This is a genomic window from Halospina denitrificans (assembly GCF_004364635.1).
GTDB classification, from domain to species: Bacteria; Pseudomonadota; Gammaproteobacteria; order Pseudomonadales; family Oleiphilaceae; genus Halospina; species Halospina denitrificans.
The window spans coordinates 1-57671 of the sequence record NZ_SOAX01000005.1 but is presented as its reverse complement, the minus strand read 5'-3'; the positions used below and the strand labels follow the sequence as shown (position 1 = coordinate 57671).

Sequence of the window (57671 nt, the reverse complement as noted above, 5' to 3'; positions counted from 1 at the left end):
AAGGGTACGCGTGGGGAACGCCACCTCCGCCCCATGATCCGCGATAATGCCGCTGATCCGCAGAAGAATGTCCTCTTTCACGCGATGGTACTCAACCCACTGCAGCGTTTTGGTAAAGGTATAGATCATGATGTCGAGTGACGAAGCATTGAAGGTAATGAAGTTGACAATCAGTGTCCGATCCTGATCAATATCCTCGTGGGATTCCAGCATGGCACGGATCGCTTGAACGATGCTTTCCACAACGGCAACATCCCCGTAACGCACACCCACGACCTCATAGATGCGCCGGTTCTGCATCCGTGACGGGTTCTCAACGCCGATGGTTGTGAAGATCGCATTGGGGACATAAAGCGGGCGCGACTCGAAGGTGCGGATACGCGTGATACGCCAGCCGATGTGCTCCACCACCCCCTCGATGCTGGCATCCGGGGACTTGATCCACTCCCCCACCTTGAACGGCTTGTCCATGTAGACAACCGCGCCCCCGAAGAAGTTCGCCAACATGTCCTTGGCCGCGAACCCCACTGCGATACCGCCAACACCCCCAAACGCCAGAACACCGGAAATGCTGTACCCGAGGTTCTGGATGAGCACGAGCGCGGCAGTGATGATAATGACCGCCCTGGCCAGCTTGCCCATTGCCGATACCGTGGTGTAGTCCATGGGCTCGCGGACCCGGTCCGAGGTCAGAAGCTCCTCGGCCTGCCCCACGAAACGCAGGAGGCACCAGACCAGAAGCACGATAAACCCGAATCTCAGGATCGGATCGTTCAACCCAAGGTGGTCGACCTCATAGAACCGCTGTCCCACCTCAGTCGCCCAGTAGATCCCGTGCAGCCACACATACCAGTACACCGGACGCCTCGCCGCATGCAGAAAGACATCGTCCCAGAGGTTGTCATTGGCGGAGAGCCTGCGTTCGATGGCCACCAGAATGCGGGCGAGCACGAGGGCAACCAGGGCAGTCAGCCCGAGGATAACCAGGACCCAGAAGATCCCCCGGAACTCGGCGGCAATGCCCAGCGAATTGAGGAACCGGTCCAGGTACGCCAGGGTCATGCAGAGTTCTCGTCAAGCATTTGGAGGATGGCGGCGCGACTGTCACGGTAGCGCGCGGTGCTGCGGAAAGCGCCCCTGGGGCCCGGAAGCGGCTTACCACGAAGTGAGGCAAGACCAGCCGGGGCCTTTCCGGACTGGGCGCTGACATGCTCAATCAGTGTGTCCGCCATCTCGGGATTGTTACAGACCAACAGAAGGTCGCACCCGGCACGAAGTGCCGCATCCACGCGTTCACGGGGTTCGCCGGCGACGGACGCCCCCTCCATGGTCAGGTCGTCGCTGACCACCACGCCCCGAAAGCCCAGCTCCCGGGCCAGAATATCCCGCAACCAGAAGGGCGAGAAACCGGCAGGGGCGCTGTCGACACTGGAATAGACCACATGAGCGGGCATGATCGCATCAACCCGGTCAGCAAGCTCGCGGAACGGCACGGCATCAGTAGCCAGGATCGTCTCCAGCGCACGCTGGTCCTCGGGCACTTCAACGTGGGAATCCGCCTCAACAGCGCCATGACCGGGGAAGTGTTTGCCCACGGCGGCCATGCCCGCCTCGTGCATGCCATCAATCCAGGCACCCGCCAGAGCCGTTACAGCACCTGGGTCACTGTGAAAGCTGCGATCACCGATCACGCTGGAGGCGCCGTAATCCAGATCAAGTACCGGCGCGAAACTGAAATCCACGTCCATATCCCGGAGTTCGGCGGCCATGAGCCAGCCCGCACCACGGGCCATGGCCAGTGCCTTTTCGACATCCCGGTCATACAGGCGCCCAATGGCGCGCATGGGTGGGAGGCGGGTCAGCCCCGACTGGAAACGCTGTACGCGCCCGCCCTCCTGATCCACAGCAATCAGCAACCCGGGCCGAACGCCGCGGATGGACTGGACCAGCGTCCGCAGCTGCGCCGGAGACTGGAAATTACGGCTGAAGAGAATGACACCGCCAACAACCTCATGGCTAAGCCGCTCGCGCTCAGCCTCGGTGAGGCGGGTACCCTCAACATCAATCATCAATGGACCGGTCACTGTTCCTCCCTCTCCGGTAACCAGCAGCGGCTCCGGACGGATCAGAGCCTCTCGAGAATGTTGACGGGCGTGCCCGGCGTCACCCATTCCCAGAGCTGGAGAATGTCATCATTACCCATCCGGATACAGCCGTGGGACGCCGGCACGCCCAGGGGCTCCGTGTCCGGTGTACCGTGGATGTAGATGAAACGTCTCATACTATCAACGTTACCCAGGCGGTTATACCCGGGAACCTCGCCACAGAGCCATAAAATTCTTGTAAGAATCCAGTCGCGATCCGGATAGCGTTCGGAGAGTTGGGGGGACCAGGTTTCACCCGTGGGCCGGCGCCCCCGGAAAACAGCGCCTCTCGGCTGCCCGCCGCCAATGCAGGCACGCACCCGATGGCGCCCCCGGGGTGTGCCGCCGGAGCCGTCACGCTCGCTGGGTCCAGCCAGCGCCGTGGACACGCGATAGCACAGCCATTCGCGCCCATCGCGGAAAACGGTCATGACCTGGTCTGACAGGTTGATCTGCAACGCAAGGGAGCTGTTCGGAGCCATCAGGCACTCTCGTTGCGGGTGTCGGACCCCCCTACTACGGGCGGCGCCCTCATGCCGGCCGCGAGGAATGGCACCAGCTGGTCCACGATCTCTTCAACGTTGGTCTCGACACCCAGTTTGTTCCAGAGAATTTCGGTCAGCGCGTCACTGCTCGACAGGGTGAACGCTGTCGAGCCCAGCATGAACTGGATGCGCCAGTAGCGATCCACAGCGGACAACTCCGGGGTGGCATCCTTCAGAAGCCGCATGAACCGGCCGAAGGTATGGCTGTACTCCTGCTCCAGAAAGCGCCGCAGGTGCCCCTGGGACTGGGTGTAAGCCAGCCCCTGGAGGCGCATGTAGATGGCGATACTGCGGTCGTGCTGACGCGGCATTTCAACCACGGTCTCGGTCAATGCCTGAAGCACTCCGTCCAGGGACGGGGGCTCGGGTGCGGCTTCACGCTCCAGCCGGTCAAAGCCGGCTTCCAGATGCTGGCAGAAAGGCGTCAGAAAACGCGCAAAAACCGCCTGGATGAGCGACTTCTTGGAACCGAAGTGGTAATTCACCGCCGCCAGGTTCACGCCGGCCTCCCCCGTGATCATGCGTAACGACGTTTCCGAGAACCCTCTTTCAGAAAAAAGTTCCTCGGCCGCGTCCAGAATCCGGTCCACTGTTTCCGACTGCGCCATGAGTCCCCGCTCAAACAACCAACCAAACAATTGTTTGAAACATACGTTTGAGGCACTGAGGTGTCAAGAAATTCGCGGCTCAGGCGGGTTGCCATCCGGTAAGGATATATATCAGGATCGGTTCCCGAGCGCGCTGAGTCAAGCGGTTCCAACTTCCTGGCTACCGATGTTACATGCAAGGACTCCCCTTTCGGAAAACGTCCTGCAGCAGGAGGTATTTGTGACTCAGAACAATCTTTAACGCACAACCCTGACGGATCACTGTAGCGTCTTATTGCAGGCTGGCGTATTCTGATTCACCCTTAGTAGAATCCGACACAAACGATTACAGAGGTCTGACCGGAATGATGAAACCAAAAATTCTGGTACGCGATTACATGCGATCCCTTTCCCTTTACTTTTCTCCTTCCAGCTCGGTTGAAAATGTTGCCGCGACGCTGGTCAAGCACCGGGAACTGGGTGCACCGGTACTGGACGAGCACAAACGCCTGATTGGCTTCGTAACCGAGCAGGACTGCATGAAGGAAATGCTCAACGACAGCTATTACGCCCAGGAGCATCAGCTCGTGAGCGATATCATGTCCCGCAGAACCGTCTCCGTCGGCCCCGAGGAGGACATCACCCATCTTGCCGAGGAAATGGCGGGGCCCAAGCCCAAGATCTATCCGGTATGCGAGGATGGCCGTGTCATAGGGATAATCACGCGCGGGGATGTGCTCAGGGCGCTGACGCAAATCCGCAACCAGGGCCATGGCCACACCTGAGGAATCGACTTGTTCACCGGTATTATCCAGGCGAAAGCCAGTGTCGAACGGATTGAGCACGCAACGGGCCTGAACCGGATCGCGTTACGCTTCCCGGGAGGCTTGCTTGACGGCATCCAGAGAGGCGCATCGGTCTCCGTCAACGGGGCCTGCCTCACTGTTACGGACCAGGACAACAGCCTGGCCTGGTTCGATGTCATGATGGAAACACTGCGCGTCACCACCCTTGGCAACCTGACGGAAGGTGCGGAGGTCAATGTCGAACGCGCCGCCCGCATCGGCGACGAGATCGGCGGGCACCTGCTCTCCGGTCATGTTCACTGCGTGGCCACACTGACCTCACTGGAGACGCCGGACAACAATCGCCACCTGTGCTTTTCAGTGCCGCCGGAATGGCGGGAGTATCTGGTTTCCAAGGGCTACATCGCGGTAGACGGCGCGAGCCTGACGGTCGCTGAACTGACCGACTCCGGCTTCTGTGTCTACCTGATTCCGGAGACCCTACGGGCGACGCGCTTTGGCTCCCTGGCCCCGGGCGATGTGGTCAATATTGAAATTGACCACCAGACCCAGACCATTGTCGACACGCTCAAGCGCATGAACCTGGCGCCGCCGGCGGATCAGCGCTGATAACCCGGCCGCAGGAAGGGCATCTTCGCAACCGTCATCGGGCGGCGCTTGCCGCGCACATCCGCCTCAAGTTCCGTCCCCGGTTCAGCCAGCTCACGATCCACGTAAGCCATTGCCACGGGCGCCTCGACGCTGGGCGCAAAGTTGCCACTGGTTACGGTGCCGACGGGCGTTTCACCACCAACCCTGTAAAGCAGAGCGCCTTCACGTACCGGTGCCTTGCCCTGCCCCGTCAATCCAACCCGCTTTCGCGCTGCTGATTTCTGTGCAATCTGCTCAAGAATCCGCTCGGCACCCGGGAAACCGCCAGGCCGCTCGCCGTCCGCGCGCCGAGCTTTACCAATCGCCCAGATCAGGTTGGCTTCCACCGGTGTTGTTTCCGTGTCGATGTCATGGCCATACAGGCAAAGCCCTGCTTCAAGACGAAGCGAATCACGGGCACCAAGGCCAACCGCCTCAACGTCCTCCGCCTGGAGCAGGCGCCGGACCAGATCCTCGGCAATGGAGGCCGGGACCGAGATCTCATAGCCGTCTTCGCCGGTATAACCACTGCGGGAAATGATGGCGGGCTCGCCCATCAGGCTGAGTTGCCAGTTGTCCATGAAGGTCATCTCGGCGACTTTCGGCTGCAGCTCTGCCAGCACCGATTCCGCTTTGGGACCCTGCAACGCGATCAGGGCACGATCGGTCATTTCCGTCAGTGTCACGGAATCACCAAGTCCGGCCCGAAGGTGGGCAATATCGGCATCACGGCAGGCCGCGTTGACTACCAGATAAAAACCATCCTCGTGGCGGCTGATCATAAGGTCGTCCAGAATACCGCCGGATTCGCTGGTCAGCAGTGCATAGCGCTGCCGCCCAACAGGCAGCCCGACGATATCCGCGGGCACCAGCTTCTCCAGGGCTTCATCCACGTTGTTCCCGGTCAGCCAGACCTGCCCCATGTGGGACACGTCGAAAAGACCCGCCGCCTTGCGCGTATGCAGGTGTTCCTGCTTGATCCCGGCCGGGTACTGAACCGGCATACTGTAACCCGCGAACGGAACCATCCGCGCACCCAGTTCCTGGTGCAATGGTGTCAGTGGTGTCGTCAGCATTGCGTCATCGCCTGCCATGCCCTGTACTCCTGTCTTTATTACCGAAGGTGCCCGTCTGAATGCATTTCCGGGCACTGTTTCCTGCTATCTTGCCGTATTTCCGATCGGAAACAAAATTTCCGTTATGCCGTTACCCAGAGTACTTCCGCATCACTCTCGCTGACAGAGACCAGAACATGCCCCATGGTGCAGTCGTAGTAGGCCGTATCCCCGGCGTTCAGCCGCACCGGCTCATAGAATTCCGTATAGAAGAGAATGCTCCCGGAAAGCACATAGAGAAACTCCTCGCCGTCATGCCGGATCCATTCCGGAAAATCCTCGAAATGACGAGCCCTTACCCGGGTCGTGAAGGGGACCATTTTCTTGTTACTCAGATCCGTCGCCAGCAGTTCATGCTCGTAGGTTGCCGTGGGGTGAGGGCGACCTTCGCCGCGACGGGTTATATCACGCCGGCCACTGGGCTGCGCCCCGGAAGAGGGCTCTGAAAAAAGCTGGGGCAGATCGATTCCCAGCCCATGAACCAGCTTGTGCACGACGGAAAAGGTGGGCGAAATCTGCTCGTTCTCGATCTTGGACAGGGTAGAACGCGCGAGTCCGGTCAGCTTGCTGGCCTCCTCCAGGGTCAGGCTCTGGCCGAGGCGCAGCGCCTTGACGCGCTCTCCGAGCTTGAGAGGCTGCAGTGTTGCTTCGGTTTCTCCCTGATGAACCTGCAGTGATTCGTGAATCGTATCACCGGCATAATGGCGGTCTTGCGGCATCGTCGTGTGTTTCCTATCGGAAATTTACGTTGTTTCTGAGAAAATCCATTGTTAATCTAACACAGAGTCAACCACAACCATACGAGGACGGACCAATGACAGCGACGCCAGAGGAACTGTTATACACCCCCAGCCATGAATGGATCCGCGACAACGGTGATGGCACCGTCACCATGGGTATCACCGACCATGCGCAGGACCAGCTGGGCGACGTCGTGTTTGTTGAGCTTCCCGAGGAAGAGCAGACCATTGCCAAGGGCGAGGAACTGGCGGTCGTCGAGTCCGTCAAGTCAGCATCCGACATCTACGCGCCGGTCAGCGGGGTCGTTGAGAGCACTAACGAAGCGCTGGAAGACGCACCGGAAACCGTTAACGAGCACTGCTACGGCGATGGCTGGATGGTGAAGATCAAGCTCGAGAATCCGGACGAGCTTTCCGAGCTGCTGTCCGCCGATCGGTACCAGCAGATGGTCGCCGACGAAGCCTGAATTCTAGGAGGTATCCCATGAATGCGAAGTCCCCCCTGGCGGGCACCACGCTTTCACAGCTGAACAAACGACCGTTCAGTGATCGCCATATTGGCCCCGGTGCCAGTGACCAGTCCGAAATGCTGCGTACACTGGATCTTTCCTCCGTGCATGAGCTGGTTGACCAGATCATTCCCGAAAACATTCGCATGCCGAATGACCTCAACATGGACCAGGGGCGTACCGAAGACCGGGCCCTGGCGGAGCTGCAGGAAATCGCGCGGGAGAATACCGTCAATCGCAGCTTTATCGGCCAGGGGTACTATCCGACTCGCATTCCAGCGGTTATCAAGCGCAACGTGCTGCAGAATCCGGCCTGGTATACCGCCTATACGCCCTATCAACCAGAGATTTCCCAGGGTCGCCTGGAGTCGCTGGTGAATTTCCAGCAGGTCGTCATGGATCTGAGCGGTCTGGATCTGGCGAACGCATCCCTGCTCGATGAAGCAACCGCCGCCGCCGAGGCCATGGCCCTGTGCAAACGCGGTAACCGTCGCAACAAGAGCAACGTTTTCTTTGCCGCCGAGGACCTCCACCCGCAGACTCTGGACGTCCTGAAGACCCGCGCCGCCTACATGGATATTGACCTGGTGATTGCGCCCGCGGACGAGATCGGCAACCACCAGCCCTTCGGGGCCGCGTTCCAGTACCCGGGAACCGACGGCAACATTCCGGATCTCGAGGCGCTGATCAAGACCGCATCGGACCAGGGCGCCATGGTCTCGGTCGCATCCGACCTCCTCGCCCTGATGCTCCTGCGTTCTCCGGGCGAACTCGGTGCGGACATCGTTTTCGGATCCGCCCAGCGCTTTGGCGTTCCGATGGCGTACGGCGGTCCCCACGCGGCCTTCTTTGCCACCCGGGACAACCTCAAACGCATGGTTCCGGGTCGAATCATCGGCGTGTCCAAGGACAACCGCGACCAACCGGCATTCCGGATGGCGATGCAGACGCGGGAGCAGCACATCCGCCGGGAGAAGGCCACCTCCAACATCTGCACCGCCCAGGCTCTGCTGGCCAACCTGGCAGCCTTCTTCGCGGTCTATCACGGTCCCGAAGGGCTGCGTAAGCAGGCGGAACGGGTGCACAGACTCACTGCGATCCTCGCCGAAGGCCTCAGGGCCGGTGGCCTCAAGCCACAGGAGCGGTATTTTGACACCCTGAGCTTCGAAGCCGACGACAGTGTCCATGACCGTGCCCATAAGGCAGGCTGCAACCTGCGGCGCCTGGCGGATGGCCGCGTCGGCATCAGCCTGGATGAAACCACCGGCGGCGAAGACGTTGCCCTGCTGTTCGATATCGTTCTCGGCAGCGGCCATGGCCAGTCCGTAACGGAACTCGATGCCCTGATCACCAGCGGCGCCAGCACGGGAATTACCCAGGACATGCGCCGCCAGGACGCCGTCCTGACCCATCCGGTATTCAATCGCTACCACAGCGAGACCGAGCTGCTGCGCTATATCCGCAGGCTCGAAAACCGGGATTTCTCCCTGGTGCACGGTATGATCCCACTGGGCTCCTGCACCATGAAACTCAACGCCGCCGCGCAGATGGAACCCATCACCTGGCCGGAATTCGCGGAGATCCACCCCTACGCACCGGCGGACCAGACCCGCGGCTACCAGAAAATGCTGCAGCAGCTTGATGAGCAACTGCAGGAAATCACCGGTTACGATGCCTTCTCCCTGCAGCCCAACTCAGGCGCCCAGGGCGAATACGCGGGACTCCTCGCAATCCGTCGCTACCAGCAGGCCCAGGGCGAAGGCCACCGCAATGTGTGCCTGATCCCCGCCTCTGCGCACGGAACCAACCCGGCCTCCGCAGCCATGATGGGCATGAAGGTGGTCATCGTTGACTGCGACAGCGAAGGCAACGTGGACCTGGATGACCTCCGCGCCAAGGCGGAAAAGGCCGGGGACAACCTGTCCTCCTGCATGATCACCTATCCCTCGACCCACGGGGTCTACGAGGAAGGCGCTGCAGACCTCTGCCAGATCATTCACGATCACGGCGGACAGGTCTACATGGACGGCGCCAACCTCAACGCCCAGGTGGGCCTGGTGCAGCCGACGCTGGTCGGTTCGGATGTGTCCCACCTGAACCTGCACAAGACCTTCGCCATCCCCCACGGTGGTGGCGGTCCGGGCATGGGGCCCATCGGGGTACGCAGCCACCTGGCGCCCTACCTGCCAGGGCACGGGGACACCGGTGATGCCGAGGGCGCGGTTGCCGCCACGCCCTACGGCTCGGCCGGCATCCTGCCGATCACCTGGATGTACAATCGCCTGCTCGGCCGGGACGGCCTCAAGCACAGCACCGAGGTCGCCATCCTCAGCGCGAACTACATTGCCAACGCCCTTCAGGAGGACTACAGCGTCCTTTACCGGGGCCGGCATGGTCGCGTCGCCCACGAGTGCATCCTGGACCTGCGACCGCTCAAGGACTGGTCAGGTATTACCGAGGAGGATGTTGCCAAGCGCCTGATGGATTATGGTTTCCATGCGCCCACCATGTCCTTCCCGGTCCCGGGCACGCTCATGATCGAGCCGACGGAATCCGAATCCCTCGAGGAGCTGGACCGTTTCATCCACGCCATGAAGGGAATCCGTCGGGAAATCGACCAGGTTGCAGCCGGCGAATGGCCCGCCGACAACAATCCGCTGGTGAATGCCCCGCACACCCAGACGGACCTGGTGGATGATGAGTGGAATCGCCCGTACAGCCGGGAACTGGCCGTATTCCCCTCCGAGGCGGTACGTGCCAGCAAGTTCTGGCCCGCCGTGAATCGGGTGGACAACGTCTACGGCGACCGCAACCTGATCTGCAGCTGCCCCAGCCCCGAAGCCTACCGGGACTAGAGCCGTTACTCGGATTAGGGTGATTATTCTAATTTTTCACCCTAATCTGGGCTCAGATCCTGGCGTTACAGAGCGATAGCGCTAAGGCAGAGAAACCAGCACAGAGGCAGGTGAATCCTATGAGTGAACTGACACGCAAGCTTCAGGAACAGTCCACACAGCAGTGGCAGAAGGCCAACGAGGAGCTTCAGCGTATCCTGAAGGAGCTCGGTGCTGACAACTCACAGGAACAGTCCATCACCGGCATGATCCGCGATATCCGGGAGAAGAATCCCTCCTTCCGCGACCTCATGCTGAGCGTGGACGCGGCAACCTACGATGCGCGGAAAAAGTTCTCATGGAATGCGCACATGACCTCGGCCTATGTCCTTAACAGGGTCGAAGCATCCTACACCAACGATCTCAAGCCGATGATCGAGGACTACCGCCAGCAGGCGTACGACCGCCTCCAGGCACTGATCGCACAACTTCGCAGCGCCCGCGCACGCTTTGTCGCGGCAGCGAAGGACACTGAAAACGAGGACAGCCAGAACGGCTGACACCTCCAGGGCCTCGTCTCCTTAAGCCCTACCCCTCCTCCCCCGTCACCGTACGGGGGTTTTTTATGCCCGAGGGCACGCCACACCGGTCCCCTTCAGCCCGCAGTACCCACCGGGATTCTTGTGCAGGTACTGCTGATGCCAGTCCTCCGCGTAATAGAACACCACCCCCTGGCGCAGCTCCGTAGCCACCGGCCCCAGCCCAACCTTCGACAACTCAGCCTCATAAGCCTCCCGCGATGCCTCCGCCAGAGCCAAAGCCGCCTCATCCGGCACATAAATCGCCGACCGATACTGCGTCCCCACATCATTCCCCTGACGCATCTGCTGCGTCGGATCATGCGACTCCCAGAACACCCTCAGAAGCTCCTCCAATGAACACTGCTCCGGATCATAGATAACCCGAACCGCCTCCGTGTGCCCAGTCCTAGCCGTACAAACCTCCTCGTAAGTCGGATTCGGCGTATACCCCCCGGCATACCCCACAGCCGTCGTGTAGACCCCATCCATATCCCAGAACTGCTGCTCAGCACCCCAGAAACACCCCATACCCACTATCAGATCCTGGCAGTGCTCCGGGAACGGAGGCTTGATTGGCCTCCCATGGACCGCATGGCGATTAGTAACCTCCAACGGCTCGTCCCGCCCCGGAAGCGCCTCATCTGGCCCGACCATCCGAGTCTTTTCAGTATTGAACAAACCAAACATAACGACTCTCCAAAGTTGGATAACCCCGGAATCACGAGAAGGAGGACGGGTAAGGCTTTCCAGGAAGCTCTGGAGCCATGGATGGCGGAAGCGCAGCGTACAGGGACGTATTCAAAGCGGTTCCTGGAAAGCCTTACCCGTCCTCCTTCCGCACCAAACTGTCAGTCTAAATCAGTTCCCAATATACGCCCTATCCTAGCGATAGGCCCAAGCCACTGCCCAGAAAACAAAAAACCCCCACCGGAAAACCGATGAGGGCTTCAAATCCAACCTATAAAGGTCAGCAAATACCAGAACCCGTCCTTAGAACTGGTTCATGGTATTGTCTTTACCGCCCGCCTTCAGAGCAGCTTCGCCGGCAAAGTATTCCTTGTGGTCATCACCGATGTTGGAACCGGCCATGTCCTGGTGCTTAACGCACGCCAGCTGCTTGCGGATCTCCTGACGCTGAACATCGCGAACGTACGCCAGCATGCCTTCCTCACCGAAGTAACCCTTGGCGAGCTCATCAGTGGACAGAGCAGCCGTGTGATACGTCGGCAGCGTGATCAGGTGATGGAAGATGCCCGCTTCACGCGCACCATCTTTCTGGAAGTTCTGGGTCCAGCGATCCGCTTCCGCAGCAAGCTCGGTATCGTCGTACTTGCTGTTCATCAGGTCCGAACGATCGTACTGGGACACATCCTTGCCTTCTTCCTTCCACGCATCGAACACCTGCTGACGGAAGTTCAGGGTCCAGTTGAAGGACGGGCTGTTGTTGTAGACCAGCTTCGCATCCGGCACTTCCTGCTTGATGCGGTTGACCATGCCCGCGATCTGGCCGACGTGCGGCTTCTCGGTCTCGATCCACAGCAGGTCCGCGCCGTTCTTCAGGCTGGTGATGCAGTCCAGAACCACGCGGTCTTCGCCGGTGCCTTCCTGGAACTGGTACAGGCCGTTCGGCAGACGCTTCGGACGGTGCAGCTCACCCTTCTTCTTGATGACCATGTCACCTTCCTGAACATCCTCGGCGGACTTGACCGGCTCGGTATCGAGGTAGGAGGTGTAGATGGACGCCAGATCGCCGGGCTCCTGGGAAACCGGAATCTTGTGGGTCAGGCCAGCGCCCAGGGAGTCAGTACGGGCAACGATGACACCATCATCAACACCCAGTTCCAGGAACGCGTACCGAACCGCGTTGATCTTCGCGATGAAGTCTTCGTGCGGGCAGGTAACCTTACCAGCCTGGTGACCGCACTGCTTGGCGTCAGAAACCTGGTTCTCGATCTGGATGGCACAGGCGCCTGCCTCGATCATCTTCTTGGACAGCAGGTAAGTCGCTTCCTCGTTACCGAAGCCGGCATCAATGTCGGCGATGATCGGAACAACGTGGGTCTCGAAGTTGTCGATCTTGTTGATGATTTCCTCTTCCTTGGCCTTGTCGCCCGCTTCGCGAGCCTCGTCCAGGTCATGGAACAGGTGGTTGAGTTCGCGCGCGTCCGCCTGCTTGAGGAAGGTGTAGAGCTCCTCGATCAGAGACGGTACGGCTGTCTTCTCGTGCATGGACTGGTCGGGCAGCGGACCGAACTCGGAACGCATGGCCGCGACCATCCAGCCGGAGAGGTAGAGGTAGCTGCGCTTGGTAGTGCCGTGATGACGCTTGACGCCCATCATCTTCTGCTGGCCGATGAAACCGTGCCAGCAACCCAGTGACTGGGTGTACTTGGACGGGTCCTTGTCGTACGCCGCCATGTCTTCACGCATGATCTTGGCGGTGTACTTGGCAATGTCCAGACCGGTGTGGAAGCGGTTCTGGGCGCGCATGCGCGCGACGTATTCCGGCGTGATGTGATTCCAGGTCTTGCCCTGGCTGTCACGCAGCGCGGAGATCTCTTCAATGTCCTTTCTGTACTGAGACATGATTCACCTATGCGTTGGGGGTGTTACGTGTGATGTCGAGGCGTATTCTAAAGGGATCGCATCCATAATTAAAATCAATGCTATAAATTTCCATCATTTCTTTCGTGAATGTTTGTCCTTTTGCGCCCTGTAGACCCGGAAGTCTCCATCGTCCGCAAGCACCGAAACGCGCCCGAATGCCCTTTCAAGCAAACGTGCGTACGGCAGGAAGGCATTGGCGACAAGCCGGATTTCCCCCTTTGGAATGAGGTGCCTGGTGGCATACTCGATCAACGCCTCGGTCACCCTTGAATCCTTTGCCACCCCCTGATGGAAAGGCGGGTTGGTAATCAGGGTTCCATAGTCCGCCCCCACCCGGGACAGGCTGTCCGAGGCGACAACACTCACCCGCTCATTGTCACGCAAGGCCCGGCGGGCACAGGTCAGCGCCTGCCACTGAACATCACTGAGCGTCAGTTCCAGCTCCGGCCAATTCCGGCTGAGCCAGGCTCCGATGACACCATTACCACAGGCAAAATCCAGTACCGGCCCCTGCGGGCACTCTGTAACCGTTTCCAGCAGCAGTCGTGTCCCTGCGTCCAATCGACCTTCGCTGAACAGCCCCGGCAGGCTGAACAGCGACAGGGTCTGGCCACCAACCATAAGCGGCACCGGGCTCAGCCAATCCTCAACCCGGAACTCCGGCGCTACAAGATCCGCATCAACACGGGTTCTCCAGAGCTGACAGTGCCGGGCGCTATCCGCCTTATAGGCGTCCGGGAATCGCGCCAGGAATCGTTTGGCACCGCCGGCGATACCCTCTTTCCGGGCGCCCACCAGCCAGATCTCGCCCCCGGGCCTGACCCGGCTCAACGCCCACTCGCAGCGCATGTCGAGTTCGCTCCGGGCCTTGGGTATAAAAATGACCACATGATCGAAGTCCGCCGGAAGCGCCGGATCATCATAGCCGAAATACCATTGCTGATCGTGCCCGCCGTGGTGCTCCCACTGGCCGAAATGGGTCGTCAGACTGTAAATGGCGTTTTCGTTGGCGGCCGGCACCTGATCCGGTGCCCCCAACATACAAATCGACCCGGAAAGCCCTTCACGGTTCCGTTCAAACACGTCCAGTACGGGGATTCCGCTCATGCCTTCTCCCGGCGCTTATTGGTCATTATTCACAGGTGCTCCCGAATAGGTGAATCGCAGGCTCTGATAGTACTGGCGCACGATGGAAGGTGAATCCGGCACGCGATAGCGTTCAACCGCACGCACCGCTCTCAGGGCACTTTCATCCAACGCCTCATGCCCACTGGGCAGATGCACCCTGGAGGTACGCAGGTAACCGCGGCTGTCCACGGAAAACCGAATCTCGCCCTTATGACGGGCATCCGTATTATCCGGCTGATCCCAGGCCGCCAGAATCTGGCGTTTCATGCGCGCCAGGTACTCATTCGCCATCCGGATACGGCGCTCTTCAATCTCACTCACGGGTGACTCGCCACGGATGGCGTCCATCTCCTCGTCTTCCAGGGCCTGGATGCCACCATTACCACCGAGGGCATCTTCGGGGATCGACGGTGCCCCGGAATCATCCTGCGGCGAAACCTCCTCGCCCAGTGACATGCTGGCACTGTCCGCATCCGGTCGATCAGGAACGCCGGCGTCCGGGGTTTCCACGCGGTCCATTCGAGACGCGGATTCAGGCGCCTCATCGGCGGCCTCAGCGTCCTCCTTTGCCCTGTTCTCCGAGGCGGTACCACCGGAAGGAGCCGCGTCATCGTCATCCCCGGATTCCCCCGCTGGATCTTCGCTCGGCTGCTCCGATTTCCCCGATTCCGCCAGGGGTGCCTCCTGTTCCGGCGCCTCGGTATCCGTGCCGTCCAGGTCGACGGTTTCATCGGTATCCCGTGGCAGGTGCATTTCCTCCTCGGGTTCCGGTTCAGGTTCCGGTTCGGGCTCTTCCTGCTCTGGTTTCTCTTCCTGCTCAGGCGGCTCGTCCTCAGGAGTCTCCTTTTGCTCTTCGGGTTCGGGCACGGGCTGTTCAGGCGCAGTCCGCTGTTTAACGGTTACATCAAACTGCATCCCGGGGAGCACCTCCGGCTCACGGAAAAGCTCTCTCAGGGTCGGCCAGAATAAAATCAACAACAGCAGGTGGAAAAGTGCACTCAGAAGCAGGATTTTCAGCCAGACCCCGGTTGGCATGGAAGCGCGGTTCCCCATGGCCTGATCCAGGCTCAACGCGCGGGAAGCAGGTTTCCGGAGCGCCGGCGGCGGCCCAGACGCTGACGCAGCATATTAACCGGGAAAAGGCTCACGTCCACGGCAAAGTCGCGAGCCATGGTCAGCGGGGACATGTCACGGTAGAGGTTGGCGTAGGTGCCCCCCATGGCCATGAGGGAACGGGACAGATGCAGGTAATCGCTCTGCAGCACCAGTCTCAGCTGATAGGCGTTCGACGCCAGGTGAGCCGCCGTCTGGAGGCGCAGCTGGAGTCCCTCATAGCCTTCCCGGTACAGGCGCCGCAGCGGCTCCTCGGTAAGCGGCGTCACCCCCTTCTTGGCAAGGGTATCGTCCAGGGCCTCAATGATTTCATCACGCCTTAGCCGGTTCCCCTCGGGGTCGGTACTCATGGTGATAAGGCAATCCGCAAGCCGCCCTGTATCGCCCATCAGCACTGCCATCAGATAATCCCGGATCATGACCCATTTGCCGCGCATGTCCACGACATTCCCCCAGTCGATCAGGTAAAGGGAGCCGTCCGGGCTGGCCATGATATTGCCCGGATGCAGGTCACCATGGAATTCCTGATGCACAATCAGATGCTCAAGCACCGTAAACAGGAAGTTCTCGGCAATACGGCGCTGCAGACGACGCCGGCCCCGGCCGGTCTGTCCCGCCAGGACGCGGTTGATGGACATGGCGTCATCCAGGAATTCCATCTCCAGAATGCGGCCGGTAACCTCGTAAACCTCGGGCACGTACCAGTTTTTCGAGCCCCTTGCCCGCTCCGCGAAGCGGTTCTGGACCACCGCCTCCTCCTCAAAGTCCAGCTCCCGCTCAAAGCCCCTGGAAAATTCCTTGATCTGCTCGGACATGGCCTCGAGGAACGGCAACAGCTTGGAGTGCGGCGCCCAGTACTGGCTGGATACCAGCATCAGCTCAATGGCCAGCGAGCCCATCTGGAATTCGCGCTCCAGGTTGTGCCGCGCAACCTTGACGATGATCGGCACCAGAACCTCAACGCCGTCCTGCTCGACGGGCTTCTTGGCAACATAGACGGAACCGATGGAGCCGGACTTCAGCGGCTTATCCACCTTGAAGTCAAAATACAGTTCCTCGGGCGGGCAGCCCTTGGATTCGATGAAGGCCTGGCGAACCTCATCGCCGGTCATGGGCTCAACGTCTTCCTGGAAGACTGCCAGCTCCTTCGCAATCTCGTCCGGCAGGAAGTCCGCATTGGCCGCCGCCACCTGCGCCATCTTGATGAACAGCGGGCCGAACTCGCGCACCATCTTCGCCACGATCTGCGCCTGGCCATGGAAATCCTGGGGATCGGTCTGCAGGAAGGGCTTGATGTAGCGGATGGCCCGGATCTGGCGGCGCAGTATCACCAGATCACTGCGCAGCACCTGCACCTTGCCGAGCATATCTCCCATGGCGACCTGGTTCTGGCGGCGGAGCTCCTTGACCCGGTTGGCAAGATCCACCAGCAGCGGTTCATAGGTCCTCAGAACGACCCGCGTGATATCAAGGTTGAGCTCCACCAGGCCCTTGAGTTCCGGCGCACTGATCAGCTCGTGAAAGAAACTCCAGAACTCGTCGACAATGGCATCCGGAATCTCCACCGGACTGCGCAGCATCACCTGCTTCACCATGAAGCGGATCAGGTTTTCCGTGGATTCCTCATTGGGAATCAGCCGGTAGCGCCTCAGATAGACCGTAAGCGAGCGGCTGTGCTCGGAGAGCGGGTGTTCATAGAGCGCTTCAAAGAGGCGATCCAGTTCCCGCGAGAGTTCCTCGCGTGTAACATCCTCGTCGCGCATAATCAGGCGCGCCACGGGCGTGAAAGCACGCGGCAGCCGCACCGTGCTCATAGCAAAATCGCCCGCGCCACGCAGAGCGGAGCCGGTCCGCTCCCGCAGCACGGGCAGATTAATCTCAATCACTTTTCTGGAGTCTTCGACCATGGCTACGATGATAACCGGTGAAGCCCCGGAGAGCGAACCGATTACCGTCCTCTACCAGGACGCCCACCTGGTCGCCGTTCACAAACCCTCCGGCATGCTCGTACACCGCACCAGCATCGACCGCCATGAAACCCGCATCGCCCTGCCCCTGGTCCGCGACCAGATCGGCCAGCACCTCTACCCCGTACACCGCCTGGACAAACCCACCTCCGGCATCCTGCTCTTTGCACTGGACAGCGATACCGCCCGACTGACCGCCGATGCCTTCCAGAACCACCAGGTACGCAAGGACTACATGGCCCTGGTACGCGGCTGGCCCCCGCTCGGCGGCATCATCGACAAACCCCTGGCCCCACGGGACCCGGACAGCCGCAAACGGAAAAAGCGCCCCAAGACGCCCCAGTCCGCCAAAACCCTCTATCACCGGGTTGCGCAGACAACGGTGCCGGTCTCCGTCGACGGCCGGTACCTGCACACCCGCTACAGTCTGGTCCGCCTGCGCCCCATCACCGGGCGCCGGCACCAACTTCGCCGCCACCTCAAGACCCGCAACCACCCGATCATTGGGGATGTGAATTACGGAAAAGGGATTCACAACCGGTATTTCCGCGAGCACTATGGGCTTGAACGGCTCCTGCTCTGCGCGATCCGGCTGAGCATGACCCACCCCATCACCGGCGACCCCCTTGTCATCGAGACAGAAGTGGACGACGATTTCAGGGGAATCGCGGAGCAGATCGGGCTTCAGGGTAGTGACCAATAAGCCAGCGCAGTGGTGGGTCTTTCAGGGAATCGCTGTGAATACATCCCTGTACGCTGCCCTCCGCCATCCATGGCTCCGGAGCTTCCCTGAAAGACCCACCACTGCCCTGACTTATCGGCCACCAAGCCTCAGAGTTATCCGAGGCATCAACAACAATAAATGGGACCTACATCATGAAAGTACTCGTAACCGGCGCGAACGGCCACATAGGCTGCCACGTAGTCAAACAGCTGCAGGACGAAGGCCACGAGGTTCGGGCTTTCGTTCGCCCCAATTCCGATCGACGTGGGCTGGAAGGGCTGTCGCCGGAGTTGGCGGAGGGTGATATCCGGGATGCGGAGGCCGTCAGCAAGGCCGCAGCCGGTGTCGACGCCATCATCCATATGGCCGCCGTCTACAAGACCATGGGCGCCGACGCCGACGAGATTTTCGAACCCGCCGTCCAGGGCGCCAGGGCCGTCTTCAGTGCCGCCCGGGAACACGGCATCAAGCGCGTCGTCTACACCAGCTCGGTCGCCTCCGTGGGCTTCTCCTACGACCCGCAGACCAAACTGACCAGCCACGACTGGAACAACGACCCCCACAACCCCTATTACCTTGCTAAGACCCGCAGCGAACAGACCGCCCAGTCACTGGCAAAGGAATACGGTGTGGAGCTGGTCGTGATCTGTCCGGCCATCGTCATGGGACCGCTGGATTACCGCATCACGCCCTCCAACCAGCTGGTCAAGGACTGGCTCAACGGCGCGGGCCAGACCTACCGGGGCGGACTGAACCTGGTCGATGTGCGGGACGTCGCCCAGGCCCATGTCGCCGCACTGACCCGGGGCCAGCCCGGCGGACGGTACCTGATCGGCGGCGAAAACATCGAGGTTCGCGAAATCGGCCGCCTGCTGAAGGAGATGACGGGAACCAGGCCCATCCACCTGGGCACCGGCCGCGGCCTGACCCTGTGGTTCGCCAAGTGGGTGGAACGCTTCTGCCGGCTTTTCGGCATCAAGCCCCCCTTCACCTACGACCTGGTCTACGAGGTGGTGGAGCGCTACGCCTACATCGACATGGACGAAGCCAACCAGGCCCTTGGCCTGTCACCACGGCCAGCGAGTGAGACGCTCCAGGATACCATTGCATGGTTGCTGCAACAGGAGCAGCTCAAGCCGTCGCTGACCAAGCGTCTGGGCCCGGATTTTCAGCCGGGAAGCAGTTCCGAGAAGGCGCGCTCATAAAGGGGCAGAACCTGGCTTGCGCGATACGCATCAGGCCTGAACGTGGCGCAGGCAGGGCGAGGGTTGTTGAGCAACTCCCGGATAAGGGCGGTCGCCTTCGCTGCCTCCCTGTCGACGTCCACCTCGCTGCTTTCATAGCGAAGCGCCGCGGGCACGTATTCCGGGTAGGCCAGGCGGTCGGGCACCACCGGCACCGCGCCGGCGGCCATACCCTCCAGTATGGCCAGGCCCTGAAAGTCGTGCAGGGCCGTGGAAAGCACCAGATCCGCCTCGCCCAGCAATGACCGGTAGTCGTCCTCCGAGGCGAGGAACCCGAAATGCACCAGTTCCCCATTGAACTCGGCGCGGATGGCCTCGAAGGCCTCGGGCGCGGAGCGGAACTGCTGCCCCACCACGCTGATGCGGAATGCCTGGCCGTTACGCTTCAGTGCCCGCAGTATGGCCAGCAGCCTATCCGGCCCCTTGTCATACTCCCATCGATGGTTCCAGAGCAGGTGCGGCACCGGGGACCAGTCCCTGTCCCGACCAAAGAAGACCCCGTCATCAATCGGTACCGGTACCACTTCGCTTTTCGCCTCCAGGCGCCGTGTCAGATCCCTGGGTTTATGGTCCGGGAGCTGGCGCATCAGCTTTTCCACGCCCTCAATCAGGCTGCGGCGGTTCCAGTCGCTGTTGAACAGGACCCGATCCGCGGAGAGCGCGGTGTAAAGGTTGACGATGCCGGGCTCGTTACTGCCCTGCCCCTTGCGCCGGTCGGGGTAGGCAAACTGGTTTTCATGGAAATAGGCAATGGCCGGGGCCCGCGCCAGAGCGGGATGGATACCGCGCAGCGTGGCCAGGTCGACCATGCTGGTGGCGATGACCAGGTCCCAGGACTGCTCAAGCAGGGGCTCGTTGAGCCAGCTCAGCGGGTTGCCCCGGATGCGCCAGCGGAAATGGCGCGGCGGCAGGGTCAGGCTGTGCCACTCATAGCCCGGCAGGCTGCGCTCCAGAAGCTCCCGCCACTGCCGGTGGCTGGCCGCCTCGTAGGCGGACAGGCAGAGCACCCTGGGCTTTGGATTACCACCGGCCACGGGAGTCCAGCCTCACGTCCGGCTCCTTACCGGCCACCAGATCACGAAGGATGGCCGCCGAGCCACAGGCATGGGTCCAGCCCAGTGTGCCATGGCCGGTATTGAGCCAGAGATTGGGCCATGCGGTCGCGCCGATGCAAGGCACGCTTGATGGCGTTGCCGGCCGCAGACCAGCCCAGAACTGCGCCCTCGCCCAGTCCCCTCCGCCCGGGAAGCAGGCTGCGGCGCGATCGAGGATCTGGCGGCAGCGGGCGTGATCAAGATCCTGCCGGTAACCGCCAATCTCCGCCATCCCGGCGATCCGCAGGCTCTCGCCCAGGCGGGAATAGACCAGCTTGTACTCATCGTCGATCAGGCTGACACTGTAGGCCCTTTCCGGGTCCTTTACGGGCACCGTCAGGGAATAGCCCCGAGCGGGATAGACGGGCAACCTGATTCCCAGGGGACGAAGCAACGGCGCCGAAAAGCTGCCCATGGCCACCACATAGGCATCCCCTTCAATGCGGCCGAAAGCGCCGTCCCGGTTCACCCGCACCCCGGCTATGCGACCATTCTCGCTCTCAACGCCCATGATCCGGGTGTTATAGCAGAAGCGGACGCCGGCCTGCTCGCCCATGGCGGCCAGGCGCTGGGTGAACAGGCGAGCATCGCCGGACTCATCCCCGGGCGTATAGGTCGCTCCCTGGATCCTGTGCCCGATGCCCTCCAGGGCGGGCTCGATGCGGGTCGCTTCATGGGCATCAATGATGCGCCGCTCACAGCCCAGTTCCGTCATGCGCCGCGCCGGCTCCCTCGCCCTGTCGAACACATGGCCGTTTGTGTAGAAGTGGAGTATGCCCTCTTCCCTGTGATGGTATTCAATCCCCGTTCTTTCCCGGAGTGATTGCAGGCAGGCGCGACTGTAGAGCCCCAGCGCCACCACCTGGCGCAGGTTACGCTGGTACCGGGAGGCACCGCATTCGCGCAGGAACTGGAGCCCCCATCGCCACTGGTACCAATCCATGCGGGGTTGAAAGCGCAGGGGCGATTCCGGGGCAAAGAGCCAGCGCAGGAGCTGGCGCGGGGCGCCGGGGCCGGCCCAGGGTTCGGCGTGGGAGACGGAAATCTGCCCGCCGTTGGCGAAGCTGGTCTCCTGGGCGGCACCGCCTCGCCGCTCAAGGACCGTCACATCATGCCCCGCCTCGCGCAGGTACCAGGCGGTGGCGGTACCGATTACGCCGGCACCGAGAACCACTATATGCATGGGTTGGCTATTCCAGATTCATGGTGCGCGGCAGTGTAACCCCCAGTCCGGACTTCCACCAGAGCAGGACAACGCCGATCCCATGGATATTCAGAAGGATGATCAGGTTCCAGTCGAACGCGTACTTGATGCTGTCCCAGTGCACCTCAGGAAGAACGGACTGCAGGATCAGGGACACCATGGCCACGCCCAGTGTGAAACCGCTGAGCATGAGCAGCCGCCGCCCGCCCCGGATCAGCAATGGGTAGGACGAACGCCAGAGTACTGCGCCCAGCAGGATCTGGACGATGCCGGTCAACCCCACATTCCCCACGGTGCCAACGCGTCTTGCCAACTCAAACGCATCGCCGGCATGGCCCAGACTCATAACGTAAGGCAGAAGGCAGCCCCCGGCCGCCAGTCCGATCCACCCGACCCCTTTACCACGCGGGTAACCGAGCGCCTTCAGCCATTGATGGTTGATCGCCCAGAAAAGCACCTGGAGCGTGATCGCCGGCAGCATGAGCCCTTTAAAGATGAAGTAGCCCGCGCCATCGCGGCCCGTGGCGCTGATGGAAGTGCAGGCGTCCCAGTAGGGGACGCACCAGTCGACGTACCCCTGGGAGGCGGACACCAGGTAGGTGATGTGAAAGGTCAAGAGCGGCAGCAGTACAGTGACCAGGCCCAGCCCCGCCAGGGGAATGACCCGGTCCTGGACATTTCTCCTTTGCGCTGTCTGTATCATCAGCCACTCATCCCGTCAGTCTGTTCTCTCCAGGTCCCGGCAGAGCTGCAGCCATTGCTCAACCCCTGCGCTGCGGTATTTCTGCCGGTGCATGATGAAATAGAAGGACCGTTCCAGGTCCCTGTGCGGCACGGGAAGGGGAATCAGCGATCCCCGGTCGAAGGCGTCCTGGAGGGCCACCTCTGACAGACATCCCACGCCCATGCCCGCGGTCACGGCGCGCTTGATCGCTTCCGTGTGCTGGAGTTCAAGCAGCACGTTAAGGTCCGGGAGCAACCCGTGCATGGCCCGGTCAAAAGTCTGGCGGGTTCCCGATCCGCCTTCTCGCAGGATCCAGGTGGCATCCAGAAGATCCTCATCGGTCAGTTCCTTCCTGCCCGCCAAGGGGTGATCCGGGGCGCAGAACACCACCAGGCGGTCCCCTCGCCAGGGGATCACATCCAGTTCCGGGGAATGTATCTCCCCTTCAATCAACCCCACATCCAGTTCAAAATCAGCAACCTTACGCCCGATGGTCCGGGTATTGGCCACTTCCAGGGATACGTTCGCGCCCTCGTTTTCGTTCATGAATCGTGCCATAATCGGTACCGCTATGTAGTTGCCGATGGTCAGAGTGGCGCCAACCTTGACGTGACCGACTTCCGCGTGACGGGCCAGAGCATGCTCAAGTTCATGGGCTTCATCCAGCAGGGCAGCCACTTTAGGCCGGATCAGGCGTCCCAATTCGTTCAACTGGAGCCGCTTGCCCATGCGATCGAAAAGCTGAACGCTGAACTGGCTCTCCAGATCACGCAATGCGCCGCTGGCTGCAGACTGGGACATGGCCAGTTCGTCCGCGGCCCGGGTGATGTTCTCGTTACGGGCCGTGGCCAGGAATACCTCCAGCTGACGCAGCGTATACTTCATAATCGCTTTATCCGATAAAAATTATTCTAATCATTTATTGAACCAATACGGTAACCACTGGGTCGGTTTCAGGCAAACCCCCGGTCAACGAGGTTAGATGTTATGGCGAAGTACAATGTTGAACGCGTCCTGAGCGTCCACCACTGGACGGACGAGCTGTTCAGTTTCACGACAACCAGGGACCCGTCGTTCCGTTTCAAGAACGGCCAGTTCACCATGATTGGCCTGCACCAGGAAGACGGCAAGCCGCTGATGCGCGCCTACAGCATGGCCAGTGCCAACCACGAGGAAACCCTCGAGTTCTTCAGCATCAAGGTTCAGGACGGCCCCCTGACATCCCGGCTCCAGCACCTGGAAGTCGGTGACGAGGTCCTGGTGGGCCAGAAGCCGACGGGCACCCTGATTGCCGACAACCTTCTGCCGGGACGCAACCTGTACCTGATTGGTACCGGAACGGGCCTCGCACCCTTTCTGAGCATCATCAAGGACCCGGAAGTCTACGAAAAATTCCAGAACGTGATCCTGGTGCACGGCGTGCGCTACGTGGATGAACTCGCCTACCGCGAGGGCATCACCCGCGAGCTGCCACAGCACGAATACCTGGGTGACATGATCCGCGACCAACTCACCTACTACCCGACGGTGACCCGCGAGGACTTTGAAAACCAGGGCCGGGTGACTGAGCTGATCGAGAGCGGTGAACTCACCCGGAATCTCGGCATGCCGGATCTCAGTCTGGAAGAGGACCGTTTCATGGTCTGTGGCAGCCCGGGCCTGCTCAAGGACATGGTCAGCATTCTGGAAAACCGGGACTTCAAAGAAGCGAAGCAGGGGCATCAGGGTCATTACGTGATCGAGAGAGCTTTCGTCGAGCAGTAATATCAACGCTGTCGGCCAACCGTTACACTGGATGGACCGTATAGGGAAAGAGCGGTTCCATTTGCACGGACAGGCGGGAGGCCGATATGCGCCCTGACGAATTCCTGAGAAAGTACGGCATAGACGAAAGTGGCGGCGAGAAGGGTGAACGGGACCATTCCCTGCGGGAGAATGCCTGGGAGCGCGCCGTCCGGCTGCATCAGCCGAATGCTGGGACCCCCCACGACTGGGAGGATTGGGAGCATGCCAGCGAGCGCTTCGGGGTTGATGTTGAGACCACCGAGGATCCGAAGGACCCAACCCGCTCCCACCCGGAACTGATCTCGGAAGAGGATGACCAGCCACGGGTCAGTGACTGGATCATGACCCGATTGCGGCGGATGCGGCGCCGCATCACCGGCCACTGACCCCTGACAGACGCGGTATCACGCCACTGGTTGCCAGGAAAAGGCACTGCCCATATACTGTATATATAAACAGTTATTGGGTGTGCCATGACGATCCATACCACCAACCGGATTGAGAACGACCCCCGCATCTGGCGAGCCAGCCAGCACAAGACAGCGGATGCCCAGGCCGTGGCAACGGGTTTTCCGGAACTGGATCACCTGCTTGCCGCCAGCGGGTGGCCACAGGGCACCCTGATCGAGTGTCATTGCCCGGCATCCGGTATTGGCGAAATCCGGCTTTTCCGTAGGGTCATGGAGGTGTGCTCCGGGCAGGGGCAGAGTGTTTTCTGGGTGGATCCGCCGCATACGCCCTATGCACCGGGCCTGGGTCAACTCGACATGGGCCTGGAGCATGTCTTCCTGATCCGGACCAATGACGAGGAAGACCGGGTATGGACCCTTGAGCAGCTCCTGAAATGTCCAGCCGCCGGACTGGTGATGGGCTGGAGTCCGTCCTGCAACCCGGCTCACCTGCGGCGCCTCCAGCTTGCCGCGGAAGGCGGCGACACTATGGGCGTTGTGGTTATCACGTCCGGGTCCGTTCACTCAGCCTCACCGGCGCCAGTACGCCTTGCCCTTACACCGACGCTGCCCCAGGGCCTGCGTATTGATATCCAGCGCCAGCGCGGCGGCCAGGCCGGCCGGTTGAGCCTGGCGTTGCCGCCACTACTCCCAGACCATGGGCCCGGCAGCGAAGGCCATTGACCATGCTCTGGCTGTATATCCATTTTCCGCTGATGCTGGCCGATCACTACCGCACCCGCACCGCAGGCGCACCTGTGGCCCTGACCCGGGGCACACCGCCCGTGGTGACCCAGGCCTGCAGTGACGCCCACCGTGCCGGCGTCCAGCCCGGCCAGTCCCTGGCCACGGCCCAGGGGCTGTGTCCGGAACTGAATCTCTTCCCGTTCAGGGAGCGCGCCCAGACCCGGGTTCTGGAACAGCTGGCCACCGCCATGTACCGGTTCCTGTCGCCCCTGACCCTCTGGGAACCGGACGGACTGCTCACCCAGGCCGATCAGCTGGGGCAGCTGTATGAGAGCCTGGAGGCACTGACAGGCTGTATTACCCGGGAACTCCGGGGCATGGGATTCCACTGCCGTCCCGCCACCGGCACGACTCCTCGCATGGCCCGGCTCCTGGCCCGTCATTCCGGTTTCTGCAGCGAAGACGGCCCAGCTCTTATGAAAGCAACCCGGGCATTGCCGGTAACCGCCACTGACTGGCCCGCTTCCGTCAAACAGCGGCTGAACCAGATGGGGCTGCACACCCTCGGCGACCTGCTTAATTGCTGCTCGAATGAGCTTGCCAGCCGACTGGGGCCGGAGCTTCAGGAGGATCTGCAGCGCATCCTGGGAAAGCGGGCGGAGCCCCTGGATGAATTCCACCCGCCTGATCGCTTCCATCAGTACGCGGAACTACCCCAGGAAACACGCAGCGTGGACCGATTGCGCTTCCCCCTGGAGCACCTGTTCAGGGCCCTGGAGCACTTCCTGCGGGAACACCAGTACGCCTGTGGCCGGATCAGGGTGACACTGCATCATCCCGACCGACCGGCCACTCCCCTGGAGCTCCGGACCGCCCGCCAGGAATACCAGGCGGAAGCTTTCCTGGAGCTGGCACTGCTGCATCTCAATGCCATGAAGCTGGAGGACGATGTTCAGGCACTGAGCATTGATGTCTCCCACCTGGTCAGCCGGGACCGCGAGGCCACGGACCTTTTCGGAAACAACCGGACCCGGAACGAAGCATTGGCGGCACTCCTGCACCGGCTCCGGGCCCGCCTGGGGGCGGACTCCATCCACCAGCCCGGCTCCCGTGCGGATCCGCGCCCGGAAAAGGCGCTGCGCTGGCGTCAACCGGGAGCCTCCCCGGACTCAACCGAAACCGGCCCCATCCGGCCCGTATGGCTGCAGCAGCCGCCCATACCACTCAGGGAACCACCCCACCGCTGGCTGAATGGCCCTGAGCGCATCCAGGGCGGATGGTGGGATGGCGATTATGTGCGTCGTGATTACTACATTGCCGTCCTTGCCAGCGGCCGTTGTGCCTGGCTGTACCGCAATCACCAGCGCCAGTGGTTCATTCACGGGTGGTTCGGCTGACGATGGAATACGCGGAGCTGCACTGCATCAGCAACCTCACCTTCCTGCGGGGCGCCTCACACCCCAGTGAACTGGTGGAGGAAGCCCAGCGACTGGGCTACCGCGCCCTGGCGCTGACGGACGAATGCTCTCTTGCCGGCATGGCCCGGGCCCATATCCGCGCCCGGGAACTGGAACTGACGCTGATTACCGGCAGCGAATTCCACCTTCAGGACCTTCCCGGCACCCTGGTCCTTCTGGCGCCCTCACGAGCCGCCCACGCAGCCCTCAGCCACCTGATCACCCGCGGGCGACGGCGCTGCGCCAAGGGTCGTTACCAGCTCTGGAAGGACGACCTGGCGCTCTGTCACCAGCACTGCATTGCCCTCTGGCGCCCTGGCTTCAGCAATGAAGACAGCCTGCATGGCGAAGCCCTGAAGGCCGGTTTCGGCACCCTGCGCCTGATGGCGGAACGCCCCCTCGAGCAGGCAGACCACCATCGCAACCAGTGGCTGACACAACTGGCCCGGGAACTGGACTGCCCGGTGGTTGCCACCGGCAACGTCCACATGCACCAACGTAGCCGCAAACCCCTCCAGGACCTGGTCACCGCCATTCGCACGGGCACTCCCCTGACCCGGAGCACCCGGGGACTCCAGGCCAATGCCGAGCGTTACCTGCGCCCGCGCCCACAACTGGAACGACTCTTCCCCGCTCACTGGCTTGAGGAAACCCTCCGGGTGGCGCGCCAGTGCCATTTCTCACTGGACGAACTGCGCTATGAATACCCCGGGGAACTGGTCCCCGTGGACCACACCCCCACAACATGGCTGCGGAAGCTGGTCGAGGACGGCCAGGCCTGGCGGTTTCCCGATGGCACACCAGAGGCCATCCGGGCCCAGCTCGAACATGAACTGGCCCTGATCGAGTCCCTGGGCTATGAGCCCTTTTTCCTGACCATCAACGACATTGTCCGGTTTGCACGGCAAAGCGGCATCCTCTGCCAGGGCCGTGGCTCGGCCGCCAACTCCGTGGTCTGCTATTGCCTTGGCATTACCGAGGTGGACCCGCGCCGCATCAACCTGCTGCTGGAACGCTTCATCTCGAAGGAACGGGGCGAGCCCCCGGATATCGACGTGGATTTTGAACACGAACGGCGCGAGGAAGTCATCCAGTACATCTATCGCAAGTACGGACGGGACAGGGCGGCCCTGGCGGCCACAGTGATCTGCTACCGCCCCCGCAGCGCCCTGCGTGATGCCGGCAAGGCCCTGGGGTTGGACCCGCTGCACGTGGAACAGCTTGTCCAGGGCATCGACTGGCGTGACAGGGAGGATGACTGGCAACAGCAACTGGAACGCAAGGGGCTGCTCAGCAACCGGGGGCCGGCCCGCCACCTGATTTCCCTGGCCCGGGAACTGCTCGGCTTCCCCCGCCACCTGTCCCAGCACGTGGGCGGCTTCGTGATCGCCTCCCGGGACGTTGCCGATCTGGTGCCGGTGGAAAACGCCGCCATGGCCGACAGGACCGTCATCCAGTGGGACAAGGACGACCTGGAGGCCCTGGGGCTGCTGAAAGTGGATGTGCTGTCACTGGGCATGCTCACAGCCACCCGCAAGGCCCTCGAGTTGATGGGCGAACGCCATGGTGGACACTGGACCCTGGCCGACATCCCCACCGAAGACCCGGCTGTTTACCGGATGCTCCAGCAGGGCCGGAGCATGGGCGTATTCCAGGTGGAGTCCCGGGCCCAGATGAGTATGCTGCCGCGCCTCAGGCCCGAGTGCTATTACGACCTGGTGGTCCAGGTGGCCATCGTCCGTCCCGGCCCGATACAGGGCAACATGGTCCATCCCTATCTGCAGAGACGGCAGAATCCGGACGCCGTGGCCTATGCCGATGACCGCATCAGGGCAGTGCTGGAATCCACCCTGGGCGTGCCCATCTTCCAGGAACAGGTCATCCGGCTTGCCATGGTGGCGGCTGGCTTCAGTGCCGGCGAGGCCGACCAGCTGCGCCGGGCCATGGCCGCATGGAAGCGTCATGGTGACCTGTCAGGATTCCGCGAAAAGCTTGTCAATGGCATGAACAGTAACGGCTACAGCACTGAATTTGCGGAACAACTCTACCGACAGATGTGCGGCTTTGGCGGTTACGGATTCCCGGAATCCCATGCCGCCAGCTTTGCCCTGCTGGTCTATGTCAGTGCCTGGCTGAAGTGCCACGAGCCGGCCGCCTTCCTGTGCGCGCTGCTCAACAGCCAGCCCATGGGCTTCTACTCAGCCTCACAGCTGGTCCAGAACGCCCGCCGTGAAGGCGTGGAAGTGCACCCCGTTGACGTCAACCACAGCGGGGTGAAACACCGGCTTGAATACGATACCCGTGATGAGACGCCCGCCGTCCGTCTCGGGCTGAGCCTGGTACGAGCGCTCACTGGTGAGGCTGCCGAGCGGGTGGTCGCCCGGCGCCCATCAACCGGCTACCAGACAACCGAGGAACTGCGGTACCGCACCGACCTGAACCGGGCAGACCTGGAAGCCCTGGCCGGCGGTGGCGCTCTACGCTCGCTCGCCGAGAACCGCCACCAGGCCCGCTGGGACCTTCTGGAACCCACCATGGAGCTGGCACTCCCCGACGTCAGCCCTTCCAGGCCCCCCGAAACCGCCTCGGTCATGCCCGCTCCCCGGGAAGCCGATACGCTGCTCGAAGACTATGCCAGCCTCGGCCTGTCCCTGGAGCGCCACCCGCTGGCATTGATCCGAGGCCGTGGCCAGCTGCGCCACTGTGTCACCGCCGACAGCGTCCACCAGGCCGAACCCAACCGTCCGGTCGCCGTGGCCGGACTGGTCACCGGCCGCCAACGCCCCGGCTCCGCCGCCGGCGTCACCTTTGTCACCCTCGAAGATGAGACCGGCAACCTCAACGTCGTCGTCTGGCAGGCCACCGCCCGACGCCAGCGCCGCCCCCTGCTCAATGCCAGGCTGCTGCATGTCAAAGGCACCGTGGAACAGCAGGACGGCGTCACCCACATCATTGCCGGACGTCTGAGCGACCTCAGCCATCTCATTGACAACCTCAATGTCAAAAGCAGAGACTTCCACTAGAATTGGCCGCTCACCCGAACGGGAGACCCCCATGGCTGCCGACCAGGACGGCTACGATCCAGGCAAGGACCTGACCCTCATTCTTGAGCACTACCAGCCTGCCTCAATTCTCTACACTGAAGGCTTGGCTGAAGACGCCGTCCTCAACTGGCAGGGTTGCCCGAACGCGGACGCCCGACTACGCCTGCCCCCGGAACAGCCCACAGGCGCCTTCCCCCTGCCCCGACTCTACGACCTGGCCCTGGTCACCGACACCCTGGAAAACCTGAGCCACGATCAGGGCGAACTGATCCTCGGCCAACTCCGCAACATGGGCGCCACCCGAATCGCGGTCCTGGCCGGCGATACAAGCCCCTGGGGCTTCAAGGACTTCATTGGCATGGGCTTCACCCGTCTTTACCATTACTCGGAACCGGTATCCGCAACCCTGTTCGCGTACGATCTGGATACCTACAACTATGTGCGGGAGTGGAACAATCCGGACAACTGGGCCAATCCCGAAATGTGGGATAAAGCTCGGTGGTAAGAAGAACCCGGTAGTCAGATAAGGGTGCAGGCGCTGGGGTGGGGAGCGCTTTCCGGGAAGCTCTTTCGCCAGGGATGGCGAAAGCGCAGCGTCCAGGGATGGATTCATAGCGATTCCCGGAAAGCGCTCCCCACCCCAGCGCCTGCATCCCTCTCGTACTCTCAGCATTAAGGAGGAACCATGGCAGAAATCTGCGTCCGCGCCATCGTCAAAGGCCGGGTCCAGGGCGTGAGCTTCCGTGACAACACACGGCGCCAGGCCCAGCACCTGCAAATCACCGGCCACGCCCGAAACCTCCCCGACGGCACCGTGGAAGTCCTCGCATGCGGCGAGGAAAGCGCCGTCAACACACTCGTGGACTGGCTCCACAAAGGGCCACCCGCCGCCAGCGTCAGTCAGGTCACCGTCCACCAGGAAGACCAACAGCCTCCCGCCAGTTTCAGGATCGCGTAGCCCATCACAGAAATCCCACCGGGTCAGCCCACTGTGACTTTACAAGTCAAAAAAACCTGTATACATTGACAGTGTACTGTACAGACAAACAGTGGCTGACCTATGAAACTGACGAAACGCCAGGAACAGATACTCGAACTCATCAGGGAGCACGTGCACAGCACCGGCTACCCGCCGACACGCGCCGAAATCGCCAGCGAACTGGGCTTCCGGTCCGCCAATGCCGCCGAGGAACACCTGAGGGCCCTCGCCCGCAAGGGCGCGATCGAGATGGTCAAGGGCGCCAGCCGTGGCATTCGCCTTCCGGAAGTGGAGGAAAGCCCAGGAATTCCGATCGTTGGCCAAGTTGCCGCCGGTAACCCGATCCTTGCCGAGGAGAATATCGAGGACCACTGCACGCTGGCTCCGGAGTTCTTCTCACCGTCCGCCGATTACTTCCTGAGGGTGCGAGGCACCAGTATGGAGGATGTGGGCATTCTTGATGGCGACCTGCTCGCCGTCCACCGGACCCGGGATATCCACAACGGACAGATCGTGGTGGCACGGCTCGAGGACGAAGTCACGGTCAAGCGCTTCCGTAAACAGGGGCATGACGTGTGGCTGATTGCCGAGAATCCCGAATTCGAACCCATTCACATCGATCTTCGTGAAGCCGATCTCGATATTGAAGGCCTGGGCGTCGGTGTCATACGTCGCGGCGATCTGCACTGATCCAGTGGTCTCAAACGCTTATTAAAGGAGCAGGATCATGGAACAACTAAGCCTTACTCCCTACGCCGAATCCGGGAAAAGCGAGCAGACATTGCCCGCACCATCGACAGACCAGCCGGCAACGGCGTCTGAGACGTCGGAGCAGGCCAATGTGACGGAGATTATTCTGCCAGCGGAACAGGTGGAAAACTTCCAGTTGCTGCTGCCGATGCTGACGCAGCTCAACCGCGAGGAACGCTGGCTGGCCTGGATTGATCCACCGGCTGGCCTGGTGCAGAAATGGCAGCAGCATCATGGCATTATCCAGCACCAGCTCCTGATCCTGAGATCATCGCCCCAGCACAGTGCCGAGGTCCTGGCCGAAAAAGCGCTCTCGGCGGGGACCTGCCATGCCGTGGTGCTCTGGACCACCGGGCTGAGCCGCCAGAACACCCGGCGCCTGGAAGAGGCGTCCGTCAGGGGGCACAGTCATGGCGTAATACTGCGTCAGCGCCAGTCCCGTTCCTAGTGGACGGTCTGATTATAGGCAGGGGGCATGGTATCGGCGTCTTCCTCTTCGAGATCGACCTCGCCAATATCACCATTGGCGGTCCCTGCCGCTTCAATACCCGCCGTAATCATTGCCTTGGCCACAGCAAGATCGTTGTCCTGCAGCATGTCCTTGGCTTCCTGGGAAAAGCGAATCCTTACCAGGGGCGTATTTTCATCGTCTGACCGGCGCAATGCGAATTCGCCGGTGGGGAGCTGTACAATTTCCAGAAAGGAAGTCGGCATAAAACGCGCCTTTTACCATTGATCATGACGTTCCGTGAACGCCTCGAAATAAGCTCTGAATTCACCAATCAGTGACTTGATGGCCGCAACCGATCGATCCGGTCCTGCTTCGCTGGCAACGGCAATAAGCCCTTCGGCTCGGGGATTTGAATCAGGTCTTCCAGGCTTTTGCTGAAGGGAGAGCAGGGCCTCCAGATGACACCACCAGCTGTCTGGTTGCTGCGCGATCCCTTCCAGGATACGAACCTCACCGGGCTGGTCGCCAACCCGCTCCTGTAGCGCAGCCAGGGTATCGCCCTGAAAGTCATCAATCTGACTGGTATCGGCGATCAACTTGAGCAGCACCGGACGGGCCTCGCCCAGGAGCGCCACCGCGCCCTGCACCAGCCCCTCATTGGCGGTTGCCGTATTCTGGCGCCAGCTTTCCTCAGCCAGTCCAAGAACCTGCCCTGCCATGGTCAGCTTTTCCCGCAGCAATGAACACCAGCCGGCGTCGAGCATTGTAAGTGCTCCCTGATTGAGCCAGAGCATGTATTCCTATTCTACCATGATTTGGCGGAACTGACTCCCCTGGCTCAACCAGTGCCGCCCTCAAAGCCGATGTGAAACGTACTCTGCGCAAGATCCAGAAGTTCCCTGAGTGCCACCGAGAACATGGGGTATTCCGGATGCGGATGACTGCGCAACTCACCCAGAAGCGCGTGCCAGCGCTCGATCAGTCCGGCATGCTCCTCCATCCACGCACTCAGTGATGCCTCCAGCCCCTGACCCTGCTTTCGGGAACGCAGAATCCCAATGGTCAGAGCGCGCTGCTGCCAGGTCAGATCCTCGCGGAAGCTTTCGCGCGCCAGTGCCTCCCAGTGACTCTTGGGGGTGAGTGCGGAAACGGCCCGTGCGAACCAGTCCAGTGCCAGAGCATCCCCGACGGCAAAGTACAGGTTGGCTACCTCCTGCAGCGGCAGCCCGGTTTCCTCCTGCGCCTCGATAATGCCAAGCGCCGAGAGCAGATAGGGGGTGCCCGCAACAACACCGGCGACATCATCGGGAACGCCCTTGCGGGAGAATTCATTGAACGCCTTGTTCCACTCAGTCACGGCCTTGTCACCGATGTAGGACGACAGGTCGGCTGTCATGGCATCAACACTGCCCTGGAAGCGCCCGATATGCGCCTGGATGTTCATCTCACTGCGGCGATTACGCAGCAACCAGCGCGTTGCCCGGCGCACAAGGCGCATCAGCTCGCTCTGGATGCGAATCTGAAGGCCACTCTCCACCACGTAGTCGAGAGATTCCACCTTCTGCCACCACTCATCCAGACGGAAAACGGTCTTGGCAATCACGTAGGCCTGGGCAATCGACGGTACTGAGGCTCCGGTTGACTGCTGCAGGCGCTCTACAAAGGTCATGCCCATGTGGTTGACCAGATCATTGGCAACCCGGGTGGCAATCAGTTCGCGGCGCAACTGGTGGTTCTGGAGTTCGTCACCAAAGCGCTCGACCAGCAACGGGGGGAACACGTGGTAAATCAGATCCCGAATGCCCGGCTCGTCAGGTACAAAGCTCCCGGCAAGCGTCTGCTTCAGGTCTCCCTTTACGACAGCAATGAGTACCGACAACTCAGGGCGCGTCAACCCCTGGCCCGCAAGCTGACGTTCCGTAAGGGCCTCGTCGTCGGGCAGAAACTCAAGGGAGCGGTCCAGAAGACCCCGGTTCTCATAGCGGATCATCAGGCGGCGGTACTCCTCTAGCCGCACCGCACCTTCCGTGTTTGCAATGGAGATCGCCTGGGTCTGGCGGTAGTTACTCTGGAGCACCAGCCGGGACACATCCTCGGTCATCTCACCGAGCATCTCATTGCGCTGCTTGAAGGTCAGATCGCCCTGAGCGACCAGCCGATTCAGCAGGATCTTGATGTTCACTTCGCGGTCCGAGCAGTCAACACCACCGGAGTTATCAATAAAGTCGGTATTACAATGCCCGCCGTTCAAGGCAAACTCGATCCGACCCAGCTGGGACATCCCCAGGTTACCGCCTTCGCCCACAACACGGCATCCCAGTTCACGACCGTCCACGCGAAGGCCGTCATTGGCCTTGTCCCCGACGTCACTATGCGTCTCGTGACGGCTCTTCACAAAGGTCCCGATGCCACCAATCCACAACAGGTCGCTGCGCATCTTCAACAGGTGAACGATAAGCATGTTGGGGGGCATATGATCGGACTTCGTCCCCAGAAGCTTTTTCATCCGGGAACTGATGGGTATGGATTTCGAGGCCCGGCTGAAGATGCCGCCGCCTTCGGAAATCAGACTTGTATCGTAATCCTCCCAGGAGGAGCCCGCCTTGAGGAAAAGCCGTTCACGCTCCCGGTAGCTCGCGGCCGCATCGGGATTGGGGTCAATGAAGATGTGCATATGGTTGAACGCCGCCACCAGGCGAATATGCTCCGATAACAGCATCCCATTCCCAAACACGTCACCGGCCATGTCGCCGATTCCCACCACGGTAAAGTCATCCTCGGCGGTGTTCAGTCCCAGTTCCCGGAAATGTCGCTCAACGGAGACCCAGCCCCCCTTGGCGGTGATGCCCATCTTCTTGTGGTCATACCCGTAACTGCCTCCGGAGGCGAATGCGTCCTCCAGCCAGAAGCCATACTCCCGGGAAATGCCATTGGCAATATCGGAAAAAGTGGCTGTGCCCTTATCCGCCGCCACCACCAGGTAATAGTCGTCGTCGTCATGACGGATCATATCGGGGGCCGGAATCACCTTCCCATCAATGAAATTGTCGGTAAGGTCGAGAAGTGCCCGGATAAAGGTGCTGTATGCTGCCTTACCCGCCTCCTGGATGGCATCGCGACCACCCTGGCTCGGTAGTTGTTTGGCGACAAATCCGCCCTTGGCCCCCACCGGCACAATCACCGCGTTCTTCACCTGCTGTGCCTTGACCAGACCCAGGATCTCCGTGCGGTAATCCTCAAAGCGGTCCGACCAACGCAGGCCACCCCGGGCTACCTTGCCGCCACGCAGGTGCACCCCTTCAACTTCCGGGGAGTAGACAAAAATCTCATAGGCTGGCCTTGGCCGGGGCAGATCGGGAAGACGCGACGGGTCCAGCTTGAAACTGACGCAGGACCTGAAAGCGCCGTCGGCACCCGGCTGATAAAAGTTGGTCCGCGTGCTCGCCTGCATCAGTTCCAGGAACAGGCGCAGCACCCTGTCCTCACTCAGGTTCGGGACGTTATCCAGAGCCGAGTTGAACTCCACCTCGAGTTTCTGTTGGGCTGCCTCACACTGGTGTCTGCTCTGGAACCGCTCGGGGTTGAAGCGAACTTCGAAGAACTGCAGCAGCAGTTCGGCCAGTTCCGTGTGGTTGATCAGGGTGCCTGCAATGAAGTTCTGGCTGTTGCTGATCCGGATCTGCTGCATATACCGCGCGTAGGAACGCAACAGCGCAATCCGGCGCCAGTCCATGTAGCAGGCCAACGCAAGCCGGTTAAAGGTATCGTTCTCCGCCTCGCCGTACCAGACCCGGGTGAATAAGGGTTCGAAAATGGCTCGGATCCGGTGGACATCAATGGCAGCCCCGGAGCGGGACTGCAGGGCAAAATCATGGATCCAGTTACGGTCCCCATCCCGATCCAGGATCTCAAAGGGATGCTCACCGATCACCCGGAACCCAATATTCTCAAACACCGGAATAACGTCGGAGAGGGGCAGCTGTTCACTGGGATGGAACAGCTTGAAGTGGAGGGTATCCGACTTTTCCTCCGGCTCGCGGTAGAAACTCATTGCCATTTCACCGCTTTCGCGGATCTGGTTGAGGTAGTCCACGTCAATCGCAGCGCGCCTTGCCGTGAACATGTCCCGGTAGCCAGCTGGGAAGGCGTTTTCATAAGTCGCTGCCAACCGGGTACCGACCTCTTCGCCGTGATGTTCAACCAGCGCCTCCAGCAGCGTGTCCTGCCAGGAGCGCGCCAGCTCCACCAGCTTGTCCTGAAGTTCCTGTACCGGAAGTGTCCGGTTCTCCTGAGGCCGGACCCGCACCGTGAACTGGGTCCGTGCAAGCACGGACTCCGAGAAATAGGTGGTGAAATCGATGCCCTCGGCATCCAGAGCCGCAGTAATCTCATTCTGCATGCGCACCCGCAGCTGGGTGGCGTAGAGCTCGCGCGGAACAAATACAATACAGGTGACGAACTGGCCGTAGACATCTTCCCTCATGAAGAGCCGTATCTTGCGCCGCTCCTGGATGTAGAGAATCGCCTTTGCGACCTCCAGGAGTTCATCGCCCCCAATCTGGAAAAGCTGGTCGCGCGGATACACCGTCAGAATCTGATCCAGCTCTTTACCGGCGTAGTCCTCACGGGGATATCCCGACTGGGCGAGTACATATTCGACCTTACGGCGCAGGAGTGGAATCTCATCGGGCCGCTCGTGATAGACCCGTGAGGTGTACAGGCCCAGAAAACGGCGTTCGCCAACCACACGCCCCTTTTTGTCAAACTTCTTGATGGCGATGTAGTCCGGGTAGGCGGGCCGGTGAATCCGCGAGCGCTGGGCCGACTTACCGAAAATGAACAGGCTTTCCCGGCTGGTCATGGCCTCACGGGTCTGTTTCGGCATATCCTTCATCCGCACCCGCTCCGGACGTTCATTGTAGGAACGCAGGATTCCCAGCTCAGAACCTTCACGCTGGCAGATCTCGGTGTAGCGGGCTTCCTTCACAAAGTCATATTCGTCATAGCCCAGGAAGGTGAACCGGTCATCCACGAGCCACCTCAGAAACGCCCGGGCCTCCTCAACATCCGTTCCATCCAGGCCCGCGGGAGGGGCATCAAGCTCGTCGAGAATGGCGATTGCCTTTTCCCGCATCTGGGGGAAGTCGGAAACGGCGGTGCGAACCTCCTGGAGGACTTCCTCAATCTCCATCTGCAGGTGGGCCAACCCCTTTTCCCCAGAGTGGCGATCCACCTCCATCACAATCAACGCCTCTTCCCCGGGCTCCAGGGGTTTCTTGACCGCCTCCTTCAGGTTCAGGAGATTCCCACCATCATCACGCTCCGGGTTCAGGATCGTATAGTGAATGGTATGAATATTGAGTTCCTCGGCATTCACTTCCATGCGCATGGAGTCAATCAGGAAGGGTATGTTTGGATGGAGGACGAACAGTACCGTGTGGCTTGATTCCCAGCCGTCCTCTTCCAGATCCGGATTGAAGACCCAGATGCGGGCGCCGTCGCCCGGGCCTTTCTGGATGAATTCCCAGGCCGAGAGCACGGCGCCATAGGTATCGAGGAAGCGTTGCGATACCAGTTCATCAAACGGCATGTGTTCCAGGTATCGGCGGGCGAAATCACTGACGCGCTGCGCCTGATCCCTATCCATGCGTTCAAGGATTGCCTCGTCCATGCGCTCCTGGAATTCCTGCATACTGGTAACGGTGACTGCATTCATGGTTGCCATCCTGTAACCCTGCGCAAGCCCGGAACGGGCTCCCGCCAGCGCCTCGCGCCAATTCGACTAGTGCTAAGCTCAGCATAGTCAAGATACTTCATACTGCAGTGTTACGAAGCTGCGGGAAACACTTATCCATACGCATTACAATCCGGTCATAGTCCTCGGATTCGGGGCCAAAACGCAACCTATCCGACTTGAGCACTGGGCCAAGCTGAGCGAGGATGGCCACATGATCACCGATACCACGCAATGGGAAACACCGCAGTTAAAAGACCGGAAGACGATGTTTGGGGTGCGTCGGGTACTCGGGTGGATAGGTTTCTGCGCGGCGCTGGTCACGCCCTCCCTGCTGCAGGCCGACGAGTTGAGGGCCTCAGTGGACCGTGACCGGCTCTATGCCAATGAAGCCTTCAAGCTTGAGCTCCAGGCCGAGACCCAGCTTGATTTCAACCTGTGGTCGATCTTCAACCCCCGTGAAATGGAGATTCCACATCCGGACACATCCCCCCTTGAACAGTCATTCCATATCCTGGATCGCAACCAGCATATGTCCATCAAGACCACCAATGGCGAGAACAAGGGGACCGTGACCTGGACGTTCTTCCTGGCACCGCTGGAGTCCGGAACCCTGACCATCCCCCCACTGACATTCCAGGACCTGGAGAGCAACCCCCTCGAAATCGAGGTAATCCCGGGGGTGGCGCCGCCCGATGACCACGCCCCTAGAGCCCACCTTGAAGTGGAGCTCAGCGATGAAGAGGTTTATGTCCAGCAGCAGGTTCTTCTCACCCAGCGGGTCTTTTACGATCCGCCACTGATAGGCGGCGAACTTTCGGCGCCGGAGATTCCCGACGCCCTGGTGAAGCCCATCGACAAACAACGCGAATTCAGGGCAGAACGCAACGGTCGTGAGTGGCAGGTCGTTGAACGCCGCTTTGCATTGGTTCCCCAGTCCCCCGGAACCCTTGTCGTCCCGGAGCAGACCTTCCAGGCGCGCAAGCGTAACGATGAGGGTAATGTAGAGTTCGTACATACTTCGGCACCGCCCAGCGAGCTTCGCATCAAACCTCCCCCCGCTTCGTTCAGTGGTGATGTCTGGCTGCCGGCCAGAGACCTGGCACTCACGGACGAATGGTCCGATGCCCCCGAATCCCTGCGTGCCGGTGACAGCGTCACGAGGACCATTCATGTGCGGGCGTTGGGCGTCGCGCCAGAGGCGCTGCCCCGGATAGATATCGATTATCCGGACAGCCTGCGCGAATACCCGGAACCCTGGGAATCCGAATCCAGACTGACCGACGACAGCATCGAGGCCCGTATCCGGAAACAGTCCGCTCTTGTGCCTATTCAACCGGGCAGTGCCAGAATTCCGGCAGTACGGATTCCATGGTGGGACGTTGAAAGCGATGAGGAACGCGTTGCCATTATCGAGGCAAGCGAGGTAACGGTGGAACCCGCCGCCGGCTCGGGTGTATCCGACTCTGAGGCGGACTCGGGTCAGGATCCTCCACTGACCGATCTCAGCCTATCACGCCCGCCGGGTGCGGCACTCCCCCCCTTGTGGTTCTGGCTTGCCGTGGTTCTGGCCAGCGGTTGGTTGCTGACAGGGCTTGCCTGGTGGCGCAACCGGAGACCCATGCATCGGGATCAGGTGAATGGTCTTTCCACGGACGAAAAAGCCAACCGGGAACGGTTCCAGGTACTGTGTGAACGGGCCCAGAATGGAGAGGCAGACACCCTTACACTGCTTCCACAATGGGCCAGCGCCCACTTTGGAAAACCGGCGCTCAAAACTGTTGGAGACGTAACCGCCTATATCAACGACCCGAGACTCACCCGGGAGATTCAGGCCCTTGAGCGTCACCTCTTCGCAAACCCGAACGAACGGGCACCATGGCACGGTGATGACCTCGTCAGCGCTCTGCGCCGGGTAGCAGGAAAGCCCCTTTCCGGCGCTTAATCGTCCGACAGCACGCCGGACGGGACGGGCTCACCCAGCTCTGAGTAAGCAGCCGCAACTCCCTGGCGGATGCTGTCCGCCTGGGGATGGTCGGGAGCCACTTCCAGGATCCGTTCCCAGTGCTCCACGGCCTGGCGGAAATCTCCCGCCCGGAATGCCTTTATTCCCATTATGCTGAGGGCATTGATCTCATCCGGGTTGCGCTTCCGCGCCTGCTCAATAGCCGCCTCGACCCCGCTGGTCACCTGCCCCTGATTGGCAACGAAAAGGGCCTGTGCCCGCAACCCCCAGGCTGAGGCCGGCTCTCCCTCACCCGTCTCCTCCAGGGCCCTGGCCAATCCTTTATAGGCCTCGGCCGCCGCCTCGTGGCGTTCAAGCTGCATATAGCTGCGCGCGAGCATGGACCAGCCCTGCGGGTTGTTGGGGTCATTATCGAGACGCTGGCGCAGCCCCTCAACCATCCCCTCGATATCCTGCTGAGTAACCTCGCCACTGCGCATCTCCTGCATGCTTCGGAATTCAGCAAGCGCCTGCCGCGATCCGAATTCCCCGTACAGGTAGAACGCGCCCAACGGAATCAGGAGGCAGAGCAACACGGTCATTACAGCCAGAAGGCGCCTCCCCTCCCTGCGGGGCTCCGGATCGCGGGCTTCCTCCGGCCCCACGTCCTGGAGCATGCTCAGCTCGAGCTCGTCCCGCAGGGTCTCAAACGCGGACTCATCGAGCATTCCCTCGTCCCGCTCCTGTTCCAGCTCCTTGAGCCGGGAGCGGTAGGTATTCAGATTCTGCATCCTCCGATTGGCAACGGGCGTGCGATGTCGGTGGAAAACAACAGGCTGGAGAACAAACACCAGTGCCAGCACAACCAGAAGTGCCAGCGATAACCAGAAGGTCGTGGGCATGGATTACTCACTCAAATTGAATCAGTTCAGTCGTCGCGTAGCCACTGCTCGGCACGCTGACGTTCCTCATCGGATAACACGGGAGACTCATCCTTTGTGCGACGCCGGGTACGAAGCGTGATCATGACCACCACTCCAATACCAACCGCGATAGCAACAAAGGGGCCCAGCCAGAGAATCCAGGTCCGTGGCTCGAACTCAGGGCGGTAACGAACGAAATCGCCGAAACGCGCCACCATGGCTTCCAGGATCTCCTCATCGGTGTACCCTTCCCGCAAAAGCTGCCGGACCCGCTCCCGCATATCACTGGAGATCGGCGCTCCCGATTCCGCAATGGTTTCGTTCTGGCACTTGGGGCAGCGCAGCTCATCCGCCAGATCGCTGAAACGCTGCTGCAGCTCGGGATCGTCCATGCGCTCTTCACGGGCCTGCCCGTTGAGCGGGAAAACGGTGATGAGCACCACCAACAGGATGAGCAATCGGCGCCATTCAGGAGTCATCGCGGTACTCCTCATAGAGCGGTTTGAAGTCGGACTCCCAGACTTCCTGATCGACTACCCCGACGTGACGGTGTCGGACAACACCCTCGGTGTCGATCAGGTAGGTCTCCGGAGCCCCGTAAACCCCCAGATCAAACCCGAGGCTGCCTTCCGGGTCATAGATCACGGTTGAGTAGGGATTACCGCGTTGCTCAAGCCATTCCAGGGCAGCCGGGCGTTCATCCTTGTAATTCAAACCCACAATGGGCACACCCTGCTCGGCGAGCTTGTTGAGCTGGGCATGCTCCACGCGGCAGGCCGCACACCAGGTTCCCCAGACATTAAGAAGCTGGACTTTGCCGCTGAACACCTCGGAGCCCACCTGCTGTTCCGGTGTTTGCAACAAGGGTAACTGGAAATCCGGCACGGACTCGCCGACCAGTGCGGAATCCAGCTTGCTGGGATCCTGCCCGAGACCAAAATAGAGAACCATCCCCAGAGTGATGGCCAGTGCCAGCGGTAGAAAGAGCCACAGACGATTCATGCTGTCGCCTCCCCTGCCGAACTCGCCGTGCCCGCCGAACGCGACTTCTCATCGGCGGTGACAGTCCGCCGCTGACGCACGCGGTAGCGTTTATCACTGACCGCGAAGGCACCGCCAGCCGCCATCATCAGTGCACCGAGCCAGAGCCAGCGCACCAGTGGCTTGTATTGGATGCGCACACTCCATGCAACCTCGCCTTCGACGGACTCCCCGAGTGCCACGAAGAGATCGCGGAAGAACCCGGCGCTTATACCCGCGTTGGTCATTACATTCATACGCACCGGATAATGGCGCTTTTCGGGGAAGACCGTGGCAACAAGCTCACCGTCCCGATAGACATCAAACCGTGCCCGTTCGGCCGTGAAATTCGCCCCTTCGCGCTCACCCAGATCCGCGAAGTGCCACTCAAAGCCTGCAACCTCCACACGATCGCCCGGTGACATACGGCGGTCCTGCTCAACACCATGCATCGACACCATGGTTGCCCCGGCCATAGTTATTGCCAGTCCCACGTGCCCCAGAACCATCCCGTAATAGCTGCGCGAGAAACGTTTCACCCCGTACAGACGTCCGTGACGGCTGGCGCTGCTCTGCCACATATCATAGAGAGTCGCGAAGGCAACCCAGCATGAGACTGCAATGCCAATAACGGTCAGGATGTGGGTGCCCCCGACAGTGAGCGGAGGCACCACCAGCGCCACCAGCACACTCAGTGCAGCAGGCACTGTCAGCTTACGGATGACCAGGTCAGCAGGGGTGCGCTTCCAGCGGGTAACAACCCCCACACCCAGAACCAGCCCCAGTCCAAGCGCCAGGGGCACAAAGGTGATATTGAAGTAGGGCTCGCCCACCGAAATCGTGCCCTTATCCATGTAATCAAGAATCAGGGGGAAGATGGTACCCAACAGGACCACCAGTGTGGCCACGACCAGAAAGACATTGTTCAGCAGCAGCAGTGCTTCCCGGGACAGCAGGGTAAAGCCCGTACGACCGCGAACCGCGGGCGCGCGGATGGCGTAGAGAGTCAGTGAGCCGAGAACGGTGATCGCGAGCATCACCAGTATGAAAAAGCCCCGTTCCGGGTCCGTGGCAAAGGCATGCACGGAGGTAAGCACGCCGGAGCGGACCAGGAAGGTACCGAGGATACTCAACGAGAAGGTGAGGATGGCCAGCAATACCGTCCAGCTCTTGAATACACCGCGTTTTTCAGTCACTGCCAGAGAGTGGATCAGTGCCGTGCCGACAAGCCAGGGCATAAACGAGGCGTTCTCCACCGGGTCCCAGAACCACCAGCCGCCCCAGCCGAGCTCGTAGTAGGCCCACCAGCTCCCCAGAGCGATGCCCAGGGTCAGGAAAGCCCAGGCCACCGTGGTCCAGGGCCGGGACCAGCGCGCCCAGACGGCATCCAGACGCCCCCCGATCAGTGAGGCAATGGCAAATGCGAAAACCACCGAAAAGCCCACATAGCCCATGTACAGCATCGGAGGATGGACGATCAGCCCGAAATCCTGCAGCAACGGATTCAGGTCGGCCCCGTCCTGGGGCACATTCGGAAGAGTGCGGTCGAAGGGGTTCGAAGTAACCAGCGTGAACAGCATGAAACCGACGCCAACCAACCCCATGATGGACAGAACGCGTGCCCGCATTTCATCGGGTAGATTCCGGCTGAAAGTCGCTACCGCCAGGGTCCAGCCCCCGAGAATGAGCACCCAGAGCAGCATGGACCCCTCATGGCCGCCCCAGACGGCGCTGAACTTATAGTACCAGGGCAGCATGCTGTTGCTGTTGTTCGCGACATAGGCGACCGAGAAGTCATCGGTCATGAAGGCGTAGGTCAGACAGCCAAAACTGAGCGCAAGCAGCACAAAAACGCCTGCCGCCAGTGGTCGGTCAAAACCCATCAGTCCGGGATGGCGGATCGTTGATCCCACCATGGGGATAACGGTCAACGCAATTGCCAGCAGCAGAGCCAGTATCAGCGCAAAATTTCCAAGTTCCGGGATCATCGTGTTGCCTGTTGGTTAGACGGTGACTGGACGGAATGGTGCTCAGGCACCATCACCCTGTTGCTCTGGCGATTCCCCTTCACCTTTCGGGTAATAGCCGCCCCCGCTTCCTTCCTTGAGACGGCCGGCATCCTTGAGCGCCTGCTCCACCTCGGGCGGCATGTATTCCTCGTCGTGTTTGGCAAGGACCTGGTCCGCGACAAGCACCCCATTCTGGTTGAGTTTACCCAAAGCGACCACACCCTGCCCTTCACGGAACAGATCCGGAAGAATGCCGTCGTACTGTACCCGTACGCGCCCGTCATTATCCGTGATCCGGAAGTGCACCCGCAGCGAGTCTGAATCGCGTTCTACACTGTCCTGCTCAACCAGTCCGCCCGCTCGAATCCGTTGGTCAACAGGCGCTTTCCCCGCTGCAATCTCGGCAGGACTGTAGAACAGGTTCATGTTCTCCTGCAGGGCCACCAACACCAGGGCCACGGCCACCGAGAATCCGGCGAGCAGTACAACAATAATCGTCAGTCGACGCTTACGAACCGGATTCATTCTGTGGTTTCCTCTCACTTGCCTTACGGGATTCAATTCGGACCAACCGCTGCTGATCCAGCACTATCCGCCGATACTGCAGTCGCGTACCCAGAACCAGTGCGGCTATGACAACAAGAAATACCAGATACGAGGACCACACATAGGCACCGTATCCATTCATCGCGATCAGCGACTGTAACGAATCGAACTGCATTAACGCATCACCCATTCATTGTGACAGGAGCCAGTCCCGGACCCAGCGGGCCCGGCGCTCCCTGTAGAGTATTTCATTACGCATCCGCATCAGGATGAGCCAACCGGCAAGCAGGTGAAAGCCGATGGCACAGATCAAAAGAGGTACCCACATCGAGGCGGGCATGGCGGGCGCCTCCGTCATCTTGATCGACGCCGGTTGGTGCAGGGTATTCCACCATTCAACCGAGAACTTGATGATCGGGATATTCACCACACCGACCAGGGTCAGTATGGCACTGGCCCTAGCCCGGTTTTCCGGATCCTCAAGGGCACGGCGCAACGCCATAACCCCAAGGTAGAGAAAGAACAGCAGGAGCATGGACGTCAGGCGCGCATCCCAGACCCACCAGGTGCCCCAGGTGGGTTTACCCCAGACGGCACCGGTGAACAGTGCCACGAACGTCAGGGCGGCACCAACCGGCGCTGTTGCGGCAATAAAGGTATCCGCCATCTTCATGCGCCAGATCAGTCCAACCGCGCCAGCAACGGCCATGGCCACATAGAGGGACTGCCCCAGATAGGCGGAGGGCACGTGAATGAAGATGATCCGGTAACTGTCACCCTGCTGATAGTCCGCGGGCGCAAACAGGAGCCCCCAGACAATGCCCACCCCGAGCAGTATCAGGGCACCGAACCCAAGCCAGGGGATCAGTCGACCCGCAATGCCGAAAAACCATTTGGGAGAGCCCAGTTTGTGAAACCACTGCCACATGTTATGCAGGTCCTGTTGGTTCAGCCATTTGCCACGCTCATACGTAGCCCCGCGGCAATCGCTAATGGAGCCAATACTATGGCAAGAGCCAGCATTGCGCCCAGTATTGCAAGATGGCCGGTAATGGAGGCCCCCTGTCCAAACGCGGTTACGGCGCCGGTCCCGAAAATCAGCACCGGGACATAGAAGGGGGTCATCAGCAACGCCAGAAGCATGCCACTGTTGCGCACACTGACTGTCAGCGCCGCGCCAATGGCCCCGATCAGCAGCAGCACAGGGGAGCCCATCAGCAGTGTCAGCGTCAGAACGCCAATGCGCTCGGCAGGAAGATGAAGCATCAACCCAAGCAGCGGCACAAGCAGCAGCAACGGAACAACCGACGCGACCCAGACCGCCGACACTCTCACCAGCGCCATCATTGCCAGCGGCTGCGGCGACAGCACCCATTGTTCCAGATAACCGTCCGCATAGTCATTGCGGAAAAGCATGTTCAGCGACAAGAGGATGGCCAATAGGGCCGCCACCCAGATGATACCCGCTCCCGCATCACGGAGAAACTCAGTCTCTGGGCTGATGCCAAGCGGGAAAAGCGACACAATCAGCACGAAGAAAACCAGTGGATTGATGACATCCTGTTTCTCCCGAAAGGCGATCAGCAGCTCCCGGCGGAACGTTGTCACACCGGCCCTTATCAGCCCGTCGCCCGACTCTCTCAGTGTGACCGGGGTCCGTGATTCAGGTTGCAAAGCCAAGGCTCCCCCCGAGCTCCAGGACGCGGCATTCATCAAGCTGTAACCGGTGATGCGTGCTCAGTACCACGGCACCGCCCTGGGCAGCCCGGCTGCTGATAAGACTTTCAAGCACCTTTACGGCTCCCTGATCGATAGCGGTGAACGCCTCGTCCAGAAGCCAAACAGGCTCGGTGGAAAGATAGAGCCGCGCCAGGGCCACACGACGTTGCTGCCCGGCAGACAGGTGCGCCGACGGTATATCCTCATAGCCTTCAAGTCCGACATCCGCCAGGGCTTCCCACAGTAATTCCTCCCGATGGGGGCGCCGCATATCAACCCAGCAGCGCAGATTCTCCAGGGGCGTCAGGGAGGCCGTAATGCCAGCCCTGTGGCCGAGGAACAGCATGTTCGCCTGGTACCAATCACGCTGTTGGTGCAGGGGGTACCCGTACCAGCTCAAACCGCCTTCAAAAGAGAGGTTGAGCCCCGCCAGAACCCGCAGCAGTGTTGTCTTGCCAGCACCGTTGGGTCCGGCTATGCGGACGATATCGCCCGAACCGACGCTGAGGTCAAGGCCGCTGAACAGCACGCGGTCGTCCCGCTCACAATACAGCTGCCTGGCTTCCAGTAAGGTGGTGCTCATTCTTTCCCCGGCTGGGAGTGGATTCCGGTTTGGCCTCGATCCGGCGGGCGACTATTATATAGAAAACAGGCAGGATTTGCTGTTCATTCGTGTTTTTTCATCGGGGGCCCAGAAGCCGTTCAACGAAGAATTCCAGGTGGCCCCTGGGCGTCGAGGGCAGCGGCCACTGATTGACCTTTCTGGCCAGCTCGCGGAACGCATTGGAGGCCCTGGAGCCCGGATACAGCTCGAGGACGGCTTTCTGCCGTTTTACCGCCTTCCTGACGGCATCATCAAGCGGGATACTGCCCACATAGTGTAGCGCAACATCCAGAAACCGCTCAGTCACCCGGTACAGCTTGTCATATAGTGCTTTGCCCTCGTGTTCACTCGTGACCATGTTGGCAAGAACCCGGAACCGATGAGTGTCATAGTCACGATTCATGAGCTTGATCAGCGCGTAGGCATCGGTGATGGAAGTAGGTTCATCATTGACCACCAGCAACAACTCCTGGGACGCGCGCAGAAACGTCACCACGGATTCGGATATGCCCGCGGCGGTGTCCACAATCAGTACGTCCACTTCGTCGCCAAGTTCACTGAAGCCGGAAATGAGTCCGGCGTACTCCATCTGGGAGAGGTTGGTCATGCGCTGAACGCCGGAGGCGGCGGGAACAATCCTGATCCCTGCAGGCCCATCCACGAGGATATCCCGCAGGGAGCACTCCCCCGCGAGGACATCGGAGATATTGAGGCCGGCGTTGATCCCGAGAAGCACATCAATATTGGCAAGCCCGAGGTCCGCGTCCATAAGCACGACCCGGCGCCCCATCTGGGACAGTGCGATGCCGAGATTGACCGACACATTACTCCTGCCAGCACCGCCCTTGCCGCCGGTGACCGCAATCACCTGTACCGGGATATTCATTCGGAAACGGCTCTCCCTTCCTGTTATGTGAACTGCAGGGACTGAGGGCTCAGGACCTGATAAGCAGTTTGGAGGCCGGAATTAACAGGTGGGGCTCACTCGCGCACATAGCGCCGCAGTTGCTCGCTGACGGTTGCCAGCTCTTCTTCAATCGCGGCAACCTGCTGCCCACTCTGTGAAAGATTATCCTCCCTCCCGGCCTGCTCGGCGGCAAAGCAGCACTCCGCGAGAATGGGCGCGCCTATATTGATACAGCTGCCCTTGAAGCTATGGGCCACCTTGCGAAAGCTGTCGGCGTCCTCCGCCCGGGCCGCTTCAGAAAGCTGCCGGAGACGCTCATCCGCATCCTGGAGGAAAGTATTGATCAGGATATTGAATTCATCCTCCATGACATCACGCAGTTCCGTAAGGGCCTCATGATCCAGGTGCTGTTGATCACTCATGGCTGTTTCCCTCCTCGGACACCCCGGAGCGCGATTCACCGCGCCCGGCATGCCACACAAATTCCGCCTCAATACAGTTGCCCTTTCCGCATAAGCGTACGTTATTGCAGAGTTGCCGTACAAGCGCGAGGCCACGCCCCGAAAGCCCGTTATGGGCAAGGGATTGGGAGAGTGCTTCCCCGGAGAAGCCGTCGCCGCTGTCCTCCACCCTGATCAGGAGTCGACCACCCCGGCGTTGCGGATCCGGCCTGTGCTCGAGCCGGATGGAAACAGCACCATGCCTGATCTCACCAAGGAGGCGCTCACGCTCACTGTAATAGCGGGAAAACCCTGCCGGGGAATCCTTGAGCGATGACGGCAACCGCAGAACGCCGTGCTCAAGAGCATTGTTAAACAGCTCAGTAATGATGGTGTAGAGTTCGCCGCTGAACAGCCTCAGCCCGGGAACATCCATACAGATGTGGAGCAGCAGTGGAACGGGATTGAACCGAGCCAGGGTTTCATTGCGCAGTTCATAGGTCATCTCCCAGTCCAGCGGCCCCGCGCCGGTATCCGGCAATACTTCCGGCTCCACCGCCTCAAGCAGTGATTCCTCAGCCATTGCCACATCGAGGATGGTGATATCGTCCTCACTGCCAACCCCCTCCGCGAAGGAACGCACGGCTCCGCGCAGGCGTTCAAACACATCGGAAGGCGTGCCGCCCCCGGCGAGCACCTCAAGGATGCGGTCCTCACCAAACATCTCACCTTCGCGGTTCACGCTCTCCATCACCCCATCTGAGCACAGCAGAAGGTGTTCTCCCACCTCCATGGCGTGGCGCTCACAGGCCGCCGAGAAGCGGTCCGCGGGCAGGATGCCCAACGGCAGGTGGCGGGAACGCAGTTCATCCCTGCTGCCATCATGACGCAACAGGTAGCCGCTCGGCAGTCCGCCATTCCACACCTCGGCGTGTCCGGATTTCAGGTTAAGGTCCACCATGGCGGCGCAACAGAACACGCCCGTGGGCAGAATGGCCTGCATCTTACGGTTCATTTCCCGCAATATATCGCTGATGGCGAAGCCCTTGGCGGTCATGCCGTAGAAGATTTCCGCCAGGGGAACCGCGCCGATCGCTGCCGGCAGTCCATGCCCCGTGAAGTCACCCACGAACAGGTGAACCCCACCGGAGGGCTTGGGTGACGCAAAAAGAACGTCCCCATTGAAGATGGACATGGGAGATGCTTCATAACGGATATTTTCGGCCCCCAGACAGCCGCGGTGAGCAATATTGTCAAAAACCCGGCGTGCCATCTCCTGCTCATGCAGCATCTGCTCGTTGCGCTGATGCGTGCGATCCCGCTCGTTCTGCAGACTCTGGTGGAGTTCGCGCATGCGTCGGAAGGCATTGATCTTGGCGCGGAGAATAACCCGGTTGTAGGGCTTGGAGAGGAAGTCATCACCACCGACCTCCAGGCAGGAGGCCAGGGATTCCGGGTCGCTCAGGGAGGTGAGAAAGATGATGGGAACAAGCTGCTCACCGGCTGCGGCCTTAATCTCGCGCGCCGCCTCCAGACCATCCATTCTCGGCATCATGGCATCCAGAAGCACCATCTGGGGGGCTTCCCGGTGGAATGCCTCAACCGCTTCCATGCCATCAGTGGCCATGACGACCTCATGCCCCTGGCGGGTCAGGATGGCATGGAGGATCATCCGGTCGCTATGGTTATCCTCGGCAATCAGGATCCGGAGAGGACCATTGCCGAACGCAGCATCAGTCGTCAATCTGGAAGAGCTGTTCGAAATTGGAGATGGTCAGTATGCGGCGAACATCACCGTTGCAGTTCACGATCCGGACATCTGACTTCTCACCGCCGGCATAGTCCCGCAACAGCAGCAGCATTCCCAGTGCCGAGCTGTCCAGATAGGTTGTTTCACTCATATCGATAACGTAACGCGTTATGCTGGAATCCGCGCCTTCATAGGAATGACGGAACGCCTGATGGGAACTGAAATCAAAACGGCCCTGAATATGGATTGTCAGTGTGCTGCCATCATCTGATTGTTCTGTGGTAATCGACATTATTCCCCCTGTCGTGACCGCGTCGGCGCTTCCAAATCTGAGGATAGACTACGAGACCTGTTTGTCACGCCACTCGGACTCCGTGTAATTGTCGTCGCATGGTCCGGGCAAAACGTTGATTGGCCGTCTCATCAACTGCCTTCCGCCCCCTACGCCCGCCTTCCCCACCGCGCGCGGCAGTTCCAGATGCAGGACGCCATGCCTCCCCACCTTTCCCTGGCCTGGCGCCAACTTGTCGCGAGCGTGTGCCATTCCGTTCCCCGTGATGATCCACCTGTTGCTGCTGTTGCGCAATAGGCTGGGGTCATGAATCAGTTGCTTCCCCGCGGAGCCCATACTTGCGAACCTTCTCCACCAGCGTCGTCCGCCGGATGCGCAGCTTTTCAGCAGCACGGGCAACCACCCCATCGGACTCATTCAGCGCCTGTTCGATCAGGGTCTTCTCAAGACTGGAAAGATAGTCCCTGAGATCAAGGCCGTTCATCGGCAGCAGGGCCGGAGCATCCAGGCCTGCCATACCCCCGATGCCAGACGGCAGGCCCGAGTCTTCCACCTCACGGGTTTCATCAATGTCGTCCACATAGCGGAACTTCCTGGGCAACTCGTGGACACCGATGACCCCGTAGGGATGCAGGATCGCAAGACGCTCAACCAGATTGGCAAGCTCACGGACATTGCCCGGCCAGTCGTGCCGGCAGAGACTCATGATGGCCGCCGAATTGAGTCGGATCGAGCCCCGTTTCTCCACTTCCATCCGGGAGATCAGTTCATTGATCAACAGGGGAATATCCTCGACCCGCTCACGCAGTGACGGCATCTCGATCGGGAAGACATTCAGCCGGTAATACAGGTCCTCACGGAATTCGCCGTTCTCAATCATGTCTTCCAGGCTTTTATGCGTCGCCGCGATGATCCGAACGTCAGCATGAAGCGTCCTGTTGCCGCCGACACGCTCGTAGGTCTGCTCCTTGAGGACACGCAGGATCCGGAGCTGCATGCTGAGCGACATATCCCCGATCTCATCGAGAAAGAGCGTGCCCCCCTCGGCCAGCTCAAACCGCCCTGCCCGTGAGCTGATGGCACCGCTGAAGGCACCCTTTTCATGACCGAAAAGCTCGCTTTCCAGCACCTCCCCTGGGATAGCGCCACAGTTGACCGGCACGAAAGGCTTGTCCCGGCGTGGTGAGTAATAATGCAGGTTGCGGGCAACTACTTCCTTGCCGGTACCGGGTTCACCGGTAATGAGAACGCTCACCTCCTTGTCCGCCACCTGCGACATCAGTTGGCGCACATGGTGGACACGGCGGCTGGTTCCCACCAGGCTCCTGAAAAGCTGCACCTCCCGTTGCTGACCACGCTGCAGGGAGTCCGCGTACTGATCCCGGTAGACCTGCGCCCGGTAGAGTGAGTCCACGAATTTCGTGTAGTTGGGCGGCCACTCAATGCGCGCGATGATGCGCGACTCGGCATCCTCACTAAGCCCTTCCAGGGGCGTGTCGCCGAGCTGGAAGAAGGGCACGCCCTTCTGCTGTTCCACCAGTTCATTCAGGTGATCCACGGCTTGTTCGCTGTCTCCGTCAACGATGACAAGGCCAATTTCCTCATTGTTCTGAAGCGGCTCCACCCAGTAACCCGGATCCGCGACAATCACCGTTTCCCCAATGAATTCAAGGATGGTCTGGAGGTCATGACGACGTTGCTCGTCGTCAACAATGACGAAAACGGAGGTTGTCTCAGTCATCGGACAATTCGCCTCGGCCGGGGCATGGTTCGTTTTACGATGTATTTTTCATCTGATTGTCAGGCATTTAAGACTCTAATGCCACCCACCGAAGTCGATTTTATGACGCTTCAAATCACTCCGCCCACAACATCGATCATCGATTATTCAGGTAGGCATTGGCAGCCTTCTGTGTTCTGCTGGTCTCTCTGAGCGCTGTTCCACGATATAACCGTAGTTGTCTTTGAAAATCGGGCGCCACCCCTTTATTGTCAATGCAGTGGAGCACGATAAACCCAACCATTACCGGACTGCATCAGTCGAGAATCATGTCAGAAGAACAGAACGATCACTACATTGCCATCGCGCGGGCATGCCTCAGGGCGATCAATAACGCAGCCACGGATTCCCAGGACCGGGCCGAACAGATCCACAGCGTCTACCAGGCCATCGACCACGCGTTCCAGAGCCATATGAAGGACTACCAGGAACAGATCCGTGACCTGGAACGGATTCTGGAGCGGATCGCCGAAGGCGAACTTTCCTCGAGCCAGATGATACACCTTGCCCGGGCTGCGCTTGCCTACGACGAGCCACGCGAGCAGGATGACCCTCTGCACTGAGAGCCACACCGGAGAGCTCAACACAATGACCAAGATTACGGGACTGATCCAGAGCCTGATCATAACCGCCGCTCTGGTAACAACGGCCACGGCCGACGACATACGCAATGAAGTCGTGCCCACCACGGGGCCCAATGACGAGGCCAGCTATCGCTACCTTGAACTCAGTAACGGCATGGGCGCCCTCCTGGTTTCCGACCCAAGGGCCGACAAGGCCGCTGCCGCTCTTGATGTGCACGTGGGCGCGGGCGCCGACCCCGACAGCCGGGCGGGCCTGGCTCACTTTACGGAACACATGCTCTTCCTGGGCACCGAAACCTATCCGGACCCGGGCGAGTACCACCAGTTCATCAACAGTCATGGGGGGGGGCACAACGCCTACACCAGTGGCCTTGATACGAACTACTTTTTCAACGTCGAGCCGGAATTCCTGGAGCCGGCACTGGATCGTTTCTCGGAGCAGTTCCGGGTTCCAACCTTCGCCGAGGAGCTGATCGATCGCGAGCGCAACGCGGTTCATTCCGAATATTCGGCGCACCTTCGCAGCGACAATCGACGCTTCTGGTCGGCACTGCGCCGCACCTTCCCGCAGGAGCACCCGCTGTCGCGTTTCACTGTGGGCAACCTGGAAACACTATCCAACGAGAACAACGAACTGCGCGACGAAACCGTACAGTTCTATGAAGAACATTACTCCGCGAACCTGATGGAGCTGGTCGTACTCGGGCCGCAATCCCTGGACGAGCTTCAGGAAATGGTGGTGGGCCGCTTCAGCCCGGTAGCAAACCGCGGCCATGACGCGCCGCAATATACCACCCCGTTTCTCGAGTCAGACAAGCAACCAAGGCTGTTGCGGGTCAAGGCATTGCGCGACAAACGCAATCTGCAGCTGACATTCCCCATTCCGTCCACGGAGGCGGACTACCGCAACAAGCCCATGGGATATCTGGCGCACCTTATCGGTCACGAGGGCCCGGGCAGCCTGCATGCCGTCCTCAAGGAGGCCGGGCTTATCGATACACTCTCCGCGGGCCAGAGCCTGGACACCGGTGACCAGGCCCTGATGAACATCAGCATGTCGGTAACACCCAAGGGGCGGGAACGCTGGAAGGATATCGTCAGCCTGAGCTTCCGTTACCTGTCGATGATCGAGGAAAAGGGCATCAAACAATCCTATTTCGAGGAACAGCAGCAGCTGAACGACCTGAATCTCCGGTTCCGTGAGCGGAATAAACCCATCCATGAAGTCAGCACCCTGGCGAGCCGCCTCCACCGGGTCGATCCGGCGGATGTGGTGGTGGCGCCCTGGCTCTACGAAACCTTTGAACCCGCCGTGTACAGGGAACTTCTGGAGCACCTGAGCGCGGACCGTGTGCTTGTATCACTGCTCGCGCCGTTCGAGGATACCGAAGGCTGGGACAGGACCCAGTACTACGATACGCCTTACCGAATCACTGACATTGACCAGAACTCCATCAATGGCGACGGGGCTGTTACCGAACTGGCAGAAAAACTCGCCCTGCCCGAGAAAAACCCATTCGTGCCAGAGGATCTCTCACTCGTTTCCGGCAAGAACATGGAGGCACCAAGCCGCCTTGGGGATGGCCCGTTAACACTCTGGTACGCCCGGGACACCCAGTTCGGCGCTCCTCGCGCCAACGTCTACCTGAACCTGCGCTCACCGGCCGCCAACGGCTCACCGCGCAACGTCGTTCTCACGCAACTACTGACAGAACTCGTCAAGGACGAGCTCAATGCCCTGGCCTACCCGGCCCGGCTCGCGGATCTCGATTACAGCATCTACAACCATCTGCGCGGCATCACCGTAAAAGTGAGCGGGTATAGCGACAAGCTCCCGCAACTGCTGCACGAAATCCTGATACGCCTGCGCCAACCCACCCTCGAGAGGGATGCCTTCCAGACACGCCTGCGGGATCTTCAGGATGAACTGGGTAACGCCGCGCAGCGACGCCCCCACGAGATTGCAAGCAGCCGACTCCAGGAAAACCTGATGGCGGATGTGCACTCCCATCGGGAGCGATTGGAGGCGGCACGCAACCTCGAACTGGAGGACCTCAAGAGCCACGTCGAGAGCTTCTATGAGAGCCTCGACCCGGTTATGCTGGTTCAGGGAAACATGACACGAGCCGCGGCGCTGAACCTGCGGACGCGGACCACCAGCCTGATCATGGCGGATACGGATGAGACCCAGGTTCCGAGAAGCCGCCTCAAGCGCCTGGATTCAGGCTCCCAGGCCATCAGGACCGCCGTTCAGCATTCCGATCAGGGTTACCTGCGTTATATTCAAGGGTCGGACAAGACAACCGAAACAATGGCAGCCTATCGGATTATGGCACAGGTTCTCTCATCACCCTTCTACGAAGCCGTCCGCACCAACCAGCAGATGGGCTATATCGTTCAGGCCATGGCTTACCCGATTCTCGATGTGCCGGCGCTGGCCTTCATCGTGCAGTCTCCGGACAACACCCACGAGGAGATTGACGCAGCCGTTCAATCCTTCCTGGAGAGCCAGAAGGAGCGGCTGGCCACGATGTCCAGCGACCGGTTCCAGCGTCAGAAGGAGGCGGTAATCAGCCGGATCGCGGAAGACCCGACACAGCTGAGTGAAGTGGCGGATCGGTATTGGCAGGAAATTGATCGGAAGAACCTGGATTTTGATACCCGAGAAAAACTCATCAGCGCGATCAGGGAGCTGGATCAGGAGCGTCTCCAGGAAATCTACCGGCAGCAGGTACTGGACAGCTCAAGGCAGCTCCTGATCAATGCCAACAGCAAAGTGCCGCAATCGGCGGAGAAGATGCAGCCCCTGAACTTCGATGGCGAATTCCCCTCCCCCTGATACCAAGGCGGGGAATCACATGTAAGGAACCAGTGATTCCCCGTAGAATTTCAGATCCTGCAGCAACAGCTCCTGTTTCCGGGTGAGCTCGCCCGATGCGAAGAGCGACTCCAGCTTCCTGAAAAAATCAGGCAGGCTCTGCCACCCTTTTGGCGGCTCCAGGAGCCGCTGCTTTCGGAATGCAACCCACTGCTCCTGTTCTTCCGCATTCAACGTCTCCGGATAGTTACGTGCCCGGTACCGAAAGAACAACTCAGGCAGCCGGGGATCCTCAAAAGGCAGCTCCAGCTCTCCCAACAGTTCCACAGGCGTACTCAGTGCCTGGTCCAGAAGCTCGCGATCAGCAGGCCTGATGAAGCCGCCGGTATAGAGGGATTCGTCGGGATCCTGATCCTGAGGGGCATCCGACGGCTCATAGACTGACTGCAGCCGCGCTGACAACCCCTTAATTTCCCGCAGCGTCCGCAGATTCTTCTGGAGCCTGTCCCGGTCAAGGTCAAAATCCTGCAATCGTTGTTCCGACAGGCTTTTCAGCATGGTCGCAGGCGCCAATACAGGGCAGGTATTGGCCCTCACCTCCTTCAGGGCGGGGCGCTCTTCCCCTTCCTCCATGTCCTCACCACGCCGGAATAAACGGTCCCGTATCTGCTCCGGCGACGCTTCCGCCAGGAAGCTCGGGTCCTGCCGAAGGTCAAAAACGATCACGGAGTTACGGTTCCGGGGGTGAACCGCTACCGGTGCAACCAATGCACAGCAGCCCAGCCTGGGAGGGTACATCGCCGATACGTGGAGAACGGGCTTCATGGTGGCCGAATCAAGCATGGAAAAAACGGCGTCCTTGCTCCGGTTACTCAGGACGTACTCGTAGAGCCGTGGCTGCTTTTCCCTTATGAGTTTTGCCAAAGCGATGGTTGCGCGAACATCCGCCATGGCATCGTGGGCATCACCATGCTCGATGTTGTTGGCGGCAGTAAGGTCCTCGAGACGGAATGATGGCGTGCCGTCCTCCTTGCGTGGCCACTCAATGCCTTCGGGGCGAACGGCATAGGCCAGCCTGACCATGTCGATGATATCCCAACGGGAATTGCCGTTTTTCCATTCCCGCGCATAAGGGTCGCGAAGGTTGCGATACAGCGTCTGGCGGGTCACCTCATCATCAAAACGCAGACTGTTATAACCCACGCCACAGGTGCCGGGAACCAGGAATTCCTCATTGATCCTCTGGATGAACTCCGCCTCGGGCAGACCTTCCTTAAGGCAGTCCTGGGGCGTAATGCCGGTTACCAGGGTGGCTTGAGGATCGGGCACATAATCATCGGAGGGGCGGCAGTAGAGCGTGAGCGGGTCGCCGATGATATTGAGATCGGCATCCGTGCGTATCCCCGCAAACTGCGCGGGCCGATCCCGGACGGGATCGGCCCCAAAAGTCTCGTAATCGTGCCAGAAAAAGGAATTCAAGCGATTGCCTCCCGGGTGGAGTCACCAAGTCGGCGTAAGCATAACACTGGGAGGGCGCATGGCTGAACGCCCCGCTTCAGAACAGGCCCTGTCCGCGATCGATATATTCGGTTCGCTCCCGTGGCACGACGGTGTCATTCTGCAGCGACTGCAGATCCAGGCGCATGGCCGTGGGGATGTTGATAAAGACACCCGAGTCCGTGGAGACGGTGCCGGTGGCGTCACCGGGGGATTCCCAGTCCAGGCCCTGATTCTGGAATGAAATAAAGAAATCATTGGTGAAAGCGGCGTTGCCGTCAGCATCCCGTTCGCCGACTTCCAGGGTCTGGATGGCACTCAGGGGCGCGCAGTCTGTCTGGGTCGAGCAGTCCGCAGAGTCCGCCAGGCCAAAATGCGTGGCACGCTGGTTGTTGGCGGTTCCATCTGACTGCAGCAGCTCTCCGTCCTGAACAGTGCCGTCGTTGGTATCTTCCAATTCAATACCAAGCCTCCCTGTAAGCGACTGGATTGAACCGGAAAGTGTTCCCCGGGATTCGGTAAAGCCCATGCGGAAACCCACAACATTACCGTCATTTTCCGCAAGCTCCAGATAGGGGTCCAGGCCTACAAAGGGCACGATCTCGTTTGCGTCGTAGGTATTGCCGTCGAACTGCTCACCCTGCTGGCGTGCAATATGGCCGAGGGAAAGATGATCAACCGCGACATCACTGCCCGTGCCATCCTCGCCCAGCGCCATCTCCTCCATATTCATCTGGAGTTCTGAGCGGGTACCAACGGTATAACGCGTGAAGTCCGCCTCGGCCGTCTGGTTGACGTCCAGTCCCAGCATAGCCTGCCCGGTTACGGACCCCATTTCTTCCTCACTCATGGGTTCCATATCTGCGAGCACCGCTCCTGAGACCATCATCAGCCCCCCGAGGAGCATGGCACCAATCACGCTATCCCTGTTGTGCATCGATTGCCTCTCAGCAATGAAAAGTGAAGGAACTGCTCTCATCCACCTACATTACTCATAGGCGGCGCTATGTACTGTGATGAGGTTCCACTGGGGAATTGCGATAATGTAATAAACCTAAAACCTGGGAGGTATGTCACAACGTGGCAGGCATAAAAAAGCCCCGCCCGGGGTTACCGGGCGGGGCTTTGGGTGTAGGCGCCTGACGATGACCTACTCTCGCATGGGAGACCCCACACTACCATCGGCGCTGAGTGGTTTCACTTCT

General features: G+C 60.3%; 53 protein-coding genes (1 of these 53 running past the window's edge). 19 read left to right on the top strand and 34 right to left on the bottom strand.

All coding sequences use genetic code 11. The annotated features are described in order from the left end of the window. The 4 genes in view from DES49_RS11100 to DES49_RS11085 are tightly spaced (at most 56 nt apart) and all read right to left on the bottom strand, a layout consistent with a single transcriptional unit that may run on beyond the window. On the bottom strand, positions 1–1062 hold the 5' portion of the coding sequence (locus tag DES49_RS11100) for a mechanosensitive ion channel family protein (RefSeq protein ID WP_133736499.1). 99 nt of this gene lie to the left of the window's left edge; the window shows 1062 of its 1161 coding nt (coding positions 1–1062); it begins with the start codon at positions 1060–1062; the stop codon falls past the left edge of the window. Continuing rightward, positions 1059–2069, bottom strand: a complete 1011-nt coding sequence (gene nagZ / locus DES49_RS11095; protein WP_243865031.1) for a beta-N-acetylhexosaminidase — start codon at positions 2067–2069, stop codon at positions 1059–1061. The genes DES49_RS11100 and nagZ overlap by 4 nt, the downstream gene beginning before the upstream one ends. Before the next feature lie 56 nt (positions 2070–2125). Then, positions 2126–2626 carry a L,D-transpeptidase gene (locus DES49_RS11090; protein ID WP_133736497.1) on the bottom strand — a complete coding sequence of 167 codons (501 nt, stop codon included), beginning with the start codon at positions 2624–2626 and terminating at the stop codon, positions 2126–2128. Beyond that, the gene (locus tag DES49_RS11085) at positions 2626–3297 is read right to left on the bottom strand and encodes a TetR/AcrR family transcriptional regulator (RefSeq protein ID WP_133736496.1); all 672 of its coding nucleotides are present in this window, start codon (positions 3295–3297) and stop codon (positions 2626–2628) included. The genes DES49_RS11090 and DES49_RS11085 overlap by 1 nt, the downstream gene beginning before the upstream one ends. A gap of 344 nt (positions 3298–3641) precedes the next feature. Here DES49_RS11085 and DES49_RS11080 point away from each other — a divergent pair, with 344 nt between their 5' ends. Together DES49_RS11080 and DES49_RS11075 are read left to right on the top strand one after the other, a co-directional pair. Continuing rightward, positions 3642–4061 carry a CBS domain-containing protein gene (locus DES49_RS11080; protein WP_133736495.1) on the top strand — a complete coding sequence of 140 codons (420 nt, stop codon included), beginning with the start codon at positions 3642–3644 and terminating at the stop codon, positions 4059–4061. Between the two features lie 9 nt (positions 4062–4070). Beyond that, positions 4071–4691: a riboflavin synthase subunit alpha gene (locus DES49_RS11075; RefSeq protein ID WP_133736494.1), complete on the top strand. Its 621-nt coding sequence runs from the start codon at positions 4071–4073 to the stop codon at positions 4689–4691. On the opposite strand, the gene gcvT is transcribed toward DES49_RS11075, so the two are convergent. Continuing rightward, the gene (gene gcvT / locus DES49_RS11070) at positions 4682–5806 is read right to left on the bottom strand and encodes a glycine cleavage system aminomethyltransferase GcvT (RefSeq protein ID WP_133736493.1); all 1125 of its coding nucleotides are present in this window, start codon (positions 5804–5806) and stop codon (positions 4682–4684) included. The genes DES49_RS11075 and gcvT overlap by 10 nt on opposite strands. 104 nt (positions 5807–5910) lie before the next feature. Further along, positions 5911–6546, bottom strand: a complete 636-nt coding sequence (locus DES49_RS11065) for a helix-turn-helix domain-containing protein (protein WP_133736492.1) — start codon at positions 6544–6546, stop codon at positions 5911–5913. Between the two features lie 95 nt (positions 6547–6641). Between DES49_RS11065 and gcvH the strand changes: the two genes are divergently transcribed. From gcvH to DES49_RS11050, 3 genes are all read left to right on the top strand, one after another. Then, complete coding sequence (gene gcvH / locus DES49_RS11060; protein ID WP_133736491.1) at positions 6642–7034, top strand: glycine cleavage system protein GcvH; 393 nt, start codon at positions 6642–6644, stop codon at positions 7032–7034. Positions 7035–7051: 17 nt separating this feature from the next. After that, complete coding sequence (gene gcvP, locus DES49_RS11055; protein ID WP_133736490.1) at positions 7052–9931, top strand: aminomethyl-transferring glycine dehydrogenase; 2880 nt, start codon at positions 7052–7054, stop codon at positions 9929–9931. Between the two features lie 119 nt (positions 9932–10050). Beyond that, complete coding sequence (locus DES49_RS11050) at positions 10051–10470, top strand: hypothetical protein (protein ID WP_133736489.1); 420 nt, start codon at positions 10051–10053, stop codon at positions 10468–10470. A gap of 63 nt (positions 10471–10533) precedes the next feature. Here the strand turns inward: DES49_RS11050 and msrA are convergent, their stop codons facing one another. From msrA to DES49_RS11025, 5 genes are all read right to left on the bottom strand, one after another. Further along, entirely contained in the window at positions 10534–11178 is a 645-nt protein-coding gene (gene msrA, locus DES49_RS11045) for a peptide-methionine (S)-S-oxide reductase MsrA (protein WP_133736488.1), read from the bottom strand. A 303-nt stretch (positions 11179–11481) separates the two neighbouring features. Beyond that, positions 11482–13077, bottom strand: coding sequence for an isocitrate lyase (locus tag DES49_RS11040; RefSeq protein ID WP_133736487.1), 1596 nt, complete (start codon positions 13075–13077; stop codon positions 11482–11484). A 93-nt stretch (positions 13078–13170) separates the two neighbouring features. After that, on the bottom strand, positions 13171–14205 hold the full coding sequence (locus DES49_RS11035; RefSeq protein ID WP_133736486.1) for a class I SAM-dependent methyltransferase: 1035 nt from the start codon (positions 14203–14205) through the stop codon (positions 13171–13173). Positions 14206–14220: 15 nt separating this feature from the next. Then, positions 14221–15279 carry a TonB C-terminal domain-containing protein gene (locus tag DES49_RS11030; RefSeq protein ID WP_133736485.1) on the bottom strand — a complete coding sequence of 353 codons (1059 nt, stop codon included), beginning with the start codon at positions 15277–15279 and terminating at the stop codon, positions 14221–14223. A gap of 14 nt (positions 15280–15293) precedes the next feature. Next, positions 15294–17225, bottom strand: a complete 1932-nt coding sequence (locus tag DES49_RS11025) for an AarF/UbiB family protein (protein WP_243865030.1) — start codon at positions 17223–17225, stop codon at positions 15294–15296. Positions 17226–17244: 19 nt separating this feature from the next. Here DES49_RS11025 and DES49_RS11020 point away from each other — a divergent pair, with 19 nt between their 5' ends. Both DES49_RS11020 and DES49_RS11015 read left to right on the top strand, forming a co-directional pair. After that, the gene (locus tag DES49_RS11020; protein ID WP_133736483.1) at positions 17245–18009 is read left to right on the top strand and encodes a pseudouridine synthase; all 765 of its coding nucleotides are present in this window, start codon (positions 17245–17247) and stop codon (positions 18007–18009) included. Positions 18010–18182: 173 nt separating this feature from the next. Continuing rightward, the gene (locus DES49_RS11015) at positions 18183–19235 is read left to right on the top strand and encodes an NAD-dependent epimerase/dehydratase family protein (protein WP_133736482.1); all 1053 of its coding nucleotides are present in this window, start codon (positions 18183–18185) and stop codon (positions 19233–19235) included. Here DES49_RS11015 and DES49_RS11010 read toward each other — a convergent pair. The 4 genes from DES49_RS11010 to DES49_RS10995 are packed head-to-tail and all read right to left on the bottom strand — an operon-like array spanning position 19199 to position 23181. Then, complete coding sequence (locus DES49_RS11010) at positions 19199–20308, bottom strand: tRNA-queuosine alpha-mannosyltransferase domain-containing protein (protein WP_133736481.1); 1110 nt, start codon at positions 20306–20308, stop codon at positions 19199–19201. The genes DES49_RS11015 and DES49_RS11010 overlap by 37 nt on opposite strands. Continuing rightward, entirely contained in the window at positions 20295–21551 is a 1257-nt protein-coding gene (locus DES49_RS11005) for a D-amino acid dehydrogenase (protein WP_133736480.1), read from the bottom strand. Before DES49_RS11005 ends, DES49_RS11010 begins: the two co-directional genes overlap by 14 nt. Before the next feature lie 7 nt (positions 21552–21558). Further along, positions 21559–22275, bottom strand: a complete 717-nt coding sequence (locus DES49_RS11000; protein ID WP_133736479.1) for a hypothetical protein — start codon at positions 22273–22275, stop codon at positions 21559–21561. A gap of 15 nt (positions 22276–22290) precedes the next feature. Continuing rightward, on the bottom strand, positions 22291–23181 hold the full coding sequence (locus DES49_RS10995; protein WP_133736478.1) for a LysR family transcriptional regulator: 891 nt from the start codon (positions 23179–23181) through the stop codon (positions 22291–22293). A 102-nt stretch (positions 23182–23283) separates the two neighbouring features. Between DES49_RS10995 and DES49_RS10990 the strand changes: the two genes are divergently transcribed. The 9 genes from DES49_RS10990 to DES49_RS10950 all read left to right on the top strand — a co-directional run bounded on the left by DES49_RS10990 (position 23284) and on the right by DES49_RS10950 (position 31895). After that, the gene (locus DES49_RS10990) at positions 23284–24060 is read left to right on the top strand and encodes a ferredoxin--NADP reductase (protein WP_133736477.1); all 777 of its coding nucleotides are present in this window, start codon (positions 23284–23286) and stop codon (positions 24058–24060) included. Positions 24061–24146: 86 nt separating this feature from the next. Beyond that, complete coding sequence (locus DES49_RS10985) at positions 24147–24467, top strand: hypothetical protein (RefSeq protein ID WP_133736476.1); 321 nt, start codon at positions 24147–24149, stop codon at positions 24465–24467. An 87-nt stretch (positions 24468–24554) separates the two neighbouring features. Beyond that, complete coding sequence (gene imuA, locus DES49_RS10980; protein WP_133736475.1) at positions 24555–25214, top strand: translesion DNA synthesis-associated protein ImuA; 660 nt, start codon at positions 24555–24557, stop codon at positions 25212–25214. A 2-nt stretch (positions 25215–25216) separates the two neighbouring features. Then, on the top strand, positions 25217–26614 hold the full coding sequence (locus DES49_RS10975; RefSeq protein WP_133736474.1) for a Y-family DNA polymerase: 1398 nt from the start codon (positions 25217–25219) through the stop codon (positions 26612–26614). Positions 26615–26616: 2 nt separating this feature from the next. Next, the gene (locus tag DES49_RS10970; RefSeq protein WP_133736473.1) at positions 26617–29697 is read left to right on the top strand and encodes an error-prone DNA polymerase; all 3081 of its coding nucleotides are present in this window, start codon (positions 26617–26619) and stop codon (positions 29695–29697) included. Between the two features lie 31 nt (positions 29698–29728). Then, positions 29729–30223 (top strand): DUF6231 family protein, encoded by a 495-nt coding sequence (locus tag DES49_RS10965; RefSeq protein WP_133736472.1) that lies wholly within the window; start codon positions 29729–29731, stop codon positions 30221–30223. 180 nt (positions 30224–30403) lie between these two features. Continuing rightward, a complete protein-coding gene (yccX, locus tag DES49_RS10960; RefSeq protein WP_133736471.1) occupies positions 30404–30676 on the top strand; it encodes an acylphosphatase in 273 nt (90 codons plus the stop codon). 102 nt (positions 30677–30778) lie between these two features. Beyond that, positions 30779–31387 (top strand): transcriptional repressor LexA, encoded by a 609-nt coding sequence (gene lexA, locus DES49_RS10955; RefSeq protein ID WP_133736470.1) that lies wholly within the window; start codon positions 30779–30781, stop codon positions 31385–31387. A 37-nt stretch (positions 31388–31424) separates the two neighbouring features. Beyond that, on the top strand, positions 31425–31895 hold the full coding sequence (locus tag DES49_RS10950) for a cell division inhibitor SulA (protein WP_133736469.1): 471 nt from the start codon (positions 31425–31427) through the stop codon (positions 31893–31895). On the opposite strand, the gene DES49_RS10945 is transcribed toward DES49_RS10950, so the two are convergent. From DES49_RS10945 to DES49_RS10935, 3 genes are all read right to left on the bottom strand, one after another. After that, positions 31892–32161 carry a hypothetical protein gene (locus DES49_RS10945; RefSeq protein WP_133736468.1) on the bottom strand — a complete coding sequence of 90 codons (270 nt, stop codon included), beginning with the start codon at positions 32159–32161 and terminating at the stop codon, positions 31892–31894. The two genes, DES49_RS10950 and DES49_RS10945, sit on opposite strands and share 4 nt — an antisense overlap. A gap of 12 nt (positions 32162–32173) precedes the next feature. Beyond that, positions 32174–32662 (bottom strand): DUF6586 family protein, encoded by a 489-nt coding sequence (locus DES49_RS10940; protein ID WP_133736467.1) that lies wholly within the window; start codon positions 32660–32662, stop codon positions 32174–32176. A 74-nt stretch (positions 32663–32736) separates the two neighbouring features. Next, the gene (locus DES49_RS10935; RefSeq protein ID WP_133736466.1) at positions 32737–37614 is read right to left on the bottom strand and encodes an NAD-glutamate dehydrogenase; all 4878 of its coding nucleotides are present in this window, start codon (positions 37612–37614) and stop codon (positions 32737–32739) included. 232 nt (positions 37615–37846) lie between these two features. Between DES49_RS10935 and DES49_RS10930 the strand changes: the two genes are divergently transcribed. Beyond that, entirely contained in the window at positions 37847–39577 is a 1731-nt protein-coding gene (locus DES49_RS10930; protein ID WP_133736465.1) for a BatD family protein, read from the top strand. Here DES49_RS10930 and ccmI read toward each other — a convergent pair. The 14 genes from ccmI to DES49_RS10860 all read right to left on the bottom strand — a co-directional run bounded on the left by ccmI (position 39574) and on the right by DES49_RS10860 (position 51528). After that, positions 39574–40479, bottom strand: coding sequence for a c-type cytochrome biogenesis protein CcmI (ccmI, locus tag DES49_RS10925; RefSeq protein ID WP_133736464.1), 906 nt, complete (start codon positions 40477–40479; stop codon positions 39574–39576). The genes DES49_RS10930 and ccmI overlap by 4 nt on opposite strands. A 26-nt stretch (positions 40480–40505) precedes the next feature. Next, on the bottom strand, positions 40506–40979 hold the full coding sequence (locus tag DES49_RS10920; RefSeq protein WP_166646065.1) for a cytochrome c-type biogenesis protein: 474 nt from the start codon (positions 40977–40979) through the stop codon (positions 40506–40508). After that, a complete protein-coding gene (locus DES49_RS10915) occupies positions 40969–41502 on the bottom strand; it encodes a DsbE family thiol:disulfide interchange protein (RefSeq protein WP_133736462.1) in 534 nt (177 codons plus the stop codon). The genes DES49_RS10920 and DES49_RS10915 overlap by 11 nt, the downstream gene beginning before the upstream one ends. Next, positions 41499–43508 (bottom strand): heme lyase CcmF/NrfE family subunit, encoded by a 2010-nt coding sequence (locus DES49_RS10910; protein ID WP_133736461.1) that lies wholly within the window; start codon positions 43506–43508, stop codon positions 41499–41501. Before DES49_RS10910 ends, DES49_RS10915 begins: the two co-directional genes overlap by 4 nt. A gap of 42 nt (positions 43509–43550) precedes the next feature. After that, on the bottom strand, positions 43551–44054 hold the full coding sequence (ccmE, locus tag DES49_RS10905) for a cytochrome c maturation protein CcmE (RefSeq protein ID WP_133736460.1): 504 nt from the start codon (positions 44052–44054) through the stop codon (positions 43551–43553). Then, positions 44038–44217 carry a heme exporter protein CcmD gene (ccmD, locus tag DES49_RS15840; RefSeq protein ID WP_424955234.1) on the bottom strand — a complete coding sequence of 60 codons (180 nt, stop codon included), beginning with the start codon at positions 44215–44217 and terminating at the stop codon, positions 44038–44040. The genes ccmE and ccmD overlap by 17 nt, the downstream gene beginning before the upstream one ends. A 48-nt stretch (positions 44218–44265) precedes the next feature. Continuing rightward, positions 44266–45003, bottom strand: coding sequence for a heme ABC transporter permease (locus DES49_RS10895; RefSeq protein ID WP_133736458.1), 738 nt, complete (start codon positions 45001–45003; stop codon positions 44266–44268). Positions 45004–45023: 20 nt separating this feature from the next. Next, complete coding sequence (gene ccmB, locus DES49_RS10890; protein ID WP_243865029.1) at positions 45024–45749, bottom strand: heme exporter protein CcmB; 726 nt, start codon at positions 45747–45749, stop codon at positions 45024–45026. Continuing rightward, positions 45739–46377 (bottom strand): cytochrome c biogenesis heme-transporting ATPase CcmA, encoded by a 639-nt coding sequence (ccmA, locus tag DES49_RS10885; protein ID WP_133736456.1) that lies wholly within the window; start codon positions 46375–46377, stop codon positions 45739–45741. Before ccmA ends, ccmB begins: the two co-directional genes overlap by 11 nt. A 97-nt stretch (positions 46378–46474) precedes the next feature. Continuing rightward, on the bottom strand, positions 46475–47284 hold the full coding sequence (locus DES49_RS10880) for a MinD/ParA family protein (RefSeq protein WP_133736455.1): 810 nt from the start codon (positions 47282–47284) through the stop codon (positions 46475–46477). Positions 47285–47379: 95 nt separating this feature from the next. After that, the gene (locus tag DES49_RS10875; RefSeq protein ID WP_133736454.1) at positions 47380–47727 is read right to left on the bottom strand and encodes an Hpt domain-containing protein; all 348 of its coding nucleotides are present in this window, start codon (positions 47725–47727) and stop codon (positions 47380–47382) included. Beyond that, complete coding sequence (locus DES49_RS10870) at positions 47720–49489, bottom strand: ATP-binding SpoIIE family protein phosphatase (RefSeq protein WP_243865028.1); 1770 nt, start codon at positions 49487–49489, stop codon at positions 47720–47722. Before DES49_RS10870 ends, DES49_RS10875 begins: the two co-directional genes overlap by 8 nt. After that, positions 49479–49787, bottom strand: a complete 309-nt coding sequence (locus DES49_RS10865; protein WP_133736453.1) for an STAS domain-containing protein — start codon at positions 49785–49787, stop codon at positions 49479–49481. The genes DES49_RS10870 and DES49_RS10865 overlap by 11 nt, the downstream gene beginning before the upstream one ends. A gap of 304 nt (positions 49788–50091) precedes the next feature. After that, positions 50092–51528, bottom strand: coding sequence for a sigma-54 dependent transcriptional regulator (locus DES49_RS10860; RefSeq protein WP_133736452.1), 1437 nt, complete (start codon positions 51526–51528; stop codon positions 50092–50094). 308 nt (positions 51529–51836) lie between these two features. Between DES49_RS10860 and DES49_RS10855 the strand changes: the two genes are divergently transcribed. Next, positions 51837–52130 (top strand): hypothetical protein, encoded by a 294-nt coding sequence (locus DES49_RS10855; RefSeq protein WP_133736451.1) that lies wholly within the window; start codon positions 51837–51839, stop codon positions 52128–52130. A 25-nt stretch (positions 52131–52155) separates the two neighbouring features. Further along, positions 52156–54990 carry an insulinase family protein gene (locus DES49_RS10850; RefSeq protein WP_166646063.1) on the top strand — a complete coding sequence of 945 codons (2835 nt, stop codon included), beginning with the start codon at positions 52156–52158 and terminating at the stop codon, positions 54988–54990. Between the two features lie 15 nt (positions 54991–55005). Here the strand turns inward: DES49_RS10850 and sbcB are convergent, their stop codons facing one another. Continuing rightward, positions 55006–56448 (bottom strand): exodeoxyribonuclease I, encoded by a 1443-nt coding sequence (gene sbcB / locus DES49_RS10845; protein ID WP_133736449.1) that lies wholly within the window; start codon positions 56446–56448, stop codon positions 55006–55008. Positions 56449–56524: 76 nt separating this feature from the next. Further along, on the bottom strand, positions 56525–57403 hold the full coding sequence (locus DES49_RS10840) for a DUF6160 family protein (protein ID WP_133736448.1): 879 nt from the start codon (positions 57401–57403) through the stop codon (positions 56525–56527). Positions 57404–57671 lie beyond the last annotated feature (268 nt).

Bases quoted from the DNA above. Each gene is read 5' to 3' on its own strand.
- DES49_RS10995 (WP_133736478.1), bottom strand. From the start codon at position 23,181: ATGAAGTATACGCTGCGTCAGCTGGAGGTATTCCTGGCCACGGCCCGT.
- DES49_RS10855 (WP_133736451.1), top strand. From the start codon at position 51,837: ATGTCAGAAGAACAGAACGATCACTACATTGCCATCGCGCGGGCATGC.
- nagZ (WP_243865031.1), bottom strand. From the start codon at position 2,069: ATGATTGATGTTGAGGGTACCCGCCTCACCGAGGCTGAGCGCGAGCGG.
- DES49_RS11040 (WP_133736487.1), bottom strand. From the start codon at position 13,077: ATGTCTCAGTACAGAAAGGACATTGAAGAGATCTCCGCGCTGCGTGAC.
- DES49_RS10880 (WP_133736455.1), bottom strand. From the start codon at position 47,284: ATGAATATCCCGGTACAGGTGATTGCGGTCACCGGCGGCAAGGGCGGT.
- DES49_RS10915 (WP_133736462.1), bottom strand. From the start codon at position 41,502: ATGAATCGTCTGTGGCTCTTTCTACCGCTGGCACTGGCCATCACTCTG.
- DES49_RS11030 (WP_133736485.1), bottom strand. From the start codon at position 15,279: ATGGGGAACCGCGCTTCCATGCCAACCGGGGTCTGGCTGAAAATCCTG.
- DES49_RS10860 (WP_133736452.1), bottom strand. From the start codon at position 51,528: ATGACTGAGACAACCTCCGTTTTCGTCATTGTTGACGACGAGCAACGT.
- yccX (WP_133736471.1), top strand. From the start codon at position 30,404: ATGGCAGAAATCTGCGTCCGCGCCATCGTCAAAGGCCGGGTCCAGGGC.
- gcvT (WP_133736493.1), bottom strand. From the start codon at position 5,806: ATGGCAGGCGATGACGCAATGCTGACGACACCACTGACACCATTGCAC.
- ccmI (WP_133736464.1), bottom strand. From the start codon at position 40,479: ATGCCCACGACCTTCTGGTTATCGCTGGCACTTCTGGTTGTGCTGGCA.
- DES49_RS10895 (WP_133736458.1), bottom strand. From the start codon at position 45,003: ATGTGGCAGTGGTTTCACAAACTGGGCTCTCCCAAATGGTTTTTCGGC.
- DES49_RS11050 (WP_133736489.1), top strand. From the start codon at position 10,051: ATGAGTGAACTGACACGCAAGCTTCAGGAACAGTCCACACAGCAGTGG.
- DES49_RS11015 (WP_133736482.1), top strand. From the start codon at position 18,183: ATGAAAGTACTCGTAACCGGCGCGAACGGCCACATAGGCTGCCACGTA.
- DES49_RS11080 (WP_133736495.1), top strand. From the start codon at position 3,642: ATGATGAAACCAAAAATTCTGGTACGCGATTACATGCGATCCCTTTCC.
- ccmA (WP_133736456.1), bottom strand. From the start codon at position 46,377: ATGAGCACCACCTTACTGGAAGCCAGGCAGCTGTATTGTGAGCGGGAC.
- DES49_RS10975 (WP_133736474.1), top strand. From the start codon at position 25,217: ATGCTCTGGCTGTATATCCATTTTCCGCTGATGCTGGCCGATCACTAC.
- DES49_RS10940 (WP_133736467.1), bottom strand. From the start codon at position 32,662: ATGCTCGACGCCGGCTGGTGTTCATTGCTGCGGGAAAAGCTGACCATG.
- gcvH (WP_133736491.1), top strand. From the start codon at position 6,642: ATGACAGCGACGCCAGAGGAACTGTTATACACCCCCAGCCATGAATGG.
- DES49_RS10920 (WP_166646065.1), bottom strand. From the start codon at position 40,979: ATGACTCCTGAATGGCGCCGATTGCTCATCCTGTTGGTGGTGCTCATC.
- ccmD (WP_424955234.1), bottom strand. From the start codon at position 44,217: ATGAATGGATACGGTGCCTATGTGTGGTCCTCGTATCTGGTATTTCTT.
- DES49_RS10950 (WP_133736469.1), top strand. From the start codon at position 31,425: ATGGAACAACTAAGCCTTACTCCCTACGCCGAATCCGGGAAAAGCGAG.
- DES49_RS11065 (WP_133736492.1), bottom strand. From the start codon at position 6,546: ATGCCGCAAGACCGCCATTATGCCGGTGATACGATTCACGAATCACTG.
- DES49_RS10910 (WP_133736461.1), bottom strand. From the start codon at position 43,508: ATGATCCCGGAACTTGGAAATTTTGCGCTGATACTGGCTCTGCTGCTG.
- DES49_RS10850 (WP_166646063.1), top strand. From the start codon at position 52,156: ATGACCAAGATTACGGGACTGATCCAGAGCCTGATCATAACCGCCGCT.
- lexA (WP_133736470.1), top strand. From the start codon at position 30,779: ATGAAACTGACGAAACGCCAGGAACAGATACTCGAACTCATCAGGGAG.
- DES49_RS10945 (WP_133736468.1), bottom strand. From the start codon at position 32,161: ATGCCGACTTCCTTTCTGGAAATTGTACAGCTCCCCACCGGCGAATTC.
- DES49_RS11000 (WP_133736479.1), bottom strand. From the start codon at position 22,275: ATGATACAGACAGCGCAAAGGAGAAATGTCCAGGACCGGGTCATTCCC.
- DES49_RS10965 (WP_133736472.1), top strand. From the start codon at position 29,729: ATGGCTGCCGACCAGGACGGCTACGATCCAGGCAAGGACCTGACCCTC.
- DES49_RS11020 (WP_133736483.1), top strand. From the start codon at position 17,245: ATGGCTACGATGATAACCGGTGAAGCCCCGGAGAGCGAACCGATTACC.
- DES49_RS10875 (WP_133736454.1), bottom strand. From the start codon at position 47,727: ATGAGTGATCAACAGCACCTGGATCATGAGGCCCTTACGGAACTGCGT.
- gcvP (WP_133736490.1), top strand. From the start codon at position 7,052: ATGAATGCGAAGTCCCCCCTGGCGGGCACCACGCTTTCACAGCTGAAC.
- DES49_RS10840 (WP_133736448.1), bottom strand. From the start codon at position 57,403: ATGCACAACAGGGATAGCGTGATTGGTGCCATGCTCCTCGGGGGGCTG.
- DES49_RS11035 (WP_133736486.1), bottom strand. From the start codon at position 14,205: ATGAGCGGAATCCCCGTACTGGACGTGTTTGAACGGAACCGTGAAGGG.
- DES49_RS11090 (WP_133736497.1), bottom strand. From the start codon at position 2,626: ATGGCTCCGAACAGCTCCCTTGCGTTGCAGATCAACCTGTCAGACCAG.
- DES49_RS10930 (WP_133736465.1), top strand. From the start codon at position 37,847: ATGATCACCGATACCACGCAATGGGAAACACCGCAGTTAAAAGACCGG.
- DES49_RS11085 (WP_133736496.1), bottom strand. From the start codon at position 3,297: ATGGCGCAGTCGGAAACAGTGGACCGGATTCTGGACGCGGCCGAGGAA.
- imuA (WP_133736475.1), top strand. From the start codon at position 24,555: ATGACGATCCATACCACCAACCGGATTGAGAACGACCCCCGCATCTGG.
- DES49_RS11005 (WP_133736480.1), bottom strand. From the start codon at position 21,551: ATGCATATAGTGGTTCTCGGTGCCGGCGTAATCGGTACCGCCACCGCC.
- DES49_RS10985 (WP_133736476.1), top strand. From the start codon at position 24,147: ATGCGCCCTGACGAATTCCTGAGAAAGTACGGCATAGACGAAAGTGGC.
- DES49_RS10970 (WP_133736473.1), top strand. From the start codon at position 26,617: ATGGAATACGCGGAGCTGCACTGCATCAGCAACCTCACCTTCCTGCGG.
- DES49_RS10935 (WP_133736466.1), bottom strand. From the start codon at position 37,614: ATGAATGCAGTCACCGTTACCAGTATGCAGGAATTCCAGGAGCGCATG.
- msrA (WP_133736488.1), bottom strand. From the start codon at position 11,178: ATGTTTGGTTTGTTCAATACTGAAAAGACTCGGATGGTCGGGCCAGAT.
- DES49_RS10865 (WP_133736453.1), bottom strand. From the start codon at position 49,787: ATGTCGATTACCACAGAACAATCAGATGATGGCAGCACACTGACAATC.
- ccmE (WP_133736460.1), bottom strand. From the start codon at position 44,054: ATGAATCCGGTTCGTAAGCGTCGACTGACGATTATTGTTGTACTGCTC.
- DES49_RS10990 (WP_133736477.1), top strand. From the start codon at position 23,284: ATGGCGAAGTACAATGTTGAACGCGTCCTGAGCGTCCACCACTGGACG.